Annotated in this window: 35 protein-coding genes; 29 read left to right on the top strand and 6 right to left on the bottom strand. The window is 52.9% G+C overall.

The annotated features are described in order from the left end of the window. Positions 1–401: IS3 family transposase (locus A7E48_RS01850; protein WP_141669339.1), on the top strand; the 401-nt coding region annotated here is incomplete at its 5' end. Positions 402–470: 69 nt separating this feature from the next. Here the strand turns inward: A7E48_RS01850 and A7E48_RS01845 are convergent. Beyond that, a complete protein-coding gene (locus A7E48_RS01845) occupies positions 471–1,028 on the bottom strand; it encodes a YdhK family protein (RefSeq protein WP_068168711.1) in 558 nt (185 codons plus the stop codon). A 158-nt stretch (positions 1,029–1,186) separates the two neighbouring features. Continuing rightward, complete coding sequence (locus A7E48_RS01840) at positions 1,187–1,633, bottom strand: hypothetical protein (RefSeq protein WP_068168708.1); 447 nt, start codon at positions 1,631–1,633, stop codon at positions 1,187–1,189. A 210-nt stretch (positions 1,634–1,843) separates the two neighbouring features. Between A7E48_RS01840 and A7E48_RS01835 the strand changes: the two genes are divergently transcribed. Next, on the top strand, positions 1,844–3,253 hold the full coding sequence (locus A7E48_RS01835) for a mycothione reductase (RefSeq protein WP_068168704.1): 1,410 nt from the start codon (positions 1,844–1,846) through the stop codon (positions 3,251–3,253). Positions 3,254–3,421: 168 nt separating this feature from the next. Here the strand turns inward: A7E48_RS01835 and A7E48_RS01830 are convergent, their stop codons facing one another. Together A7E48_RS01830 and A7E48_RS01825 are read right to left on the bottom strand one after the other, a co-directional pair. Further along, positions 3,422–5,440 carry a long-chain fatty acid--CoA ligase gene (locus A7E48_RS01830; RefSeq protein WP_068168701.1) on the bottom strand — a complete coding sequence of 673 codons (2,019 nt, stop codon included), beginning with the start codon at positions 5,438–5,440 and terminating at the stop codon, positions 3,422–3,424. Continuing rightward, on the bottom strand, positions 5,437–6,195 hold the full coding sequence (locus tag A7E48_RS01825) for a carboxylesterase (RefSeq protein ID WP_068168698.1): 759 nt from the start codon (positions 6,193–6,195) through the stop codon (positions 5,437–5,439). Before A7E48_RS01825 ends, A7E48_RS01830 begins: the two co-directional genes overlap by 4 nt. A 185-nt stretch (positions 6,196–6,380) precedes the next feature. Between A7E48_RS01825 and A7E48_RS01820 the strand changes: the two genes are divergently transcribed. Both A7E48_RS01820 and A7E48_RS01815 read left to right on the top strand, forming a co-directional pair. Then, a complete protein-coding gene (locus A7E48_RS01820; RefSeq protein ID WP_068168696.1) occupies positions 6,381–7,121 on the top strand; it encodes a 1-acyl-sn-glycerol-3-phosphate acyltransferase in 741 nt (246 codons plus the stop codon). A gap of 152 nt (positions 7,122–7,273) precedes the next feature. Then, positions 7,274–8,656: a class II 3-deoxy-7-phosphoheptulonate synthase gene (locus tag A7E48_RS01815; protein ID WP_083147125.1), complete on the top strand. Its 1,383-nt coding sequence runs from the start codon at positions 7,274–7,276 to the stop codon at positions 8,654–8,656. Positions 8,657–8,744: 88 nt separating this feature from the next. Here the strand turns inward: A7E48_RS01815 and A7E48_RS01810 are convergent, their stop codons facing one another. Next, positions 8,745–10,241 carry a serine/threonine-protein kinase gene (locus tag A7E48_RS01810; protein WP_068168693.1) on the bottom strand — a complete coding sequence of 499 codons (1,497 nt, stop codon included), beginning with the start codon at positions 10,239–10,241 and terminating at the stop codon, positions 8,745–8,747. Between the two features lie 136 nt (positions 10,242–10,377). Between A7E48_RS01810 and A7E48_RS01805 the strand changes: the two genes are divergently transcribed. Further along, entirely contained in the window at positions 10,378–10,749 is a 372-nt protein-coding gene (locus A7E48_RS01805) for an Rv2175c family DNA-binding protein (RefSeq protein WP_068168722.1), read from the top strand. A 90-nt stretch (positions 10,750–10,839) separates the two neighbouring features. Here the strand turns inward: A7E48_RS01805 and A7E48_RS01800 are convergent, their stop codons facing one another. After that, positions 10,840–11,955: a polyprenyl synthetase family protein gene (locus A7E48_RS01800; protein ID WP_068168691.1), complete on the bottom strand. Its 1,116-nt coding sequence runs from the start codon at positions 11,953–11,955 to the stop codon at positions 10,840–10,842. 148 nt (positions 11,956–12,103) lie between these two features. Between A7E48_RS01800 and dinB the strand changes: the two genes are divergently transcribed. The 24 genes from dinB to A7E48_RS01680 form a co-directional block, all read left to right on the top strand. Continuing rightward, positions 12,104–13,330 carry a DNA polymerase IV gene (dinB, locus tag A7E48_RS01795; protein ID WP_068168688.1) on the top strand — a complete coding sequence of 409 codons (1,227 nt, stop codon included), beginning with the start codon at positions 12,104–12,106 and terminating at the stop codon, positions 13,328–13,330. A gap of 82 nt (positions 13,331–13,412) precedes the next feature. Further along, the gene (locus A7E48_RS01790) at positions 13,413–13,811 is read left to right on the top strand and encodes a DUF3040 domain-containing protein (protein ID WP_068168684.1); all 399 of its coding nucleotides are present in this window, start codon (positions 13,413–13,415) and stop codon (positions 13,809–13,811) included. 301 nt (positions 13,812–14,112) lie between these two features. Continuing rightward, entirely contained in the window at positions 14,113–14,544 is a 432-nt protein-coding gene (gene mraZ, locus A7E48_RS01785; RefSeq protein ID WP_068168681.1) for a division/cell wall cluster transcriptional repressor MraZ, read from the top strand. A gap of 115 nt (positions 14,545–14,659) precedes the next feature. Further along, a complete protein-coding gene (gene rsmH, locus A7E48_RS01780) occupies positions 14,660–15,604 on the top strand; it encodes a 16S rRNA (cytosine(1402)-N(4))-methyltransferase RsmH (protein WP_083147124.1) in 945 nt (314 codons plus the stop codon). After that, a complete protein-coding gene (locus A7E48_RS01775) occupies positions 15,601–16,269 on the top strand; it encodes a hypothetical protein (RefSeq protein WP_068168676.1) in 669 nt (222 codons plus the stop codon). The genes rsmH and A7E48_RS01775 overlap by 4 nt, the downstream gene beginning before the upstream one ends. A 106-nt stretch (positions 16,270–16,375) precedes the next feature. After that, positions 16,376–18,223 (top strand): penicillin-binding protein 2, encoded by a 1,848-nt coding sequence (locus A7E48_RS01770; protein ID WP_068168675.1) that lies wholly within the window; start codon positions 16,376–16,378, stop codon positions 18,221–18,223. Positions 18,224–18,302: 79 nt separating this feature from the next. Further along, positions 18,303–19,997, top strand: a complete 1,695-nt coding sequence (locus A7E48_RS01765) for a UDP-N-acetylmuramoyl-L-alanyl-D-glutamate--2,6-diaminopimelate ligase (RefSeq protein ID WP_068168672.1) — start codon at positions 18,303–18,305, stop codon at positions 19,995–19,997. 3 nt (positions 19,998–20,000) lie between these two features. Further along, positions 20,001–21,575, top strand: coding sequence for a UDP-N-acetylmuramoyl-tripeptide--D-alanyl-D-alanine ligase (gene murF, locus A7E48_RS01760; RefSeq protein WP_068168669.1), 1,575 nt, complete (start codon positions 20,001–20,003; stop codon positions 21,573–21,575). Positions 21,576–21,584: 9 nt separating this feature from the next. Continuing rightward, entirely contained in the window at positions 21,585–22,703 is a 1,119-nt protein-coding gene (mraY, locus tag A7E48_RS01755; protein WP_068168666.1) for a phospho-N-acetylmuramoyl-pentapeptide-transferase, read from the top strand. A 3-nt stretch (positions 22,704–22,706) separates the two neighbouring features. After that, positions 22,707–24,236 (top strand): UDP-N-acetylmuramoyl-L-alanine--D-glutamate ligase, encoded by a 1,530-nt coding sequence (gene murD / locus A7E48_RS01750; protein WP_068168663.1) that lies wholly within the window; start codon positions 22,707–22,709, stop codon positions 24,234–24,236. Between the two features lie 190 nt (positions 24,237–24,426). Further along, entirely contained in the window at positions 24,427–26,175 is a 1,749-nt protein-coding gene (locus A7E48_RS01745; protein WP_141669337.1) for a putative peptidoglycan glycosyltransferase FtsW, read from the top strand. Between the two features lie 91 nt (positions 26,176–26,266). Then, complete coding sequence (gene murG / locus A7E48_RS01740) at positions 26,267–27,367, top strand: undecaprenyldiphospho-muramoylpentapeptide beta-N-acetylglucosaminyltransferase (protein WP_068168658.1); 1,101 nt, start codon at positions 26,267–26,269, stop codon at positions 27,365–27,367. Continuing rightward, positions 27,360–28,847, top strand: a complete 1,488-nt coding sequence (gene murC / locus A7E48_RS01735; protein ID WP_233125938.1) for a UDP-N-acetylmuramate--L-alanine ligase — start codon at positions 27,360–27,362, stop codon at positions 28,845–28,847. Before murG ends, murC begins: the two co-directional genes overlap by 8 nt. Before the next feature lie 2 nt (positions 28,848–28,849). Continuing rightward, positions 28,850–29,782, top strand: coding sequence for a cell division protein FtsQ/DivIB (locus A7E48_RS01730; RefSeq protein WP_068168655.1), 933 nt, complete (start codon positions 28,850–28,852; stop codon positions 29,780–29,782). A gap of 199 nt (positions 29,783–29,981) precedes the next feature. Further along, positions 29,982–31,166 carry a cell division protein FtsZ gene (ftsZ, locus tag A7E48_RS01725; protein ID WP_068168653.1) on the top strand — a complete coding sequence of 395 codons (1,185 nt, stop codon included), beginning with the start codon at positions 29,982–29,984 and terminating at the stop codon, positions 31,164–31,166. Positions 31,167–31,295: 129 nt separating this feature from the next. Next, positions 31,296–32,081: a polyphenol oxidase family protein gene (locus A7E48_RS01720; protein WP_358431121.1), complete on the top strand. Its 786-nt coding sequence runs from the start codon at positions 31,296–31,298 to the stop codon at positions 32,079–32,081. A 14-nt stretch (positions 32,082–32,095) separates the two neighbouring features. Next, entirely contained in the window at positions 32,096–32,902 is an 807-nt protein-coding gene (locus A7E48_RS01715) for a YggS family pyridoxal phosphate-dependent enzyme (RefSeq protein ID WP_068168652.1), read from the top strand. 352 nt (positions 32,903–33,254) lie between these two features. Continuing rightward, on the top strand, positions 33,255–33,794 hold the full coding sequence (locus A7E48_RS11535; protein WP_141669340.1) for a cell division protein SepF: 540 nt from the start codon (positions 33,255–33,257) through the stop codon (positions 33,792–33,794). A gap of 8 nt (positions 33,795–33,802) precedes the next feature. Beyond that, positions 33,803–34,102, top strand: coding sequence for a YggT family protein (locus A7E48_RS01705; RefSeq protein ID WP_068168650.1), 300 nt, complete (start codon positions 33,803–33,805; stop codon positions 34,100–34,102). Positions 34,103–34,468: 366 nt separating this feature from the next. Further along, positions 34,469–35,101, top strand: a complete 633-nt coding sequence (locus A7E48_RS01700) for a DivIVA domain-containing protein (RefSeq protein ID WP_068168647.1) — start codon at positions 34,469–34,471, stop codon at positions 35,099–35,101. A 206-nt stretch (positions 35,102–35,307) separates the two neighbouring features. Then, positions 35,308–35,901 (top strand): signal peptidase II, encoded by a 594-nt coding sequence (gene lspA / locus A7E48_RS01695; protein ID WP_083147120.1) that lies wholly within the window; start codon positions 35,308–35,310, stop codon positions 35,899–35,901. Between the two features lie 21 nt (positions 35,902–35,922). Further along, positions 35,923–36,873 (top strand): RluA family pseudouridine synthase, encoded by a 951-nt coding sequence (locus A7E48_RS01690; protein WP_068168643.1) that lies wholly within the window; start codon positions 35,923–35,925, stop codon positions 36,871–36,873. Between the two features lie 56 nt (positions 36,874–36,929). Further along, a complete protein-coding gene (gene dnaE / locus A7E48_RS01685; protein WP_068168641.1) occupies positions 36,930–40,469 on the top strand; it encodes a DNA polymerase III subunit alpha in 3,540 nt (1,179 codons plus the stop codon). Between the two features lie 121 nt (positions 40,470–40,590). Further along, on the top strand, positions 40,591–41,092 hold a 502-nt coding region (locus A7E48_RS01680), incomplete at its 3' end, for a histidinol dehydrogenase (RefSeq protein WP_198924108.1).

The raw sequence follows: 41,092 nt of genomic DNA, 5'->3' as shown, positions 1-41,092 counted from the left end.
TCGTGTCGTACAGCATTTCAACCTCACCGAATACGGCGTTTACGTCGCAATCTTTACGCGATGCCATCGCGCAAGAATCACCAGATAAAGGTTTGCTTGTACATACCGACCAAGGATTCCAATATCAACATTCCAGCTGGCGCACACTCATCACAGCTATCGGTGGCACACAATCGATGTCAAGGAAAGGAAACTGTTACGACAATGCGGTAATGGAAAACTTCTTCGGACACCTCAAATCAGAGATGTACCACGGGGAATCATTCACCAGTCTGGAGACGTTCTACCACGCAATTGATGACTACATCCGTTGGTACAACCATGAACGCATCCAAAAACGACTCAAGGGCCTGACTCCGATGCAATACCGGAACCAGACCCTAAAGCCTCTAACCGCCTAGAATAAAACCAGTCCAACTTTCGGGGGCCAGTTCATCGCCGGAGGGGGCACTATTAAAACATTTTGAACGCTAGCTTCTTGGGGCGATTTCGTCCTCAGTGACCCATTTATGGTTCTTCATTGTCATACCATTTGCCTCATAATCGACCATATAAACAGTCTGATCGGTAACCTGGGAAATTGTCGCTTCAGCACCCTTCATCCCTGGCATGTGGTCTGCCTCAAGCACCGCTTTATCTCCGACTTTAAGAGGCGTCTTGCCTGCATCTTTGAGCTCTTCCTGAACTACCCACTTATGATTTTTGATGGGTGTTCCGCCATCTGTGGGAGTGTAATCTACGGCGTAAGTTGTGGTCTTGTATGCACCAACAATCTTGGCTGGCGCTTCTTTCATGCCTTCCATGTGGTCCGTAGTAAGTGTCACCTCGGTACCTACCGGGTATTTGGGAGCGTTGGCGTCAACGATACCCGCAGGAGCTGAACCGCCATCCATACTGTGGCTGGCCATCGAATGACCCTCCGATGAGGAGCTATGTGATGTGGAATCATTCGATGTGTTCGTTCCACATCCAGCTAAAGCAAGCGTAGCTACTACAGCGGTGGCGAATATTATGGGTCTACGGGACATAGTAAACTCTCCTTAAGTTAGACAGATAACTAAAACTGGGTATAGCTAGTTCTTTAAATCTAACCTAGCCTTCTGATAAGCCCCTGATAACATCCTAGAAATTTATTCAGTCGAGAACCGAACCACTGATTCATCTGAATTTTGCAATAACTCGCCTTTTATCGTCTTCTCATACTTTGCTGGCGGGTTTCTTGCAATCGCGCCGCAGGGGTTACGGAGGTAGCCGATTTCTTCTGTGCCACTGTCTGACTCTTGCGCTGAATCAGTGCTTTCTCGGCGGCTAGGCTTTCACGTGCCTTTGCAGGTGAAGACCCTGCTGCCAAGTATCGCTGGTCGCGTTTCATCTGACGTTCAGAAACCTCATGTGCCTTCGCCTCGGTCATCGACGGTTTGATGACCCGTGATTCTTCATGGGACTCATGCTCTGCCACGTAATCCGTATAAGCACGCTGGCGGGTATCGGTTGCGGTTGTGGCCTTCGACTCTAAGGAACCAACCTCGGACTCTGCTGCCTCTACTCTCTTCTGCGCCTCGTCAGCTACACCAGCGCGACGAGCATACTCACCATCAGTACTCAACCAGTCCACGTCGGTACGCTCTGGCACATCAGAACGACCGTACTTCGCCTCGAATTCACCCTTGACCGCCTCAAACTCATTCGTCCGTGCAGAGCGAGTGAAGAAGTTCGCGGATTCCGCACGTTGTTGAGCTTGCTCAACTCATCCTAATCGCACCCAGCCACTCGCGGAATAAAACCATGCCGTCCTACTGTTTAATGGGTGAGAACAAGCTAACGGAAACAGGGGGAGTCACCTATGTCGAACATCCAAGAATTCGATCTCATCATCATCGGATCAGGTTCAGGCAACTCAATCATCAACGAAGAATGGGACGGCAAAAAGGTTGCCATCATCGACGGCGGCACCTTCGGCGGTACCTGCCTCAATTTCGGCTGCATCCCCACCAAGCAGTACGTCTACCCGGCAACGGTAGCCACCGAAGCCACGCACATCGGACGCCTCGGTGTTGAAGCTGAAGTCACCCACGTGGACTGGAAGTCCATGCGCGACCGCATCTTCAAACGCATCGACGCTATCTCCCACGGCGGCCTCGACTACCGCAAGAGCCTGGACAACGTCACCGTCTTCGAAGAATATGCAAAGTTCACCGGCACTCACGAACTTGAAACCGCATCTGGTAAAAAATTACGCGGCAAGCAAATCGTTATCGCTGCCGGCTCCCACAATCAACTTCCCCAGGTTCCCGGAATCGACCACCCCGCCGTCCACACCTCTGACACCGTCATGCGTATTGACGAACTACCTCAGCGCGTCGTGGTAGTTGGAGGTGGATTCATCGCCGCCGAATTCGCCCACGTATTCAACGGGCTCGGCTCAACGGTCGTGCAGGCAAACCGTAGCGAAACCCTGCTACGTAGCTATGACCAAGAAATCGTCGAGCGTTTCAAACGTGAAGCCGCAAAACAGTGGGACTTGCGCCTCAACTACGCACTGGCGAGCATCGAGAGCAATGACGACGGCTCAGCCCGCGTCGTCTTCGAACACGACAGCAAAAACCTTTCAATTGACGCCGACCTCGTGCTCATCGCAACAGGCCGCACACCCAACTCAGAATCCCTCAACGCCGCAAGTTTCTTTGATCTGCGCGATTCTGGTGCCATTGAGGTCGACCGTTTTCACCGTGTACTATCCGGTGGAAAACCCGTCGACGGCGTCTTCGCACTCGGCGACATCAGTTCCAATTACCTGCTCAAGCACGTTGCCAATGCCGAAACCCGTACGGTACAGCACAACCTCGTCCACCCCGATTCGCTACGCGAAACCGATGAGCGCTTTGTTCCCGCCGCCGTCTTCACATACCCGCAAATCGCTACAGTCGGTTTGACCGAAGACGAAGCGCGCACCAAAGCAACCGAAGAAGGCTTCGAAATTGCGGTGAAAGTGCAGAACTTTGGCGACGTCGCCTACGGCTGGGCAATGGAAGATCAGGTCGGGCTGTGCAAGGTCATTGCCCGCAAAGATACCGGCGAACTTTTGGGCGCACACCTGGTGGGCGAAGAATCCTCGATGCTCATTCAACCACTGATTCAGGCAATGAGCTTTGGACTCACCGCCCATGAGATGGCGCGTGGGCAGTTCTGGATTCACCCAGCGCTTACAGAGGTAGTAGAGAATGCGCTTCTTGGCCTAGAACTAGAAAAGTAAAAACTCGACGGTATGAAAAGGACACTGGCTTAGCTTATTACTGTAGCTTCCTTCAGTGCAGACATTGCTCGCTTCGCAAAACTCGCAAGTCGGGTTCTACAGTAAACGCTTCGCGCGTGCCCTTTTCATGACCGCTTATACCCTGTTGTTGATTTGTTCTTAGGCTTCCTACTTCTCCTCAGCCTTAGACTTTCCATGTTTCTTAGAGTTCTTCGGTTGAGGATTCTTTAGCTGTGAGCCCAAGTCAATCAACTTATTGCCGGTCTCATGGCGGAATTCCTCAAACTTCTCAGCTCGTTCTGCACGCTTAACCTCAACCCGCTCCGAACGCTTATCCGAATACTCCTGGAGCTTCTTGCGAGATTCCGCGATAGAATCCTTGGTGCGGTTGTACATATCATCTACGTACGCCGAAAATTCCTGCAGAATAACTGGACGCTTAATCTTCTGCGAGGGAGTCAAATGTCCGTCTTCCTCAGTGAAATCGCGGTTAAGGATACGGAATTCGCGGATCGACTCGGCACGAGATACAAAAGTATTGGCATCATCCACAAACTTCTGTACAGCCTCCCGCACACGAGGATTAATAGCTGCCTCAGAGACACTCATATCGCGGGGTAGACCCAGGTGTTCCAGCTGATCTGGTAAGGTGTCCGGATCGAGTGTAACTAGCGCTGCAATAAAAGGCTTTTCGTCGCCAACCAGCATGGCATTAGAAACCATGGGGCTGGTACGCAAACGATCCTCTGCAGAGACGGGAATGACGTTCTTACCGCCCGCCGTCACAATAATTTCTTTCTTGCGTCCCACAATCTTAAGGAAACCGCGCTCGTCAATCTGCGCTAAATCTCCGGTGCGTAGCCAGCCGTCTTCTGTGTACGCCACCTTATTTTCTTCTTCATTGTTGAAATAGCCAGGGGAAACTCCGATACCCTTAATTTCCAGCTCGCCATCCTCCGCCAAACGCGCTGAAGTGCCGGGAATCAAAGGTCCCACATTGCCCACTTCGAATTCACGAGTGCGCCCTACAGCCAAGGAACCGGTGGTCTCTGTCATACCGTAGCCCTCGATTACCTTCACGCCTACAGCGTGGAAGAAATGACCAAGCCGCGGCGCCAACGCACCACCGCCAGATACAGCGTACTTAATTTCACCACCCATCGCCTTGCGCAACTGGGAGTAGACTAAGCGGTCATAGAAGCGGTACTGCATTTCTAAACGCTTGGGTACGTCACCGGCAATCTTCGCCTCAGACCATTTACGAGCCACATCAACCGAGCGGTGGAAGAGCTTGGAATTAATGGCGCTTCCCTTTTCGGCCTTCTGAACCGATGCCTCATAAATCTTTTCAAAGACGCGCGGAACCACCAGTAGAAAGTTTGGCTTGAAAGAGTCAAGGTCTGAGGTGAGGTTCTTAATATCGGGGGAGTGACCAACCACCACTCCAGCATCCAGAGCCAAAATCTGGATTTCACGTGCTAAAACATGTGCCAGTGGCAAGAAGATAATGGTGGAGTTACCCTCGCGCGCTACGTTGGGCTCACATACCCTAACGTTTGCAGAGAGACGCACAAAATTCCCGTGGGTCAGCAAGCACCCCTTTGGTTTTCCAGTGGTACCAGAGGTGTAGATGATAGAGGCTGTGTCTTCGAGGGTAGCTGCAGAACGGCGTCGCTCAACCGTTTCATCTGAAATATGCTGCCCCTGTTCTACCAGTTCAGCGAGTGCACCGCTATCAATCACCCAGGTATTTTTAAGGGAAAGCGTTTCAAAGTCGTTGCCCTGCTCGACGACACCGGCAAGTTTCTCAGTCTCCACAAAAACTGCTTTAGCACCGGAATGGGAGAGCGCCCAGGCTGCCTGAGCCGGCGATGAAGTTTCGTACACAGGAACAGAAACCAAACCCGCATACCAGATAGCGAAGTCGATAAGCGTCCATTCATAACGCGTGCGGCTCATAATACCTACGACGTCGCCGCGGTTAAGACCGGCTGCAATCATGCCCTTGGCGAGCTCCACTACCTGCTTTTTGAATTCGGTGGCTCGTACCGGAACCCAGTTGCCGCTCGATCGCTGCACCTTGTAAAGGACAGGATCAGTAGAATCCGATACCTTGCGTTCGAGGATGCTGGTGAGGTTCTGCGAGGGGTCGGAAACTACTGCTTCAGGTATAGAGATGTGTTTCATGCGTGACCTTTCAGATCAGCTTCTAGTGATTGCACAAACTCAAGGGAGTTTTTCAAAATAACGGGCGCATCATAATCGAGCGTTGCTACGTGGTAACTGCGTTCAAGCTCAATAAACTTTACAGGGCATTCAGCATGCTTATGAAAAAAATGGTGGGATTTGTCCGAAACCACATGGTCTTCAGCTGACCGAAAGTAAAGAACGGGAGCCTTAAGGGAGCGAACGAGCGGGCGTGTTTCTTTGCCCAGCGCATGTAGCTCAGCGGCGGCTTTCAATGGAACGCGCGGGTATCCTCCCTCGTCAGCGTCTGGTTTTGCAATATCAGAAGTCACACCATTGGTACTTGTCACAAAACGAGAAAAGAATTTTGCGAAACGTAGTAAGACGGTGGGGTTCTGCACAAAAGGATTAATGAGCACTGTCCCTAAAACTTCTCTACGCACCGATTCCCGCAGAGCCAGCATGCCTCCCATAGAAAGACCAATAACGACGACGTGCTGAGACCGCTGGCATAGCTTCCAATAGGCGTCGTCCACCTCAGACATCCAATCGTGACGAGTCACCGGCATCATGTCTTTCCAATGGCTACCGTGGCCCGGCAGCAGAATCATCTCCACAGGGTAGTCCTGCTCGGCAAAAAATTCCGCAAGCGGTCGCATGCTCCAGGGCGAGCCCGTAAAACCGTGGATTAGCAAAATGCCGATGGGACGGCTACCTGGATGCGATAGCGGGTCGTGAATAATCTCGGAACTCATAGTGCGATGCCTCTCTGTCGGTGCACTTTATTCTGACATTTCCAGCGCTCGACGGCGAGGACCTGCACCATATAGCTCGCTCTCAGCGCATTCTTTCTTAGCCGGGGAGAGCTTTGTGCGGAAATGAGAGCCAGGCAGGTAAAATTTTAAGAAACAGGCAGAAAAATACGTTTGAGGAGTTTTAGATGCTCTATATGGCATTGAAAAAGACCGTGGTGGGGCCGCTGATGTCTCGACTAGTACACCATGAAATGCAGGGCGTGGAAAACCTTCCCCAGACAGGCGCCATCTTAGCGAGCAACCACCTTGCTTTCTGCGACTCTATTTTTCTGCCCCTTGCTGTTCCGCGCCAGGTGTACTTCTTGGCTAAGTCTGACTACTTCACCGGCACCGGCATTCAGGGCGCGGTCAGTCGCTGGTTTTTTACCGCGGTAGGGCAGCTACCGCTGGATCGCTCCGGTGGCGCTAAGAGCCAGGCATCGCTAGATGGCGGAGCGCAGAAACTCCAAGAAGGCGGCTACTTGGGTATTTATCCAGAAGGCACCCGGAGCCCCGACGGTCGCGGCTACCGCGCCAAGCTTGGCGTCGCACGTCTGGCACTGACTCAGCGCGTACCCGTGGTACCGGTGGGACAAATCGGCAACAACGATTTTCAGCCTAGTGGTAGCAACAAGATTAACCTGCGGAAGAATGGCAAGAAAGTTACCATCCGCACCGTCATTGGTGAACCTCTTGATTTCTCCGAATACTGGGACCGCGCCAAAGACCATAAAGTTCAGCGTATGGTGGCAGACAAAATCTCTGCAGCTATTAGAGAACTCAGTGAGCAAGAATATGTGCCGCTCTACGCCAGCGATGTTAAAGATCTCATGGCAGAGAAGAATATTTCAGCCTCCGCCGCTGTTGAAGAATTATTGAACAAATAGAGTCATGGTTAGGGGCTACGTGAAATTCTCTCAGCATCTGAAATAAGAGACCGAGAGCGCCTGCCCCGACCCTAGACTGGACAAACAGGCTTGAGTGAATTCTTAACCCTGTTCTCATTGACTACATAACTAAAGGATTCTCCACCATGACTATGGATCAAGAGACTTTGGAAAACGGACTAGCTGGTAGCGCAAGCTCGGCAAAAAATTTTCCCGGTCTTGACGACTGGCGCCAACTTAACATTGACCAGCAACCCACATGGCAAGAGCATCCTGACTATACGAATGTTATCAACGAGCTCAACACCGTGCCCCCGCTGGTATTTGCTGGGGAAGTTGACCGCCTGCGCAAGAACCTCGCTGAGGTAGCAAAGGGAAAGGCATTCTTCCTGCAGGGCGGCGATTGCGCTGAAACTTTCGAGGGAGCAACTGCCGATAAGATTTCAGCCCGCGTAAAAACCCTGCTGCAGATGGCAGTTGTTTTGACCTACGGTGCCTCGATGCCCGTGGTCAAAATGGGGCGTATGGCTGGGCAATTTTCGAAGCCCCGCTCGTCTAACACCGAAACCCGCGATGGAGTGACTCTGCCGACTTTCCGCGGTGAAATGGTCAACGGTTTTGAGTTCGCTGAGGAAGCACGCGCACATGACCCCCGCCGGATGGTGCAGGGGTACCACACTTCGGCATCGACGCTGAATTTGGTGCGTGCGTTCACCACCGGCGGCTTTGCTGATTTACGCTTGGTTAACCAGTGGAATCGTGGGTTCACATCTAACCCCGCTCATGCCCGCTACGAATCGCTCTCGGGTGAGATTGATCGTGCACTGAAGTTCATGGAGGCATGCGGAGCGGACTTCGACGCCATGAAGACCACCGAACTTTACGTGGGTCACGAAGGTCTTTTGCTCGATTACGAGCGCGCTCTGACCAGGATTGATTCTCGTACCAATCAGCCGTACGACACCTCAGGACACTTTATCTGGATTGGCGAGCGTACGCGTGGGCTCGACGACGCTCACGTCGATTTCCTCTCGAAGGTACGCAACCCCATCGGCGTCAAACTCGGTCCCAGCACCACTGCTGATGATGCCCTGCGTCTGATAGACAAGCTCGACCCTGAGCGGGAACCTGGCCGTCTTACCTTCATTACCCGCATGGGGGCTTCTAAGATTCGGGAGAATCTGCCTGCGCTGGTGGAGGGAGTTCAGGCCTCCGGTGCCAAGGTGGTGTGGGTGACTGATCCTATGCACGGCAACACTATTTCGGTACCTTCGGGCTACAAGACTCGCCGGTTCGATGACGTGGTTGATGAAGTCAAGGGTTTCTTCGAGGTGCATGAGGCGTTGGGTTCTTTCCCCAGCGGTATCCATATTGAGATGACCGGCGACGACGTCGCAGAATGCTTGGGCGGTTCGGATCCGATTAATGAAGAAGCTTTTGCTGATCGTTATGAGACCCGGTGTGATCCGCGTTTGAATCACCGACAATCACTAGAGATTGCTTTCTTGGTGGCAGAGTACCTTTCCCGCCGCTAAAGAGAGTGAGAGAAAGGAGCGTTACCTTGGGAGGTAGCGCTCCTTTTTGCTGAGCACATTGAATGAGCTAGGTGCCAAGGTGGGCTGTTTAGGCGGAACCGGAAAAGCTATCAACAAAACTGACCCAGCTGGCAAACCAGCCTGACTGCACCGTGGATTGGGCTATTTGCCAACCCACAAATCCTGCAACCACAAATGCCAGCAGGATGCCGATAAAGATTAAAACAACGGTGGGCAGGGCTGGGGCAGGTTGCCATAGTTCGGGTGCTTTTCGAGGATCCCCTTTGGTGGGGAAATCTTCGCTGGCGGGGGGTACCTGTTCCAACTGTGAGGTACGAGGAAGACTATGTTCTTGGGCCGATGAGCTGCTTTCATGCCGGTAGGACGCTGAAATCGGTTCATAGCGGGTGCTGCCGCGTTCGTCGATGAAGGTGGCGCCTGTTTCGTCTTCTATGAATTCTTCAAGGTAAGAAGTATGGGGCGCCGGTTGGGGGCCAACCCCTGAAATTTCCTGGGGCTCGTAGTACTCGGTTTCAAGGAAATCAGAATCTGTCTCGTTCCACGAGGAGTCGTCGTGGTCATTTTCAAGAGTTCTGAACCCGCTGATGGAAGTTCGTTGAAGCACGTTGGTCGCGCCGGTGCGCTCCGCGATGTATTCAACGTCGTCCCACATCTGCGTTTCTTGAGGGGCAGAACTTTGGGCGCGATACGCTAACTCGTCCTGGGTGAGTCGCTCGCGAATAGACTGCAGAACTTCAAAAAGTTCTGACCCGTCGGCGGGGCGGGCAGATGCTTGCTTGCGCGTGCACCACTTCACGACCCCGACAATATCCGAATCAATACCCGGTGCAAACTGCGCCAGTGAAGGTATTTCGGTATTGATGTTGTGGTAAATAATTTGCTGGTCGTCGCTGAGCCCGGTGAAGGGTAGCCGACCAGCGAGCATCCGAAACATCACTATACCCAGGGCAAAAATATCGACGCCGGGACCAACGCTGGCTTTGGGGTCAACAATTTCAGGAGCCACGTAGGCTGGAGTTCCCATGAGCTCGCCGGTCCATGACTGGTCGGTGCGCCGCGTCAAACCAAAATCGGTGAGTTTGATAGAGCGTTCCAGCGATGAGAGAAGTATGTTGCTGGGCTTAATATCTCGGTGAATAAAGCGGTGGGCATGTACTTCAGACAGGCCTTCAGCTACCGGAACGATGATGTCTAAGGTTTCACCAACGGACAGGACTGGGCGCGTGGTCAACAGCTGCTGGAGTGTACAACCGTGCACATAGTCGAGCACGATAAACATCAGCTTCAAACCGTGTACCGTTTGCGTTCCAGACCCCAGAACGCCCACCACGTGTTCATGGCTAATCTGCCGTAAAGACCGTTCTTCGCGAAAGAATTTCTGCTGTTGCGAAGGGTCGGCTGAAAGTTGAGGAGAGAGAACTTTGATCGCAACCGGGTTGTTGGACCACAAATCCACGCCGTGGTAAACCTCTGCCATTCCGCCACGGGCAATCAGGTGGCCTACCTCGTAGTGGCCATCAAATATTTCGCCTGTTAGCCAGGGCTGTTTCTTCTTCTCACTCATATCCCTATAGATAGTAGGGGAAAAAGCTGGAAAGTTCGTGTACTGAGCCAGAGGCCTGGGAGGTGTGAGGCAAGCGGTGAAAGAATTTGCAGCTAAAACTCGTCAAACACTGGGGATTTCTGGCAGACTCATAGATGTGACTGAAGAAAACTCAACTGCACAGATTTTTGACCTCGTGGGCGAATGGCTCACCATCCCCGACCTTGCTGAGGCATTTGACCTCAAAGTAACTCGGGTACACACTTTGATTTCCGAGCGGGCTCTGCTTGCTCTGCGTGATCCTGAAACCGGGGTGCGGAAGGTTCCTGCCCTTTTCGTACGCGGAGACCGCCCGTTGGAACCGCTCAAGGGTACCTTAGTGGTTTTGGGCGATGCTGGATTTACCGATGAAGAAGCAATCGAGTGGCTCTTTACCGATGACGAATCGTTGCCGGGCCGCCCCATCGATGCACTCATCGATGGCCGCAAGACCGAAATTCGCCGTCGTGCCTCTGCGCTTGCCTGGTAGTACCTCACTCGGTAACCGCTCAGTATTTTATAAAAGCGTGCGTGTGATTCATCTAATGGATGGATCACACGCACGCTTTTTAGTGAAAAATTAGGACGCGCGGTGAAGCAGCCGAGCCACAATATTTTCTAGAGCCAGCCGAGGCGTTTCTTCAATCGGCATTGCCTCAAGCGATGAAATCACGTGCTGACCGATTTTCTCTATTTCTGCTTCTAAGCTGGCTAGTGCTCCGCAGTCGATAATGATGTTTTGGAGCTCTACGATGTCGGTCTCTGTGAGGTCTTGGTTGCCGAGGGCAGAATCGAGTTTTTCCCAGAGCGCGGGTTCTGCTTTTTGCTGGGTGAGGGCAATCAGGAGGGTGCGCTTGCCTTCGCGGAGGTCATCCCCTGTGGGTTTTCCTGTGATGGCGCTTTCGCCGAAGACGCCCAGGACGTCGTCGCGCATTTGGAAAGCTTCGCCGAGGGGGAGTCCGAATTGGCTGAGGTTTTGAAGGAGTGGTGCGGGTGCGTCCACGCGGGCGGAAAGCGCCAGGGCTGCGCCCAGCACGAGGGGGTGTTCGCAGGAGTACTTTGCAGATTTGAAGCGCAGTACATTGCGGCTGCGCGTGATGGCGGCGCTGTTTTTTTCGGTGTTGACTACTTCGCCGAGAATGTCGAGATATTGACCTGCCATAACTTCGGTGCGCATGAGGTCGAAGATTGCTCTTCCTTGGGAGAGTCCTTGGGCTTTTTCTCCAATGGTGTTAAACATTTGTTCTGACCAGGAGAGGCAGAGGTCGCCGGTGATAATAGCACTGGAGATGCCGAAGGTTTCGCTGTCGGTTCGCCAGTTTTGCTGGGTGTGCTGAGCTTGGAACCGGCGGTGGACGGCGGGTGCGCCACGTCGAGTGTCGGAGCGGTCGATGATGTCGTCGTGGATGAGCGCTGCCGATTGGAAAAGTTCGATAGCGGCACCGCAGCGGATGATTTCGGGGGAGTTTTCGTCTCCTCCTGCGCTACGGTTACCCCAGTAGGCAAGGAGAGCCCGGAGCCGTTTGCCGCCGGTGGAGAGCTGTTGGATAGATTCGAGCAGGGGCAATGATTCGGGGGAGATGCTCTCAAGGATAGTTTTTTGCTGGGCGAAGAAGTAGCTCAGTTCTTCTTCGAGAGCTGCGAGGTATGCCTTTTCTTCGGCGGCGACGCTCTGAAATTGTTGCGCGGTGCTCATGGGCTGCCCTTTCGGTTGGGAGAATCTCTTTCCAGCTTAGGTCAGAGTAAATGTTTTGACTATTGAGGGATTCTGACGGGGTAGCGGTACAGGCCATTGCGGACTAGAATCGAATATGTATTCGAATTGAGGGGGTGCTGTGGAACGAATGTCTGGTCGGGTCATTATGCATCTGGATATGGATGCTTTCTTTGTCAACGTTGAACTTCTACAGCGCCCTGAACTGCGCGGCAAACAGATTATTGTGGCGCGGGAGTCTGAGCGTTCGGTGGTTTTGTCTGCTTCTTATGAAGCACGGGTTTATGGAGTGCGATCGGCAATGCCGTTAGTGCAGGCCAAGCGTGCGTGCCCGACTGCGATTGTTGTGGAACCTTCACAGCCGTATCGGGAATACTCGGCGAAAGTGATGAAGATTTTGCATGAGGTCACTGACCGGGTGGAGCAGGTCAGTGTCGATGAGGCTTTTGTTGATTTGACGCCAACGCTAAAGCGGCTGGGGGATCCTGTGCAGACTGCCCAGCGGGTTCGGGAGCGTATCCATGATGAACTTAACCTTCCCTGCTCGGCAGGTATTGCTGCCAATAAGTTTATTGCCAAGATGGCGTCCTCAGGCAGTAAGCCTAATGGGCTGTGGGTTATCCCTCCTTATAGAGTGCAGGAGTTTCTTGATCCATTGCCGGTGGGGAAATTGTGGGGGATAGGGCCGAAAACAGCGCAGAATATTGAGTCTATGGGCATCCACACGGTCCAACAACTGCGGGGATGCACTCTTCCTTTTTTGCAACAAAAATTTGGGCAGTCTTTAGGGGCACATCTCTTTGCAATTTGCAGAGGGAAGGACGACCGCGCGGTAGTTACCGCGCGCGAAGAAAAGTCCATGGGCGCAGAACATACTTTTCTTAAAGACACCCATGAAGGCACACAAATAACCCAAGAGCTCTTTTCCTTAGCGATGGGAGTAGCCCGGCGTCTGCGTTCGGCAGATAAATATGCCCAGAATCTGAGTTTCAAGATACGTTTTGAAGGATTTGAAACCATTACTCGCTCATGTATGCTCACCAGCCCCACCGATTCGGGGCAGAAAATTTACCGAGCGGTGATCAAGCGGCTATTGGAATTGGGCATCTTGGAGAAGCAGAACGACGGCGCGCTCATTGCCCCTCGCGCCATCCGATTATTGGGTGTGCGAGCTGAACGGTTACAGACTCGTTCCTCTGGTTTTCAAGAATCTCTCTTTGCCGAAGATATGACGGCGGTGCGTGAGCAGGGGGCTCCAGACTGGTACTCGGTGGAAAGTGCTATGGACCAGATACACAGTAAATTCGGCTCCCACGGACTGCTCCCTGCAACTCTGCTAAAAAAACACTCAGGGTGATTCATAGCGTGCACCCCGCAATATCTGTAATATTGAGAACACTTCCTATTGGATTACTAACCGCACCACTCAAGGAGAAATCATGGCTCTTTCGGATCATGAACAGCAACTGTTTGACCAACTTGAGCGTGAGTTGCGGGAGAATGATCCGGATTTTGTGAGCTCAATCAGCGCTGAAACGTCTGAGTCTACCCAAGCTACTCAGCTTTCGGTACGAAAGATTGTATTGGGTGTTGTTGCCGTACTTGTGGGACTGGGTCTCATTATTTGGGGAGTATCTACTAAAATTATTTTGCTGGGAGTGCTTGGTTTCTTAGTGGCGGCAGGCGGAGTCTATTGGGCATCTACCTCTGACAGAGGTGCCAAGAGCGCAGAACGAACCGCCGGCGCTTCAACAGCTGCGCCCCGACGTCGTGAATCCAGCACCTTTATGAAGAACCTGGAACAGCGTTGGGATAACCGCCAGGGTGGCTCCTTCTAACCGCATTGCTTCGATGGAGCAGAGCAAGAATCTTGAGAAAGATTCTTGCTCTTTTTCTTTAATAACTTTTCCCTCCACTTCCCACCCCGTTGATGACGTTTGGCGAAGAATGGTGGCGCATTCGAACTCCCATAAGCTCTTTCACCCAAAAAATTTTCCGCAGAAAACCCTGAAAATTCGCAGGGTGGAGCGTCTTTTGATTGAATGTGGTTCATTGTGGAGTAAAGTGGAGGAAAGTAGAACAACAAACATGTAGTTTTGGTGCTCTGCACGCAAGAAGAAGAGAAATGAGGTGTGGTCTATGTTCCTTGGAACATACACACCTCGACTGGACGAAAAAGGCCGAGTCATCCTCCCGGCAAAGTTCCGCGAGGAACTGTCTGCGGGTCTAGTGCTTACCCGGGGGCAGGAGCGTTGCCTCTACGTCTTTTCCGCCCAGGAATTTCAGCGAGTCTATGAACAAATGCGTTCAGCGCCGCTTTCTTCGAAGCAAGCCAGAGACTACATCCGCGTGTTTCTTTCAGGAGCCTCCGACGAGCAACCTGATAAACAGGGTCGTGTAACTATTCCTCAAGCATTGAGGGACTACGCGGGACTGGGAAAAGATTTGACTGTGATTGGTGCAGGTGCACGGGCTGAGATATGGGATTCAGCCGTGTGGAATTCCTACCTTGAAGAGCAAGAACAGCAATTTTCCCAAACCGATGAAGAAGTAATCCCCGGACTTCTTTAATCACCCGGCGCAAGCCACCAAATATCGCACCAGCTGACCAAAAGCCAGAGGAGCCCCAGTGACCGAAAACGCCAACATCCCAGGTGTTTCGGGTAAGCGCGCAGAAGAACGTCACATGCCCGTCATGCTAGAGCGTTGCCTTGAATTGCTTGCCCCTGCCTTTGACCGCGAGAACCCCGTGGTCATTGATGCGACCCTTGGTATGGGCGGACACTCGGAAGCCATGCTGGAACGTTTTCCTCACCTCACCGTCATCGGAATTGACCGAGACCTCATGGCACACCGCATGGCAGGAGAACGCCTACAGCGCTTTGGCGATAGATTCAAACCTGTCCATGCTGTCTATGACAAGATTGAACAGATCTTACTCGACCGCCAACTTCAGGGAGTCGACGGCATCCTGATGGATTTGGGCGTATCCTCCATGCAACTAGACGAACGTGAACGCGGTTTCGCATACTCCTATGACGCGCCGCTCGATATGCGCATGGATTCGACCGAAGAACTTACCGCAGCGGTTGTTGTCAACGAATACGAAGAACACCAGTTACGCCGCATCATCCGAACCTACGGTGAAGAAAAGTTTGCTTCCCGCATTGCACGAGGAATCGTAGAGGCACGAGCCAACCAGCCGCTGAAAACCACAGGCGAGCTGGTTGCCGTCATCCAAAATGTGGTACCAGTTGGCGCCCAGCGTAAGGGCGGACATCCAGCCAAGCGCACCTTCCAAGCCTTGCGTATTGAAGTCAACCACGAACTAGACGCCTTAGAACGCGCCGTTCCCGCAGCCATCAATGCCCTGAATCTGGGCGGTCGCCTGGTTGCTATGAGTTATCACAGCCTGGAAGACAAGATAGTCAAACAGGCCATTGCCGAAAAAGCTCGATCTAGCGCGCCCAAGGGATTCCCTGTAGAGCTAGAGGAACATAAACCTGAGCTCAAAATCATTACCCGCGGAGCAGAACCACCCACTGAAACCGAGATTGAAGAAAACTCTCGAGCCGCCAGTGCCAAACTACGTGCCGCTGAAAAAATCAAAATGACGAAGGTTGCATCATGAGCGCCGAACCACAGTTCCCCGGCAACGAGCGGGAGGTCAAACGACGCCACCTGAGCGTCGTGCCTCGTGGCGACGACCGGCGCGTGCCGGAGAAATCTTCGCGCTCGCAAAAGGCTTTGGTGCCCGATGCTACTCCGCGCACCCGCTGGACCATGCTGATTTTTGTCATCGCATCCATCCCGTTGACCCTGATGTTGATTCTGCTCACGAACATCCTCACCGCATCGCGCCAATACGACCTGGTGGATTTGCGAACCCAGGAGCTTTCACTGAGTCAGCAAAATGAGGCTCTCTCCCAAGAGATTGCCTACTACCAAGCGCCCCAGGATTTAGCGGTGCGAGCTTCACAGCTGGGACTCATTGCTACGCAAGCACAGGCAACTATCAACCTGCAAACCGGGGAAATCACCGGAACGCCGGTACCTGCCGCTCCCTTGGCTGAAGACAATCAGTCGAAGACCGAAAACCTCATCGATCCACCCGCTCTCTACGACACGCAGGCATATGCAACGGCAAGCCAGCGCGCTGAGGAGCAAAAGAAGAAGGACGAGGAGGCCGCTAAGGCTAAGGCTGAAGAAGAGAAGAAAGCCGAAGAAACAAGAAAAGCTGAAGAGGCCAAGAAATCTGCTTCAGCGTCTCCTTCGCCTTCCTCTAGCGGTCACTAACGCATCAGCGTGGAGCAAGCTCTAGCCTGGATGCCCGGAATTCTCATTTTCCGGGCATCCTTATTATCAACTACAGTGGGAATGGTTCTTTATAGAAAGGAAACCGGTGGCACCTCAGAACTCTAACGGAGTCAATCCAGGCGACCCGCGCGGTATTGGGCGGCGTGGTTTTCTTGCCAGTGCAGCTGCGGTGGGTGGCCTCGGCATTCTGAGCACCCGGTTACTTTATCTTCAGGGGTTTGACCCTCGCGGTATCGCTGAGCAAGCCAAAGAGTCTCGCACCAGAACTCAGATTATTCCTGCCCTGCGTGGCCAAATTTTAGATACGAACAATAAGGTTTTGGCCAGGTCAGTCCAGCGTTACAACATCACCGTAGATCAAAGCGCGGTCACCACTTTTCAGCGTTTCAAGAACAACCAGTCGCAGGACAAAGAAGAAGTTACCCCCACGCAACTGGTGTATCAGCTGGCAGATATCTTGGACATGAAAGATTCTGAGGTCAAATCTGCCCTCGACGGCACTAGCAAATACAAGGTCATTAAAGAAAACGTGACCCCTGAGGTCTACACCAAAGTAATGGATCTGGGGGCTACTTTCCTCTACGGTGAAGTTAAATCCGAACGCATGTACCCCAACGGTTCTGTAGGCGGTTCGGTAGTCGGCAGATTCAGCATGATTGAAGCTGCGGTTGAAGGATCCGATAAGACTCAGACCACCAACAATTCCACCGGTATCGAGCGGGTCTATGACGAAGCTCTGCGCGGTACAGACGGTGAAAGAATCTTTGAAATCTCTGCTGACGGCATTCGTATTCCCGTGGGCGACGAACAGACTAAGAAAGCTCAAGATGGGCAGAATGTTCGTCTTACCATCAATCAGGACATCCAATATTTTGCCCAGGAAGTTATCGCACGACGCGTCAAAGAATTGAAGGCACAGTGGGGCACCGTCGTCGTGATGAAGGTCGACGACGGCTCGATCATCGCGCTGGGAGACTCTAAGACGATGGATCCCGGTTCGGAGAAATTTGAACTCGAAGATATGACGCCCCGCTCCATCAGCCAGGCGGTTGAACCGGGTTCTACCGAAAAAATCTTGACGTCCACCGCCGTTTTGGAGGACACCGATGTCACGCCCACCACGGTCTTTGATGTACCCGCCGAACTCCAAATCGAGGGTCAAACTATCAACGATGCGTTCACCCACCCCGCCCAGAAACGTACGTTCTCCGGCATCATCACCGACTCGATGAACACCGGTACCGTACTCGCTGGCAAAAAACTCAGTAAAGAGCAGCGCTATAACTGGCTGAAAAAGTACGGCATGGGGGAGCTGACCGGCATCGAACTTACTGGTGAAAGCCAGGGGCTTGTTCCTAACTACACCGACTGGGATGTACGCCAGCAGTACACCGTTCTTTTCGGTCAGGGTGTGGCACAAACTCCGCTACAGACCTCCCTGGTCTTCCAAACCGTGGGCAACCTGGGCATTTATCAGAAGCCGCGCATTGTAGAAGCTGTTATAGATCCCGACGGCACCGAACACCCCATTCCTGTCGAAGAAGGTAGGCGGATTATTTCTGAGGAAACAGCCCGTGAAACTCTCTCGCTCATGGAAAACGTGGTGGTTCAGAATGCCGAGGGCGCGCAAATCACCGGCTACCGTACCGGCGGCAAAACGGGTACTGCGCAGGCACCGAGCGAAACGCAAGCGGGTTACGACGGCTACACCACCTCATTCTTTGGCGTGGCGCCCATAGAAAATCCCCAGTTCGTGGTCTCTGTGACTATTCAGCGTCCCCAATCCAATGCATCCAATGTAGGTCTTGCAGGCGGCGCCGACCAGTTCTCACAAATCATGGAGAAAGTCTTGCACACCTACAAGGTTCCCTATTCCACTACCGAACCTGTTGAAATTCCTAAATTCCCCGACGGACACGACGAAAAGGGATAAGGAATTTCAGCGGAAGATACAGCGAGGCTGTGACCGCCTCACCTCCAATGGGCGTCTCAGACGATAGAATCAATAAATCATGAAAGCACAGAACCCGATGAGCAATAACGATTCCGCACTCGCAGGAACAGCGCAGACTCTCCGGCCTGCGACGGTGAAGGAACACACCGCTCAAGAGATTTTTACCTGGTTAAACGACCGCGGATTTGACGTCGAACTCCTCTCGGAAGAAAACGCCCCTATCCTAGGTATCGCCATGGATTCACGCGAAATCCAGCCCGGGGATCTCTACGTGGCATTGCCCGGTGCAAAAGTTCACGGCGCTTCCTTTGCAAAAACCGCGGTCGAGGCAGGTGCCGCTGCTATCCTGACCGATCGAGCAGGGTTAGAACTGTGCAAAGACACCAGCTCGCAGATAGGGCTGTTGCGCACGGAGAACCTGCGCGGCATCGTCGGTCCTCTCTCTGCAGAAATTTACGGTTCACAGCCTGCAGACGGGTCTGCACCTACTCTCTTTGCAGTGACCGGTACTAACGGTAAGACCACCACTACTTATATGGTCAATTCCATCATGCAGCACCTGGGGCATACCACCGGGTTGATTGGAACCATCGAAATTCTTGCGGGCGGGGCATCCATACCCTCGAAACTCACCACTCCGGAGTCAACGCATGTGCACTCGCTGATTTCCCTCATGCGCGAGCAGGGGATTACCTCAATGGCTATGGAGGTCTCCTCCCACGCTCTTGACTACAGGCGAGTCGACGGCGTGAAGTATGACGTCGCAGGCTTTACGAACCTCACCCAAGATCACCTGGATTTGCACGGCACCATGGAGAACTACTGCGATTCTAAGGCGCAATTATTTACTCCAGACCGCACATCCCGCGCAGTTATTACTGCTGATGATCAGTGGGGCGAGTCGATGGCGCAGAAAGCTATCGACGCTCTGGGCCGGGAAAACGTTGTTCGTCTCTTTACTGCACACGGGAACGGTTATGAATCTTTGCCCGAACTTGAAACTTTTGACTGGGCTCTTACTACCGTACGTCGGCAGGGTATCGGGCACTCCTTTGAAGTGGTACGCGGCGACGGCGTCCGCCTTAAATCTTCCACGCAGCTACCGGCAGATTTCAACGTCTCCAACGCGGCACTAGCTGCGGTCATGGTCTATGAAGCAGGCATTGATTCCAATGCCTTAGAAGCTCAACTCGCGGAGACAGAAACTCTCACCCCCGTTGTTCCCGGTCGCATGCAACTCATTTCTACCGAACCTACCGCTATCGTAGATTTTGCCCACAATCCCGATGCTCTTCAGCGGGCACTAGAGGCGCTTGACCCGGCAGAAGAAGACGGCAAAGTGATAGTAGTCTTTGGCGCCACCGGGGAGCGCGATCAGACTAAGCGTCCCATCATGGGCGAAATTGCAGGCCGCAACGCCGATATCGTGATTGTTACCGACGACGATCCCCACGACGAAGCCCCCGAACCCATTCGAGCTGAAGTCGAAGCGGGTGTGCAAAAAGCAAACCAAGACGGTGCTCGCGTTCAACAGATTCTCAATATCGAACCGCGATCACAGGCAATTGCACGAGCTATTGAACTTGCCGGCTCACACGATTCAATTTTGGTGGCAGGGCGCGGGCACGAAGTAGCTCAAGAAGTCGCCGGAGTCGATTTAGAACTCGATGATCGCGTAGAAGTGGCACGTTCACTGCAAGCTCAGGGATATTCAGTACTTCCCGCATATCAAGCAATGGTTGATGAGGCATAAGAGATGATATTACTAACCGCCCGCGAAGTAGCTCAGGCAACAAAAGGCGAGCTTTTTGGCCTTTCCTCTGAGCAAGCAGATTCTGTGGAATGCACCTTCGCCACCACTGATTCTCGTGAAGTTAACCAAAACACGCTCTTTCTAGCCAAGCCGGGAGAAACCACGGACGGCCACCTCTTTGTGCCCGCAGCTTTCGAATCCGGAGCAACCCTAGCGCTGGTAGAGCGCCCTATTTCCGACGCCGCTGGCAACCTTTTTGCCCAAGTGCAGGTTGACGATATCGTTCTAGCAATGGGGCGCTTGGCGAAATACTGCCTGGAAAAGATGCGAGCCCAGGGTGAGCTGACCGTAGTCGGTATTACCGGCTCTGCTGGTAAAACCACCACTAAAGACCTCCTCGCAGGCATCTTTGAAACGGCAGGCTCCACCGTGGCTCCTGTGGGGTCCTACAACGGTGAAGTCGGAGTACCTCTCACCATCTTCCGAGCCGATGAAAATACTCGCTATTTGGTCAGCGAAATGGGCGCCGATCACGTGGGGAACATCGAATACCTAGCGAATATTGTCCAGCCCGATCACGGCGTCATCCTTAAAGTAGGCACCGCCCACGCCGGTGAATTCGGCGGCGTAGAAAACATCGAGAAGACCAAGGGTGAATTGGCTGAAGGCTCCACTGTCAGCCTGGCGCTCAACGATGACGACTTCCGCGTCCGCCGCATGATTTCTCGTGCAGCGGTCCCCACTCTGTACTTTGGTGTGGGCACAAAAAACCACGACGGTGGAGAACAAGAACGCGTTTATGCGGAAAACCTGGTCACAGGGGAAACCGGCTGCCCAGAATTCACTATCCATTTTCCTACCGGTGAATCCTTCGATGTGAAGTCCCAGCTCATCGGTGAGCACCACGTTTACAACCTCCTAGCAGCAGCATCTGCCGCATTTCAGGCAGGAATTGCCCCCGAGGTTATTGCTGACAAATTGAATACCTCAGGCGCCGTATCCCGCTGGCGCATGCAACGAATTGACCGAGCCGACGGCATTACAGTCATCAACGATGCCTACAACGCCAACCCCGAATCTATGGCAGCAGCTTTGCGTTCATTGGCTCAGCTGGGTCGCGCATCTGGACGGCGAACCTGGGCTGTACTGGGTGCCATGCTTGAGCTCGGCGATGTCTCGGTGGAAGAACATGACCGCTTAGGGCAGCTTGCCGTGCGCATGAATATCTCTAAACTCATTGCCGTGGGGGAAACCGCCAAACCCATCTATAATGCGGCCCATCTCGAAGGCTCCTGGGGCAATGAGGCAACCTGGGTAAAGTCTACCGATGAAGCTTTAGAACTTCTCAAAAGTGAGCTGGAACCTGGCGATATCGTCCTGTTCAAATCATCAAACGGTGCAGGCTTAGGTATGCTAGGTGAGGCTGTTTCGACCGCCGAGCAACTGATGAACCGCGAGAGTTCTGGCAGAAATACCCAGTGGCTCAGCGCCGGCGACCAGATTGGCGCGGTAGACTCAAACACCGACGCATGCGATATGTCCGATGCACACGATAACGATACGACCCGGGAAGGCTAATTTCCACGCATGATTCCCATTTTGCTAGCGGCTGCCTTTGGCCTGATAATTTCAATTGTGGGCACTCCGATGTTCACAAAGTACCTGGTGAAGCAGCACTACGGTCAGTTCATTCGTGAAGATGGCCCCACGTCCCACCAAACCAAACGTGGGACGCCCACGATGGGTGGCGTGATGATTATGGGTGCCACGGTATTGGGCTTTTTCCTCTCCTTATGGGTGACGGCCCTTTTCTTCGACACCACCTGGGTGCCTTCGGCGTCTATCATGCTGGCGCTCTTTTTAACGTTGGGTATGGCCGGTGTTGGCTTTATCGATGACTATAAGAAAATCTCTAAGAAACAGTCCGAGGGACTTACCCCGCGCGGAAAAATTCTTCTGCAGGGAGCTGTGGGCACCATTTTTGCCGTTCTGGCGTTGTTGTTACCTAACCACCATGGTTGGACGCCGGCGTCCTCTCATATTTCCTTTACGCGAGATACGGCGATAGATTTTGCTTTCTTTGGACCGATTATCGGTTTTATCTTGTTCGTGATTTGGACGAATCTCATTGCTACGGCAACCACAAACGCGGTGAACCTCACCGATGGTTTGGACGGTCTAGCAACCGGCGCCGCCATTATGGTGTTCTCCGGGTACATGCTGATTTCTATGTGGCAGACCAAGCATCTGTGCGCTCCTGGTTCTACCGATGCCGTCTGTTATGAAGTGCGTGATCCTTCGCAGATGGCGATGCTTGCGGCGGCGCTGATTGGTGCTCTGATTGGCTTCCTCTGGTGGAATACCTCGCCCGCGACCATCTTCATGGGAGATACGGGTTCCCTCGGTTTGGGCGGTGCTCTCGCAGCTTTTGCCATTTTGACCCGCACTGAATTGTTGCTCATTATCATCGCTGGTTTGTTCGTCATCATCGCAATGAGCGTGATTATTCAGGTGGGTTACTTCAAGCTATCCGGTGGCAAGCGAGTCTTCCGCATGGCGCCGCTGCAGCACCACTTTGAACTAGGTGGCTGGAAAGAAGTAACCGTGGTGGTTAGGTTCTGGATTATTGCCGGACTCTTTACCATGGCTGCGCTCGGAATTTTCTATGGTGACTGGTTGCTCAGTCACGGAGGAGTAGTGAAGTAACCGGTGAAAGCTACGAACGAAAACCCGTTGTGGAATAATCCGCGCTTGGAAGAGCTCACGAGCTGGGACGCTTCCTGGGCTGGTCTGCGCGTGGTAGTAGCGGGTCTGGGCGTCTCCGGTTTCGCCGCTGCAGATACGCTCATTGAACTGGGTGCGCGCGTAGTGGTTGTGGACGGCAACGATTCAGAAGCTAACCAGCAAAAAGCTGAAACGCTGAAGATTGTCGGGGCCACCGACGTCCTGCTGGGCGCCACTTTTATGGATTCTCTACCTCAGGTTGAAGGCGATGATCCGGAATTGGTAGTAACCAGCCCCGGTCTCCGCCCGACCCTGGGCTTGCTCGCAGATGCTGTAGAAAAGAAAATTCAGATTTGGGGCGACGTCGAACTCGCCTGGCGCTTGAACCGCCGCGAAGGTCGTGCAACCCCTCAGTGGTTGTGCATCACCGGTACTAACGGTAAAACCACCACCGTGGGAATGACCGAATCTATTCTGCAAGCAGCCGGTAAAAAGGCTATCGCCGTGGGGAACGTGGGCACGCCCATTCTCGATGCTCTCCGTGATCCGGTGGAGTACGAGTACTTTGCCGTAGAACTCTCCAGCTTCCAGTTGCACTGGACTCATTCGATGGCGCCTTTGGCATCGGTGGTTCTCAATGTTGCAGAAGATCACGTGGACTGGCACGAAGGTTACCCCAACTATTTGGCTGATAAGGCACGTATCTTTGAGAACACTCAGGTAGCGTGCGTTTTCAACGCGAACCAGCCTGAAATTATCTCGATGGTAGAAGAGGCAGATGTCCAAGAAGGATGCCGCGCCATCGGCTTCCACGCGGACACTCCAGCCGTTTCTATGCTGGGTGTGGTGGAAGGTCTGCTGGTCGATCGCGCATTCACCGAGAACCGCCAGAAAGAGGCACTGGAGGTGGCGGCGGTTAGCGATACCGGTGCGCTGCCCACCAAACACACTGTTGAGAATGCCCTGGCTGCTGCCGCCTTGGCGCGAGCTGCTGGTATTTCCCCTGCAGATGTGCAAAAAGGCTTACAAACTTTTGAACCCGGCGCTCACCGTATTCAGTTGGTCGCTAATACGCATGGCGTGCTGTGGGTCAACGATTCTAAGGCAACTAATCCTCACGCCACCAACGCCTCTCTGGCTTCTTTCAATCCGGTCATTTGGATTGCCGGTGGACTCTCCAAGGGCGTTGACTACACCGAACTCGTGCAAGAACACGCAGACCGGCTCAAGGCAGTGTTGGTCATTGGCACCGATACCAAGAACCTGCTCCAGGCTTTAGAGGCGGAAGCGCCGTTGGTGCCCGTTTACTCCATCACTGACCAGGTTGAGGATTCGGCAGACGGCAAGCTCGTTTTGAAAAAGGCAGTAGCTAAGGCTCACGAGCTCTCAGAGCAAAATGATACGGTGCTCCTCGCGCCCGCAGCAGCTTCCATGGATCAGTTCGTGTCCTACGCCGACCGCGGTAATTCGTTCATCGACGCGGTGACAGAGCTCGTTGAAGAGATCAACTCCTAAAAATTCATATTCAGAGCACACTTTGAGTCTTTCACCTCGTCCGAGGTGAAAGACTCCTGTGTTTGGTGTGATAGAACAGAAACTAAGAGCATTCGAGACACTAAAGGGGACCATTAGCTTGAGCATTGCCAGCCCTACCCGTCCAGGGAAAAAACCGCACAATGGTTCTTCGCAATCTTGGGGCGCACGATTGAAACGAAACGTTGTTGCGTTCGGAGAGAGCCAGTATCGCAGGCTCAGCATTTCGCCCCTGCGTGGTGTGCCCATCTTGCTTTTATTTATTGCTATCGGCATGACTTTTTTTGGCATCATTATGGTGCTTTCTGCCTCCAGCGTGGAGCAGATTTCGATGGGACTTTCGCCCTTTAGCCAGGTGTCGCGTCAGGGAATTTTTGCTCTGCTAGGTTTTATTGGTTTGGGCGTGATGGCGTTTATGCCGGTGCGTTGGTATCGCCGCCAGAATGTGCTCTATGCGCTGATGGTTGTAGCTATCTTGGTGCAGTTGCTGACCGTCATCATCGGTAAAGATGTAAACGGTAACCGAAATTGGATTGTGCTCGGTCCTTTTCAAGTCCAGCCCTCAGAATTTAGCAAACTCATTTTTGCCATGTGGGGGAGTTGGGTGCTGATCCACCAGGGGAATATAGCCCGTTTCCCGCGGAAGGGACTGTTCCCTCTCCTCTTGGGCTTGGGTCCTCTGGTCCTCTTCATTTTGATGGGGCACGACGTCGGCACCGTGCTGGTCTACGCGCTGATGCTACTGGCACTGTTATGGTTCGCGGGCTTCAGTAATAGAGCGATGGTCACCGGGCTAGGCGTTGCAGTGCTTGCGGGTGCAATTGCTGTATTTTCTTCGCCCAACCGCATGGCGCGCGTCCTGGGCATTTTCGGGCACTGTGAGGGCGCGACGTGCGATCAGTCCAACGCCGGCCTCGCTGCATTAGCTACGGGCGGTTTCTGGGGTGTAGGGCTGGGTCGGTCACGCCAGAAATATAACTACCTTCCCGAAGCTCACAACGACTATATTTTTGCCATCGTGGGAGAAGAACTGGGGCTGATCGGTACGCTGATGATTATTTTGCTCTACCTCGGTTTGGTCTTTTGCTGTGTACGTATCATGATGCGCACTGCCGACCGCTTTATCGCTCTCACGACCGGTGCAATCATGGTCTGGCTCATGGGCCAGGCAATGATCAATATTGCAATGGTCACCGGTTTCTTGCCGGTTATCGGTATTCCTCTACCTCTTATTTCCTACGGCGGTTCATCCCTGATTACCTCGCTTGTAGCTATTGGGGTGCTCATTGCATTTGCCCGGCAAACACCGTTACTCACGATTACAGATACGCAGGGTAACTATGCTTTTGCGCCGCAGACTGACATGAAGGACGAGAAGCGACGACGCCCACTCAATGAGATGCTGGTGCGGGAGAACCGTGCTCTGCAAGCTCAGGGTGATAAAGCGGGCTGGGACATCATGGTTTTCTTACGTAATCTAGGAATCGGCGTGGGGCAATCATCGAGAGCATCACAACAGCGTGCTCGAAATACCGCACCGCGTTCAACAGCTCCGCGCGGTTCACGTTCGCGTGCGCAGCAACAACGTCCGCAACCAACAAGTAGACGACCCGCCGGCGCCGCTGAGCGGTCTGCCGATAGCCGGCGTACAGTTTCCTCCCGTACCGCTCCTCAACGCGGGCAGAAAGAACAAAGTTCTGAACGACGTCGCCGCTCGGAGATTCGTGGAGAAGGAACTACCCCTCAGACTAGAACGGCACGAGCCACTTCTTCAACCGGTCCCCAGCATAGCCAGCTCCCACTCCAACAGAGTCAGCGGAAAAAACAGCAGGCGGCACCCGCACCTGTACAGGAAGAGCGCCTGCCTGAAGGTCTGGCGCCTCTCAAAAAACTGCGTCAGAAAAATCGGGATTCGCGCTAATCAACTGAAGTGAGTTTTAGGTTGGGGGAGTGAAGAACGTAAAATAAGGGGCAGAACAGCCAAATGCCCGCGAGATTCTGGGGAGAGAAGAATGAATAAAGTTCCTTCAATTGTGCTTGCAGGCGGTGGCACAGCAGGGCATATCAACCCCATGTTGGCAATCGCTCGAGAGATTCGAGCACTGTCACCGGACGCCTCTATAGTGACCGTCGGTACTGAAAACAGCATGGAAGCAACCATGGTTCCTCAAGCCGGATACGATATAAAGTTCATTCCGCGGGTGCCTTTTCCCCGCCGCCCCTCCACAGAAGTTCTGACTTTCCCCGGGCAATTTCTGAGCTCACTGAAAACAGCTCAGAACATTTTGAAAGAGGCAAAGGCAGATGCAGTGGTAGGCGTGGGTGGGTATGTGTGTACTCCCATGTACTTGGCTGCCCGCAAACTTAATATCCCCGTGATTATTCATGAGGCAAATGCAAAACCAGGGTTAGCTAACAGGGTGGGTGCAGCGCATGCGGCTTTGGTTGCCACAGCTTTTCCTAACACGCCCATTAAGAACGCGCACCACGTGGGTATGCCCATGCGGGCAGCTATCGAAACTCTCGATAAGGACTCCCAGAAAACGGGTGCTCGTCAGCGTTTAGGTCTAGATACAGACCTTCCCACCTTGGTCGTCACCGGAGGTTCCTTGGGTGCTCAGAGCCTCAACAATGCAGTACGGGAAATCTATCAGCGGTTGGAAGACTGGGGATTTCAAATGCTTCACATCACCGGGCGTAATAAAGCACTCGCCGATGAGAACGGAAATCTTCTCACCGCACCTCAGTACCATCAACGCGAATTCATTACCAGCATGGAAGATGTCTATGCTGCAGCCGACCTCATGGTGGTGCGTTCGGGCGCGGCAACTGTATCTGAAGTTGCTGCCGTCGGGGTGCCTGCTATTTTCGTTCCTCTCCCCATCGGCAACGGAGAACAGGCATTGAACGCCACTTCCCTCGTCGACGCCGGTGCAAGCCTTCTCATCAATGATTCCGAATTCGATGCTGCATGGTTTGTGAACAATATTCCTACGCTCATGAACGACTCCCAGCGCCTTGAAGAAATGCGTAAGCGTTCCTACCAGCAGGGTATTCGTAATGCCGCTCGCACTATGGCCCAAGAAATTTTGAAAGTAGCACAACATGACTAATTCAATGATGAACCTCTCTTTAGATTTGCCCTCCCCTCTTAACCCGCCTTTTGCCGAGCGCCCCGATCTCAAATCGCTGGGTAAGGTTCATTTCGTGGGTATCGGTGGTGCCGGCATGTCTGCGATTGCCACGTTGATGCTTCAAGCGGGAATGACTGTTTCCGGTTCTGATAAGTCCGAGAGCGCTGCGGTGGAGAAATTGCGCTCACAGGGAGCGACCGTGGTAGTTCCCCAGGCAGCCGCTAATATCGGCGATGCTGACACTGTCGTCATTTCTACGGCTATTAAAGAAGATAACCCTGAGCTGGTCGAAGCTCGTGCTCAGGGTCTTCGCGTGTTGCATCGCTCTGAGGCTTTGGCGGCAACGATGAGCGATTCCCATGTGATTGCAGTGGCGGGAACTCATGGTAAAACCACTACCAGCTCGATGGTTTCGGTGATGATGGATGCTTTGCATAAGGATCCCTCATTCGCTGTCGGGTCGGTCATCGCTGGTTTCGATACGAACGCCCGCATGAGCGCATCTGAGGGTGAGCGGTGGTTTGTGGCAGAGGCTGATGAATCCGATGGTTCATTCGTTCGATACCGCCCTGAAATTGCTGTGGTGACCAACGTTGAACCCGATCATCTGGACTTCTACGACACCGACGAGCGAGTCTTCGAATCTTTCAATCGTTTTGTGGGGTCGATGGCGCCTGGCGGCGTACTCGTGACCTGCGCAGACGATGCCGGAGCAATGGATCTGGCAGAGCGCGCCCGTGAGTCAGGTATTAACGTGGTGACCTACGGTCAAAGTGATCAGGCAAATGTACGCCTGGGCAACACCACCAGTGAGGGAATTGTATGCACCTCAGATTTGGTTTGGGACTTCACACTGCAGGAAGACCATTATCAGGGCAAAGGAAAAATGTTGCTGAAGGTCCCCGGCATCCATAACCAGCTCAATGCTGCGGCATCGTTTATCTGCGGGCTACTTGCCGGCGAAGAAGCTCAGACGGTGCTCGACGCCGTTGCGCAGTTCACCGGAACCGACCGCCGTTTCACGCTACGCGGGGAAGCCAATGATATCAAGGTATTTGATGACTATGCACACCATCCCACCGAAGTTTTCCGTGCGCTAGAAGCCGGTCGTACGGTTGCCGCCGGGCATAGCCTGTACACGTTGTTCCAGCCCCACCTCTTTTCTCGAACCCGTGAGTTCGCCCAGGAATTTGCACAGGCGCTCTCCACTGCAGATCGTTCGTACGTCATGGACATTTACCCCGCCCGTGAGCTTCCTATCGAAGGTGTGACTAGCCGTCTTATTACCGACGCTGGTTTCTCCGAGGTTCACTATGCGAGTCCAGAAGAAGCAATGGAACAGATAGTGCGGCAAGCTCTTCCCGGTGACGTCATTATGACGGTGGGGGCTGGTAACGTGACAGAATTTGGCCCCCGTATGGTGGAGCTGTTGCAGGAGAAGCAGCGAGAGACTGAATAGGGATGCCTGAACACAGCAAGGGTCGAAAAACGACGTCCAAAGAGACGAAGAAGAATCCTTCCATTCGGGTCAATAGCTCGAAGGTTACGCCGTTGAGCCAGGAAACCCTTCAGAAGGTTCAGCCCAAGAGCAAATTTTCTGAGTGGAGGCAGAATCGGTCTCGCCAGGAACTTGTGGAAGAGCCGACGGTTTCTAACGTTACGAGCTTGAGCGGCAGGGTATCTTCTACCCGTACCTCTGCCAAATCTTTTCAGAAGTGGAAGAAAAGGCTTATTGCGTTGTTGAGCTTGCTCGTGCTTGGCGCCGTGTTCATTGGGTTGGTCTTCTTCTCTCCTCTGCTGGCGGTACGGACGATTACAGTCGAAGGCGCGCATCTGTTACCAGCTGAGACCGTTCAGGAGCAGCTACAACCTTTAGACGGTACGCCTGTCACGCGAATTAGCGAAGACGAAGTTCAGTCTATGATTGGCAGTTCTCACATTTTGCGGGACGTCACCATCCAAGCGCGCCCGCCGCACGAGCTGGTGGTGACTCTGCATGAGCGAATTCCGGTTGCCGTGGTCAAGGACGGCGACAAGTTCAGCCTGGTTGATGTGGACGGCGTGAAACTGGGGGAAGTGGATTCTATTGAAGAGGCTGGGCTACCTGAAATTTCTGGTGGTACAGATACCTTGAAGACGCCGGAGTTCAAGACTATTACCGCGGTTCTTTCAGCGTTGCCTCAGAGCTTGCTTGCTGAGGTGAAAGAAGCAAAGGCAGATTCAGCTTCTACGATTAGTTTGAACATGCATGATGACACCGAGGTAGTTTGGGGAACAGCAGAAGACAGTGAACTTAAAGCTAAGGTTCTAACTCAGTTACGCTCTACTTTGGGAGAGTCTGGGGCAATCTCTACCTATGATGTGTCCAGCCCGTTGGTGCCTACCACGAAATAGTTAAAGCTCAACTATAGGTTGGTGCTGAAAACCGTCAATTTACTGAAAAGTTGACGAATTTTGCAGAATTGAAGAGACATAATTACAACGATGTTGATACGCTTTCTCTGAAAAGGAACAGATTTTATGCTGAAGCCCCCAAGACCTAAGCTAAAGGTTTAGGGTTTCGCGCTGATCAAAATAACAATTGAGGGACTTCATGGATACAGCAACCCCCCAGAACTACCTGGCCGTCATCAAAGTCGTCGGAATCGGTGGCGGCGGCGTCAACGCAGTCAACCGCATGATTGAGGTCGGCCTTCGTGGCGTTGAATTCATCGCTATCAACACCGACGCTCAGGCGCTGTTGATGTCTGATGCAGACGTCAAGCTGGATGTAGGTCGTGAACTCACCCGCGGTCTGGGTGCAGGTGCAAATCCTGAGGTTGGTCGCCAAGCAGCTGAAGACCACGAACAGGACATTGAAGAAGTTCTCAAGGGTGCCGATATGGTCTTCGTGACCGCAGGCGAAGGCGGCGGTACCGGTACCGGTGGCGCGCCTGTCGTTGCACGTATTGCACGCTCCCTCGGTGCGCTGACCATTGGTGTTGTTACCCGACCCTTCACCTTTGAAGGTCGTCGTCGTTCAAACCAGGCTGAGACCGGTATTGCGGCATTGCGCGATGAAGTTGACACCCTCATTGTGATTCCTAACGACCGTCTGCTTTCTATCTCTGATCGCAACGTCTCCATGCTGGATGCGTTCAAGTCTGCTGACCAGGTTCTGCTTTCAGGCGTGCAGGGTATTACTGACTTGATTACCACCCCCGGTTTAATCAACCTCGACTTTGCAGATGTCAAGTCCGTCATGCAGGGCGCAGGTTCTGCGCTCATGGGCATCGGCTCGGCATCCGGTGAAGACCGCGCAGTCAAAGCAGCAGAGCTGGCAATTGCCTCACCTCTGCTGGAAGCTTCCATCGACGGCGCACACGGCGTTCTGCTTTCAATTCAGGGTGGCTCAGACCTCGGTCTCTTCGAGATTAACGAAGCTGCACGTTTGGTGCAGGAAGTTGCACACCCCGATGCGAACATCATCTTCGGTGCAGTTATCGACGACGCTCTGGGCGACGAAGCTCGCGTCACAGTTATTGCGGCTGGCTTTGATTCGGTCAACCCCGAAACCAACTCCAACGCTAATAACTCTGCAGCGCAGCAGGAACAGCGCACTGCAGCTACTTTCGGTAGCAACAACACTGTTCCTAACCAGGCTCCTTCAAATAATTCCTGGCAGCAGAACAACTCTTCGAACTCCAATAACGGCTTCGATGTGGATTTGCCTCCGGTAGTTGAAGAATCAGCTCCTCAGCGTAAAGACACCTTGGATGTTCCTGACTTTCTGAAGTAACGATGACAATACGTTGATTAAAAATGCGCTTCTTCTTGCTTCTGAGAAGAAGCGCATTTTTTATCTCCAAGATATTAGTGATGCCTGCGTGCAGTCGATGTGCGCTCAGTGTAAATGTGAGGAAACCCCATGATGAGTACATCGCCTCTTCTATTTTCTGAGACTACTTTTACTGTGGGAGATTCCCGGGTGAGGGTGGCTTTTACCTCTGTGAAGGCAGGCAACCTTGGACTGCATGTGGGGGATGACCCCCGTGAAGTCCTGGATAACCGCGCCCGGTTGGAGGACGAATTGAGATTGGCACACGGGGCTTTTCCTTATCTACAGCAGGTGCACGGGATCGAAGTTTTTGATCCGGATTCTGCTGATGTTAGAAGCGTGGGAAAATCTAGGACCCCTCTGGAGGGGCTGAAAATTAAGCAGGAGGCACCCGTAGCGGACGCCGCCGTGAGCTCGTTTGAACACCCGCTAGCGGTGATGGTGGCTGATTGTATTCCTCTGGTTTTAGTGGGAGAAACTGCTTCCCATAAGCCGGTGATTGCTGTCGCTCATGCCGGACGACAGGGACTGCTCGACGGTGTCATTCAGCAGACAGTCGGTGAACTACTTTATCGAGGTGCTACCAAGATTCAGGCATGGGTCGGACCTTCGATTTGTGGCAAGTGCTATGAAGTTCCCGAACAGATGCGCGAGGAATCGAGCCAGTTGATTCCTGAAATTTATGCTCAGACATCGTGGGGCACACCCGCCCTAGATCTACCTGCCGCTGCTGAGGCAATCTTGAAGAGCCTCGGCGGCGTCCAACAAATTCACCGTGATTTGGCGGCATGCACGCTGGAAAATCCACAACTCTTTTCCCACCGCCGTGGAGAGCCCCAGGGGCGATTTGCTGGGCTGGTCTGGGTAGAGAAATAGGTGAGGAGATAAAAATGTCTTTTTCTCAAGAGCGTCGAGAAGAGCTACGCATTAATTTGGAAGCTGCCCAGCAAGCGGTGAAGTCTGCGAGCGAAGATTTTTCGCAGGTTAGGGATCCCCAGAGTCCGCTTCCGAGATTGACGGTGGTGACTAAGTTTTTCCCTAGCTCCGACGTCGAGACGCTCTATTCACTCGGAGTTCGGCACGTCGGGGAAAATCGTGATCAGGAAGCGTCTGCTAAAGCTACTGAATTGGCAGAGATTACTGATGCGCAGGATCCTCTGCAGTGGTCCTACATTGGGCAGCTTCAAACGAATAAAGCTAAATCAGTGGTGAAATATGTAGCCGAGGTGCACTCGATAGACAGAATTTCGTTAGCTCAGGCTTTGGCGAAGGCTTATTCTCTCCAGGTTACGCGCTGGGAATCGGAAGAAGCACCGGCACCTTTCGCAGCAGTCCGCGGCGGACTGAAGTGTTTAGTGCAGGTCAGTTTAGAGGACCATGATGGATCTACGGCTGGGCATGCCGCTGAAGGTAAACGGGGCGGCGCTAAGCTCGACGACTTACTGAAGATTGCCGACATGCTCAATTCTTCTGCAGGGCTGGAATGTTCGGGTGTCATGGCGGTGGCTCCTCTGGGCATGAACCCAGATGCAGCGTTTGAAAAGCTATATAACATTTCGCAAAAGCTCCGCGAGCATCATCCGTCTGCACAAGAAATTTCTGCGGGTATGAGCGGAGATTTGGAGGCAGCTATCCGCTGGGGTTCCACGAATGTTCGGATTGGGTCCAAGATTATGGGCGCCCGCCCCACTGCATAAGAGCCAGAATATTGACGCTTCACAGAATATCCTCAGCTTTCGTTTTTCAGTATGCTGAGGATTAGTTGATACCTTAGAGACTAAGTACAATATTTTCATTGCATTTCCATCAGGTAATGCACCGTAAACGGGAGTAGAAATGGCACCACGTACCCTGCATCAGGCGATGGCTTATCTTGGTCTCGCTGAACAAACTGAGCCGGTGCGTGATTCTCGGCGATCGAATGATGATTATCCGCATGATTATGCTGATGTTTACGACGACACTCGCGGTGTTGCCTATGACTTTGATGATGACGATCGCTACGACGGCTACCCTGAGGAAGACACCTTTGGCGACGACGTCGCGCACCTGCCTTCAGAATCCCAAAGCGGTTCGGTACGCGAGGACGTTCTGGATTTCCACGAAGAAAAATCTCAGCAGCGGAGTGTGCGAGAAGTATCTGAACCTGCTCCGCGGGCGGCTGTCCGCCAGCAGAGTGCAGGACCCGCTTCAACTGGGCCACTGCACGTGGTGACGTCCGCAGAGAACAAGCCTGCTTCCCGTGCAGTAAACACTAAGACCACAGCAGTAAACGATGAAAGCGAAGACGAATTGCGCCGTATCACCACGATCCACCCCCGTTCTTACAATGATGCCAAAATCATTGGTGAGTCTTTCCGTGAGAGTATTCCTGTGATTATGAATGTCACTGACATGGGTGAATCTGAGGCCAAGCGTCTGGTTGATTTTTCCGCTGGTTTGGCATTCGCTTTGCACGGTTCCATTGAGCGCGTCACCGATAAGGTATTTTTGCTGACTCCTGCGAATTTGGAAGTGTTGGGGGCTGAGGGAGCTGAGGTTCCGGTTGCTCTCGATAGCGAACCTTCCCATCTGTTCGATCAGGATTAATTTTCTCTATGGCTTACCTTTTTGCACTGCTCGCTATTGCCGTGAACCTGGTCAAATGGGCATTGATTTTGCGCATTGTCTTTGACTGGGTACAGATGTTTGCCCGCTACTGGCGCCCTAAGGGGGCTGCTTTGGTGCTTGCTTCTGCCGTCTATGCGGTGACCGATCCACCGATGAATTTTTTGAGAAGAAAAATTCCTCCACTCAATCTTGGCGGTATTTCGCTTGATCTGGGTTTTCTTATCCTGATTATTGGTGTTTCATTTTTGTATTCTTTCATGGTGCAGATGACAGCGCTTAGCTCGTGAGGGGCATAGGGGAAATCTGTTAACATTTTTGGCTCTGGCGTTTTAACTCTGTATTGCATCACAATGTAGGAAGACGATATGTGGGTCAAAGAGGGGTAATCACCGGTATGGTTCGCAACACGAGGGGCGCCCTGAAATTTCTTATTTCGGCACTCGCACTGTCTCTGTGGAGCGTTTTCCCTTGCCAGTAAGTGAGAGCTTTGTAATGTTTTCTAAGTAAAATATTCATTTTGAATAAACTCACATGTATTGTTGGCTATGAATATCGAAAAATAGGTAGAATTCTAACGGCGATGAATGTTTTAGGGATTTTCATTGTGTCGCCCGGGAGTCCAGCTATGCAGAAATTTTAGAGGTGAATTTTTAGTGGCCCTTACACCAGAAGAAGTCATTAACAAACGGTTCCAGGCAACCAAATTCAAGGAAGGCTACAATCCTGAAGAGGTTGACGATTTCCTGGATGAAATCGTAATTGAACTTCGTCGCCTTAACGCTGAGAACTCCAGTTTGAAGCGTCAGCTTGATGACGCCGAGGTTCGCGCGGCACAGGCAGAAGCAACGTCTGTTTCCACCTTCTCTGATGATGATTTCATTGTTGCGGATGAACCCGCTGCTGAAGAAGTTCATGCAGTTGAAGAAGGACCTGCTCAGGAAGCTCCTGAAGCAGCATCGGCTGGCACCTCAAGTGCAGCAGCGCTGCTTGCAATGGCGCAGAAGGTTCACGACGATTACGTACTCGAGGGCCAGCGCGAGAAAGATCGTTTGTTGGCAGAGGGCCGCGAAGAAGCTTCTTCGTTGCTCACCTCAGCTCAGGAAGAGCGCGCACAGGTTCTGGGTGATTTGGATGCAACCAAGTCTTCCCTTGAGTCCTCTGTTGCCCAGCTTCGTCAGTTCGAACAGCAGTACCGTTCAGGCTTGCGCGCTTACCTGGAAGATCAGCTGGTGGGCTTGGAGTCCACTCCCTTGGTGGAAAGCGAAATCGTTCAGCACAATAACTAATTCTTGGCTGAGGTACTTCCCTGAACGCTACCCATCGGTGGCGTGCGGTGTATAAAGTTCTGAAAACACTCATAATATGGCGGTATGCACACCCGGATATGCGGGTTATGCATACCGCCATGAGTGTTTTCTTGGGTAAAGTAGAAGAACGGTTTCACGTCTGCTGGGGTGCATGACGTCGTAACTCAGATTCGCGAAAGGTCGAGATGGTTTCACGTTCTAGCATCCAATCCGAGCAGGGGAAAAACTTACCCCTTGAAGACCCTGTGGGTTATTCCGACGTTGAAAAGTCGAGCTCAGTTCTATCTTCTTCGGGGGCGCGAGCTCTTCTTGCTCTGGCCATTTTTGGGTTGGCGTATGGCGCAGATCAGCTCGTAAAATACCTGGTACAGAAGAATATGGAGCTGGGTGAGACGATCAGTGTGATTGACGGTGTCCTACGCTGGCGTTATATTCTCAACCCCGGTGCTGCCTTTTCTATGGGGGAGAATCACACCTGGGTTTTTACCATAATTATGTGTGTGGCAGCAGTAATATGCTTGGTCAGCCTTATAAGAGCACGCGCAACCGTATGGGTCTGCACCCTGGCCCTTCTGCTCGGCGGTATCCTGGGTAATCTGACGGACCGGCTTTTTCGCGCGCCGGGCTTTGGCGTGGGTCACGTCGTCGATTTTATTTCGGTGGGAAATTTCGCAATTTTCAACATCGCCGACTCCTGCATTTGCGTCTCTATGGCGCTAATTGTTGTTCTGGTTTTCCGAGGCATCAACCTCGATGGCACCAGAGAAGAACAAAATTAGATCTTGAAAGTGAATTTATCAATGAGCGAGAGAATACAACATACCTTTGAAGCTGGTCAGCTCATAGGGTTGCGCTTGGATGCGGCAGTGTCAGAGACCTTATCTATTCCCCGTACTCTTGCTGCCACCTGGATTAAAGAGGGCTATGTTGCGGTAAAGGACAGCAAGGGTCGCCCGCAGAAATCGGCAAAAAGCTATAAGCTTTCAGCCGGCGACGCCGTCAATGTTGATGCACCCGCACCTCGCGATTTAGCGGATATTAAACCGCAACAGGTCGATGGCTTTGAAATTGTCTATCAGGACGACGACATCGTGGTAGTGGATAAACCTGCTGGTGTAGCTGCGCATCCTTCACCGGGGTGGCACGGCCCCACCGTCGTCGGCGCTTTGCTGGGGCTGGGTGTCAATGTATCTACTTCCGGCGCAGCTGAGAGACAGGGGATTGTGCATCGCCTGGACGTTGGTACTTCAGGGTTGATGGTAGTAGCCAAAAACGAACACGCTTATTCAGAGCTCAAGCACGCTTTTAAAGAACGTACGGTCACCAAGGTCTATCACACGCTGGTTCAGGGCCTCCCCGAACCTTTGAAGGGCACCATTGATGCACCATTGGGGCGCCATCCCGGTCACGAATGGAAATTCGCTGTGGTGGAGGACGGTCGTAACGCTGTGACTCACTATGAAGTGCTGGAAGCTTTTGGGCCAGCGTCTTTGGTAGAGGTTCATCTGGAAACCGGGCGCACCCACCAGATTCGTGTGCATTTCTCAGCAATGAACCATCCCTGCGCAGGTGATTTAACCTACGGCGCAGACCCCGCGATCAGTGCTAACCTAGGGCTTACTCGCCAGTGGTTGCACGCTTTTCAACTGGGATTTGTGCACCCGGGAACCGGTAAACAGGTGCATTTTGAGAGCGAATACCCGCAGGATTTAGAGTTCGCTTTGGATTCCCTGCGCGAAGGCAATTTCTAAACCTTGCCGCGCCTGGTGAGTAGACGTCGTGAGATTAGCAGAGAAGAGATAAGACATTGAGTGGAAAAGGCTTCACCCACCTGCACGTACACACCGAATACTCGATGTTGGACGGTGCAGCTCGCATTACTGATCTTTTCGACCATGCAAAAGATTTGGGGATGGGGGCTGTTGCTACCACAGACCATGGGTATCTCTTCGGTGCCTTTGATTTTTGGAACAAGGCACAACAGGCTGATATCAAGCCGATTATCGGCGTCGAAGCTTATGTCACTCCTGGCACTCACCGCACTGACCGTACCCGTATTAGGTGGGGTGAAGACGCCGGCCGTGACGACGTCTCTGGTGGCGGTGCCTATACGCATATGACCCTGTGGGCTGAGACCACCCAGGGCATGCATAATCTCTTCCGTGCGTCGTCCCTGGCATCATTGGAGGGGCATTTTTATAAGCCCCGTATGGACAAAGAATTGTTGCAGACTTACGGCAAGGGGCTGATTGCTACCACCGGTTGCCCCTCGGGCGAGATTCAGACTCGTTTGCGCTTGGGACAGTACGACGCTGCGATTCAGGCTGCTTCGGACTACCGCGATATTTTCGGCAAAGAAAATTACTACTGCGAAATCATGGATCACGGTCTCGGCATTGAGAAGAACGTGATGACCGATCTGCACCGGGTCGCCAAACAGCTCAATTTGCCGTTGGTCGCGACTAACGATCTGCACTACACACACGCTGAAGACGCCAAAGCGCACGCCGCACTATTGTGTGTGCAGTCAGGATCCACTCTTCAGGATCCCAAGCGCTTCAAATTTGATGCCGATGAGTTCTACTTGAAATCGCCCGAGGAAATGCGCCACCTCTTCCGCGATTTCCCTGAAGCCTGCGATAACACTATGGAAATCGCTGAGCGTTGCCACGTTGAATTCAACACAAACGCAAACTACATGCCCGATTTCCCCACCCCGGAGGGGGAGAATGAGGAATCCTGGTTCGTCAAAGAAGTTGAACGCGGTTTACACTACCGATTCCCCGAGGGCATTCCCGATGACGTACGCAAGCAGGCAGATTATGAAGTAGGGATTATTACCCAGATGGGATTCCCCGGCTACTTCTTGGTGGTCGCCGACTTTATCAACTGGGCGAAGAATAACGGAATTCGAGTGGGCCCCGGGCGTGGTTCAGGTGCGGGTTCCATGGTGGCGTATGCCATGCGCATTACCGAGCTGAATCCGTTGCAACACGACCTTATCTTCGAGCGCTTCCTCAACCCAGACCGCGTTTCTATGCCCGACTTCGACGTCGACTTCGATGATCGCCGTCGTTCTGAGGTGATCCACTATGTGACCGAAAAGTACGGCGAAGACAAAGTGGCAATGATTGTCACCTACGGCACCATCAAGGCGAAGCAGGCGTTAAAGGACTCTTCCCGCGTGCTGGGCTATCCCTTCTCCACCGGTGAGCGTCTGACCAAGGCAATGCCCGATGACGTGATGGGTAAGAACATTGCGCTGGCAAACGTCTACAACGAAGAAGATAAACGCTATTCCGATGCCAAAGATCTGCGTGAACTCATTGAAACTGACCCCGATTCAGCGAAGGTTTTTGAGACCGCTAAGGGCATTGAGGGTCTGAAACGCCAGTGGGGCGTGCACGCTGCGGGCGTTATTATGTCCAGCCACGATTTGCTGGATGTTATTCCCGTGATGCGCCGTGAGCAAGACGGCCAGGTAATCACGCAGTTTGATTACCCCACCTGTGAAGGCCTGGGGCTTATCAAGATGGACTTTTTGGGCTTGCGTAACCTCACCATCATTTCTGATGCTATTTCGAACATTAAGCTCAACCGCGATTTTGATTTGGATCTTGAGGGGCTCGATATAGACGACAAGGGTTCCTATGATTTGCTAGCGCGCGGCGATACCTTGGGAGTTTTCCAGCTCGACGGCGGGCCTATGCGTTCCTTGCTGCGTTTGATGCGCCCGGATAACTTCGAAGATATTTCGGCGACAATCGCGCTTTACCGACCGGGGCCCATGGGCGCTAACTCGCATACGAATTATGCGTTGCGTAAGAACGGGCAGCAGGAAATCACGCCTATCCACCCTGAGCTGGAGGAGCCACTCAAAGAAATTCTAGGCACCACCTACGGTCTGATTGTGTATCAGGAGCAGGTGATGGCTATCGCCCAGAAGGTTGCTGGCTACTCGCTGGGCCAGGCGGATATTTTGCGCCGTGCGATGGGTAAGAAGAAAAAGGCAGAGCTGGACAAACAGTACGAGGGTTTCCACCAGGGCATGATTGACCGTGGTTACTCTGAGGCTGCTATCAAGTCCCTCTGGGACATCCTGCTTCCGTTCTCTGACTATGCGTTTAACAAGGCGCACTCAGCCGCCTACGGTTTGGTGTCGTACTGGACTGCCTATTTGAAGGCTCACTATCCGCAGGAATATATGGCGGCGTTGCTGACCTCGGTGGGTGATGATAAGGACAAGCTGGCGCTATATCTGAACGAGTGCCGGCACATGAAAATTACCGTTTTGCCGCCGGATGTCAATGAGTCAGAACTGAACTTTACACCTGTTGGCGAGGATATTCGCTTTGGTATGGGTGCTATCCGAAACGTCGGTGCCAACGTGGTGAACGCGATGGTTCAGTCGCGTAAAGAAAAGGGCCGCTTTGAGTCTTTCCACGACTTCTTGAAGAAGGTTCCCGCCGTCGTCTGTAATAAGCGTACGATTGATTCGCTCATTAAAGCGGGCGCGTTTGACGATTTGGGACATATCCGCCGGGCGTTGTCCATGATTCATGAAGAAGCAGTGGACTCGAATGTGTCGGTCAAGCGCCAGGAAGCAGCGGGGCAGTTTGACCTCTTTGGTGGTATGGGGATGGATGACGACGATCCCAGCACCGATTTGATGGTGACTATCCCTGACGTACCCGAGTGGGATAAGCGCGACAAACTCAACTTTGAGCGCGAGATGCTCGGTCTCTATGTGTCCGATCACCCGCTACGCGGTATTGAGGATCAGCTTGATGCGCTATCGGATTCTTCGGTGCAGGGTCTTTTGGCAGAGGATTCTCATAAACCTGATGGCGCCGTGGTCACGGTGGCTGGCATGATTACTTCGGTATCTCGTCGCGTGGCGAAATCCTCGGGTAACCCTTACGCCCGTATCGAGCTGGAAGACCGCACAGGTTCCATTGAAGTTATGTTCTTTGGCCGCGCTTACGAGCCTATTGCACCGGTGCTTTCAGAAGATTTGATTTGTACTATCAAGGGCCGCCTGCAACGTCGAGACGATGGCTCGACGACCATTAGTGCGCAGGAACTGAACCTCCCCGAGATTTCTGCCGACGGCACCTCGGGCCCGGTTGTTATCGCCATTCCCGAATTCAAAGCAACAGAGGAGACTCTGGGGGAGTTGCGCTCTATCTTGCGCAATCACCGCGGCGAATCAGAAGTTCGGATTGCTATGAATACGCGAACAAAGCGGATTGTCATGCGTTTGGGCGCCGACTTGCGAGTTCAGCCCAATCCCGCCCTCTTTGGGGACCTCAAAGTTCTGTTGGGGCCGGCATGCCTAGACGTTTAGAGGGTTCATAGTCCTTTTCACCCAAGTATTCATCACTGAAAATGCGCTCCCTCTTCGGAGCGCATTTTCAGTATCTGGCAGAAAAACCTCAGCAGGCTTGACCGCCCGCTATGATGGAGACATGAGTACTGAAGCAGCAGAAAACTACCGTGCCCCTCGACTTTCAACTCTTGATCTGCGCGGAACTCATCACACTTACGCCGAGTTGCGCTCGCTCATGCCTCGGCAGAACAGCGAATATGTAGGTAACGCCCAGCAGGCCGTGGACGAAATTATCGCCTCAGTACGCGGACGCGGTGCTGACTACGTCAAAGAACTCTCACAGCGATTTGACGGCGTAGAGCAGGGGGCTTTGCGGGTGCCGCCGGAAGCCATGAAAGACGCCGTCGACTCCATCAGCCCCGAACTCAAGGCGGCGCTGGAAGTATCTATCGAACGTAATCGTGCGTTTGCTGCCGCTCAAAAACCTGGTGAAACCAGCATTGAAGTAGCGCCGGGTGCTCACCTCATTAATCGCTGGACTCCCGTTCGCCGAGTGGGGGTGTATGTGCCCGGGGGATTGGCGGTTTACCCTTCGTCAGTCATTATGAATACCGTTCCGGCTCAGGCGGCAGGAGTAGAGT

It is taken from the genome of Rothia sp. ND6WE1A, from assembly GCF_001683935.1.
GTDB lineage: Bacteria > Actinomycetota > Actinomycetes > Actinomycetales > Micrococcaceae > Rothia > Rothia amarae.
Note: the sequence above shows the minus strand (reverse complement) of the source record. Positions and strands in the feature narration are given on the sequence as shown.

Coding starts and splice junctions, on each gene's coding strand:
- A7E48_RS01800 (WP_068168691.1), bottom strand. CDS start 11,955: ATGAGCACCGCGCAACAATTTCAGAGCGTCGCCGCCGAAGAAAAGGCA.
- ftsZ (WP_068168653.1), top strand. CDS start 29,982: ATGGATACAGCAACCCCCCAGAACTACCTGGCCGTCATCAAAGTCGTC.
- A7E48_RS01810 (WP_068168693.1), bottom strand. CDS start 10,241: ATGAGTGAGAAGAAGAAACAGCCCTGGCTAACAGGCGAAATATTTGAT.
- A7E48_RS01715 (WP_068168652.1), top strand. CDS start 32,096: ATGTCTTTTTCTCAAGAGCGTCGAGAAGAGCTACGCATTAATTTGGAA.
- A7E48_RS01825 (WP_068168698.1), bottom strand. CDS start 6,195: ATGAGTTCCGAGATTATTCACGACCCGCTATCGCATCCAGGTAGCCGT.
- dinB (WP_068168688.1), top strand. CDS start 12,104: ATGTCTGGTCGGGTCATTATGCATCTGGATATGGATGCTTTCTTTGTC.
- lspA (WP_083147120.1), top strand. CDS start 35,308: ATGGTTTCACGTTCTAGCATCCAATCCGAGCAGGGGAAAAACTTACCC.
- A7E48_RS01705 (WP_068168650.1), top strand. CDS start 33,803: ATGGCTTACCTTTTTGCACTGCTCGCTATTGCCGTGAACCTGGTCAAA.
- rsmH (WP_083147124.1), top strand. CDS start 14,660: ATGCCCGTCATGCTAGAGCGTTGCCTTGAATTGCTTGCCCCTGCCTTT.
- A7E48_RS01845 (WP_068168711.1), bottom strand. CDS start 1,028: ATGTCCCGTAGACCCATAATATTCGCCACCGCTGTAGTAGCTACGCTT.
- murG (WP_068168658.1), top strand. CDS start 26,267: ATGAATAAAGTTCCTTCAATTGTGCTTGCAGGCGGTGGCACAGCAGGG.
- murC (WP_233125938.1), top strand. CDS start 27,360: ATGACTAATTCAATGATGAACCTCTCTTTAGATTTGCCCTCCCCTCTT.
- A7E48_RS01690 (WP_068168643.1), top strand. CDS start 35,923: ATGAGCGAGAGAATACAACATACCTTTGAAGCTGGTCAGCTCATAGGG.
- A7E48_RS01730 (WP_068168655.1), top strand. CDS start 28,850: ATGCCTGAACACAGCAAGGGTCGAAAAACGACGTCCAAAGAGACGAAG.
- A7E48_RS01790 (WP_068168684.1), top strand. CDS start 13,413: ATGGCTCTTTCGGATCATGAACAGCAACTGTTTGACCAACTTGAGCGT.
- murF (WP_068168669.1), top strand. CDS start 20,001: ATGATATTACTAACCGCCCGCGAAGTAGCTCAGGCAACAAAAGGCGAG.
- A7E48_RS01775 (WP_068168676.1), top strand. CDS start 15,601: ATGAGCGCCGAACCACAGTTCCCCGGCAACGAGCGGGAGGTCAAACGA.
- A7E48_RS01765 (WP_068168672.1), top strand. CDS start 18,303: ATGAAAGCACAGAACCCGATGAGCAATAACGATTCCGCACTCGCAGGA.
- A7E48_RS01820 (WP_068168696.1), top strand. CDS start 6,381: ATGCTCTATATGGCATTGAAAAAGACCGTGGTGGGGCCGCTGATGTCT.
- A7E48_RS01830 (WP_068168701.1), bottom strand. CDS start 5,440: ATGAAACACATCTCTATACCTGAAGCAGTAGTTTCCGACCCCTCGCAG.
- A7E48_RS01815 (WP_083147125.1), top strand. CDS start 7,274: ATGGATCAAGAGACTTTGGAAAACGGACTAGCTGGTAGCGCAAGCTCG.
- mraY (WP_068168666.1), top strand. CDS start 21,585: ATGATTCCCATTTTGCTAGCGGCTGCCTTTGGCCTGATAATTTCAATT.
- mraZ (WP_068168681.1), top strand. CDS start 14,113: ATGTTCCTTGGAACATACACACCTCGACTGGACGAAAAAGGCCGAGTC.
- A7E48_RS01720 (WP_358431121.1), top strand. CDS start 31,296: ATGATGAGTACATCGCCTCTTCTATTTTCTGAGACTACTTTTACTGTG.
- A7E48_RS01835 (WP_068168704.1), top strand. CDS start 1,844: ATGTCGAACATCCAAGAATTCGATCTCATCATCATCGGATCAGGTTCA.